The following is a 47,890-nucleotide window of genomic DNA, read 5'->3' as shown; positions in this document are numbered from 1 at the left end:
TCTTTCATTTCAGACATATCTTCCTTCATTGCATTTATTTCTTGTTTTACTTCAGACATGTTTTCCTTAACTGCATTTATCTCTTCTTTCATTTCAGACATATCTTCCTTCATTGCATTTATTTCTTGTTTTACTTCAGACATATCTTTCTTAACTACATTCATCTCTTCTTTCATTTCAGACATATCTTCCTTCATTTCATTTACTTCTTGTTTTACTTCAGACATATCTTCCTTTAGCACAATTATCTCTTCTTTCATTTCAGACATGTCTTCCTTTAGTAAGTTTATTTCTTTTTTCACTTCAGATATATCTTCTTTCATCAAACTCATATCTTGCTTTACTTCAGACATATCACTTTTCATACTACCTACATCTTTATTTATAATATGTAATAATTCTAAAATCTTATCTTCCACTTACATCACCATCCCTACTAATTATTATAACATTTTATATAAATGCTATACAATGTTAACATATATATAGAAAATAGTTATTCAAAATTTAATTGACAAAAATTACATACTGAATTACTTCAAAAAATAATTAATTAGGAGATAAATATAATGACAACTAAATAAAGGATACCATTATAATAATAGTACCCTTCATTTCTATATAAATTCTTATTTTTTTAAATTAGTTTTTATAAAATATCCTATACATTTAATTCTGAACATGAAATTTTTCTTCCAAGTGCTTTTGGTTTACAAACTGATATACAAAGACCACAATATCTACACTCTTCTTCATTTAATTCCATCTTATCGTTCAATTTTCTCGCTTGATATGCACAGACTCTCTCACACATCTTACATTTAGTACATTTTTCTTCATCATAAGTAAATTCAAAACTAAGTCTTTCATTTACATCTCCCATATGATTATGTACTATACCACAAGCATTTTCTATAGTATTATATCCTAATCTATTAAGATTAGATTTTAAATCATCATGTATTTTAGATATTACTTGAGCACCTTTTAAGATTACTACTGAACATATACCAACAAAGTCAGCGCCTGCCATAATCATTTCTAAGGCATCATCTCCACTTACACATCCACCTAACCCAATTATTGGTATATTAACTTGTTTTTTTATTTCATATATTCTTTGTAAAGTTATTGACTTGATAGTCTCACCACTTAAATACCCTATTCCATTTCCACCTAATAAAGGTTGCCCAGTTTCTATATCTATTCTAAATGCTGGTCCTACAGAATCACAAGCAGTTATTGCATCCGCTCCTGCTTCTTCTAATTTTTTAGCAAAATCTCCTATTTCATCTATCATAGGAGGAAGCTTGACTATTACTGGTATATTTACTCTTTCTTTTGCATCTTTAAGCATTGGTATCAAATCTCTATAGTCATAAGATACTAATTCAATAAAGTCAGCTCCTGCATTTGCAACTTTCTCTACTAATTCACTGCTTTCTTCGATTGTATGACCTACTGAAGCTATACAGACAGTTCCATCTTTTTTCATTTGTGGTATTTCAAAATCTATCCATTGCTCTGGCTCAAAATCTGTCCATTTCTCATTATTTAAAAGAGCATTAGCTGTATTTCTGACCATATGTGGTGCTGGATTTATAGCTCTTTCTTTTCTTATAGTCTTAGTAACAACTGCCCCTGCTCCTGCATCACTTAATATCTTACATCCAGCTGCACTATATGTTAATGGGCCTGAACCTATTATAAGTGGTGATTTTAATTCTTTACCTAAAAAATTATACATTATCTGCTTCCCCTTTTCATATATATTTACATTCATTAAAATTTCCAAAATTCACAAGCAACTTCTTTCATTTCTTTAACAATAGATTTTTTATCTAAATCAACTAACTGTTTTTCTTTTAAAATATGTCTACCATCTATATATACATTTGATATAAACTCTTTTTTACCTTGAACTACTATCTGGTCAAATATATTATCAAGAGTAACAGGAGTTTTAAATTCATCTTCCATAACTATTATATCAGCCTTATTACCAACTACTATTTTACCAGATTTTTGAAGCCCTAATACATGAGCACCATGCTCTGTTGCCATCTTAAATATTAAATTTGCTGGCATTACAGATGCATCTTCTTCAACTGATTTATGCATTAAAAATGCACCTCTCATAACTTCAAAGAAATCATTTATATATCCGTCTGTACCAAGTGCTACTTTTATTCCTTTTTTAATCATTTTTGGTACTGGAGAAAAACCTCCACCTACTTCACAGTTGCTAAGAGGCATATGAACCACTTTTACACCCTTTTCTTTTAATACTTCTATTTCTTCATCATTTATTTTTACACACTGAGATGCCAATACAGTTTCATCTAATATTTCTAAATCATTATAATAATCAACTGCTTTTTTACCAAAATGTTTTTCAGCATAATTTGGTTCATATATACTTTCACATAAATGGAATTGCATTGGTGCATCTAATTTTTTTGCATCTTCTTTAGCTTTTTTAATAAATTTATCTGAACATGTGAAACTTGTATGAGTACACATTATTCCATTTATTAACTTGCTATTTTCTCTACTCCACTTTATTAAATTAGCATTTTCATCTAGACACCTAATTCCATTTTCATAACTTATTCTCTCGCAACTTTCTAGAGATAAAATCGCTTTCATACCTATTTCTTCTAGTATTTTACCTTGCTCAATTAAAGTTCCTTCTTCTGTGTTTGGAGCTTCTAGAGTATCACAAAATGCTACTACACCAGATTCTATAAGTTCTATTGCTGATGCTTTAGTTGTGGCCTTTACTTCTTTTAATCCTATTCTATTTTCTATAAATGGCCACCAATAATCATTTAAGAAACCTTCAAAATCAGTAAAATGTACATTTGCTGGTATTCCTCTAGAAAGAACTCCATATTGATGCATATGACCATTGATAAATCCTGGCATTACTATAGCATCTGATTTATCTATTATTTCCTCAATATTTTTATACTTTATTTCAACTTCTTCATTTGGCAACATATCTTTTATAATGTCATTTTCTACTACAACAGCATAATTTGTATATATTTCATCAGCCGAAGATATTAAGTATTTACTTTTTATAGCAATCATTTATTTACCTCCCTGATTTAATTCTTTCATAGCCATGTAAACTTTCTCAGAAGTTATAGGAAGTTCTCTTATACGAACCCCTGTGGCATTATATATTGCATTCGCTATTGCTGGTGCAGGTGTATGAATAACTATTTCTCCTAAAGATTTAGCTCCATATGGGCCTGTCGGTTCATAATTATCTACAAAGTCAACTAATATATTTCCTATATCTTTTTTTGTTGGAACTTTGTATTGTAATAAATTAGAAGTCTGAAGTTTTCCATCAGAACCATGTCTAGGGTCTTCATACATTGCAAGCCCTATACCTTGAGTTACTCCGCCTTCAACTTGTATTCTAGCAAGTGCAGGATTCATAACTGTACCACAATCAGTAGAACAAGCATAATTTATTACTTTAAACTCTCCTGTTGTTTTGTCTAATTCAATCTCAGCAAATCCTGCTAAGAATGGCTTAGCACTCTCTTGTATGCCATAAGATTCAGATGAATATAGAACCTCTTGATTTCCTCCACCAACAGATTCTCTTCCTAGTTCACTTAATAAAACAAACTTATCTACATCTTCACTATAGCAAACCCTATCTTCATATAATATTAAATCATCTATTGGTAAATCTAACTTTTTCTGTGCTACTTTTAATATCTTTTGTTTTAAACTTTCAGCAGATTTGATTGTAGCATTTCCAGTTACATAAGTAGTACAAGAAGCATATGCACCAGTATCGTATGGACACATATCTGTATCTCCTGTATAAACAGAAATTCTGTCAATAGATGTATTCAATGCTTTTGCAGCTATTTGTGCAAGTATTGTGTCAGAACCAGTTCCTAAGTCTGAAGACCCAGAAAACAACTTATAAGTTCCATCTTCATCCATTCTCATATTTACTATTGCCATATCTATGTTAGCTATACCAGAACCATGAGTTCCCACAGACATTCCAACAGCTCTTACCTTATTATTTCCAATCTCTCTAACAGGATATTTTTCATCCCATCCAATAAGCTTTTTACCTCTAATTATACATTCATCAAGTGCACAACTTCTTATTGGAAAATGCATTATTCCGCCTTCAGTTTTCTTTTTTATAATATTTTTCAACTTTATTTCTGTTGGGTCCATATTAAGTTTATGTGCTAATTCGTCAATTGCACAATCAAGTGCAAATGTACCTTGAGTTGCTCCGTATCCTCTTAACGCTCCCCCTGGAACTAAATTAGTATATACGGTTCTTCCATCAAATTTTATTGCGGGTACATTATTATATGTTGGAAGTACATTATGTCCTGATTCAGAACAAACTGAAGGTCCATTGTCACCATAAGCACCTGTGTTATTTAATGCTTTCATATCTATAGCTTTTATATTTCCTTCTTTATCTGACCCAATCTTTATGTCAAAAAACATCTGATGTCTAGTGTTAGTCATTGCAAAAGTTTCTTCCCTAGTATAGATAAGTTTTGCTGGTCTTTTCGTCATCCAAGTTACAAATGATGCATATATCTCTGTTACAGCTATGTTTTTTCCACCAAAGCCTCCACCTATTCTTGGTTTTATTACTCTTACTTTTGAAAGAGGTATTCCCAATGCTCTAGAAACCTGTCTTCTCATATGATAAGCTGATTGATTTGCAGAAGTTACTACTAATCTACCATTTGTATCTATATACGTATAAGCTCTATGAGTCTCCATCATACAATGTGCTTGTGATTGAGTCATATAAGATTGTTCTATTATTACATCACTCTCTTTAAACTCTTTTTCTACATCTCCTTTGCCCATTTTCTCTCTCGATACTATATTTTTTGTAGCATCCAATCCAAAATCAAATGGACAAAATAAATCTTCCTCTTCATGTATTAAAATTTTATTTCCTTCCGATTCCCTTGCATCCAATATTGGAGTCATTACTTCATATTCAACTTTTATAAGTTTCATAGCTTTAATAGCAGCCCTTTCATCTTCAGCAGCTATTATAGCAACTTCATCTCCTACATATCTAACTATATCTTCAAGTATTAACTGGTCATGAGGTGATGCTTCTGGATATGACTCTCCAACCATTGAATATCTATAATTTGGCACATCCTTGTAAGTGAATATATCTACTACACCTTTTACTTTTAATGCATTTTTTATATCGATGTTTTTTATCTTCGCAAAAGCATGTGGACTTCTAAGAAGCTTAATAGTTAAAACATCTTTATGAAAAATTAAATCTTCTGTATATATTGGTTTGCCAGTAACAATGGCTTCGCTATCTATTTTTCTTACCTCTTTATTTACCATCACACTCACCTCCAATACTATTATACATTCTCACTACTAAAGCTTTTGCCATGTCTTTTCTATATTCTTTGCTTCCTCTTATATTACTTCCAAATGAAAGTTCTTCACTTGATACTTCTCCAGCTTTTTCTATATCATTTTCTAAGCTTAGTATTTCACTTGCTTTATATGCAATTTTTGCTCTTCTTGGTCTAGCCCCTATTGCAATTTTATAAGTACTTCCTTCTTTTAACATTGCTCCATTTAATACTGAAAAGTCACCTGTACATTTTCTTATAGAATCAAATACAGCTATAGCATCCTTTTTAGGTAATATAACTTCTATTAATATATCTTTTTCAAGCTCACTTTCTAAAAAATCAGCTAAGTTCATAACCCCTTTTTTATATAACTTAACCTTTGCATCTACTACTAGTAATGAAGGTATTAAATCTGAAAATCCATACTTAGCAAATACACTAGCTCCTACTCTAGCTCCACTTCTAAATTGAACTCCTACTATATTAGAAACAGCGTTTGAAATTACTCCATTACAGTAATTTTTAATAACCTTATTTAATTCTAAAGTTCTTAAACTTGTATCTGCTCCAATTAATATGCTATCATCAGTTTCATTTATATAGTCCAAAGCTAAGTCTTTTAAATCTATTGCTGAACCAATATTTTTACTACCTAGTTTTAAAAATCCACAGCCTCCAAGTATTATGTTGTTTTTTCTTGATATTAGCAGTTCATAAGCTTCATCTAAACTTTTTGGAACTACATATTCCTTTATAGTTATCATATTCTCTCCCCATATCAATTTAATTTTCACTTAAAACTTAAGTGTTCAAATATTTATGTATTGCTCTTAATTGCCCTTTATATCCAGTACATCTACAAAGGTTACCATTTACATAATCTATAACTTCTTCTTCTGTTGGATTTTGAAGCTCTCTTTTCATAGCCAAGACCATCATTATAAATCCAGGAGCACAAAATCCACATTGGTCAGCTCCTTCATCTGCAAGAAAATCCCCAAATTTCTTTGCTTCATCCAAGACACCTTCAAGTGTTGTGATGTGTTGACCATCTACTCTAGCAGTAAGATAATTACAAGAAAGCACTGCCTTGTCATTTACCATTACTGTACATAAGCCACATGAGCCAGTATCACATCCTTTTTTAACACTTACATATCCATTTTCTCTTAGTGTATCTGCTAAAAATTCATCTGGTCTTATACTTAATTCTTTTTCTTTGTTATTTATGGTACATTTGATAATCAAATAAATCACCTCAAAACTCATATTTTTAAGCTAAAGTTTTTATTATACTTATTCAGGAATAAGTCACATTTATTAATAAAGACTATTCCATTTATGACCTTCCATTCTATTCTTTATAGTTCCTCTTACACAAAGTCTCTCAGCTGTATCTTGAGCATCTTTTAATGCTTTCTCTTCATCAGCTGTTAAGATTTTTGAATTTTCCATTATTATATTTCCATCTACTATAACACTCTCTATATTTTTCATACTAGAAGAATATACTAATGTAGATACTGGATTATGCATAGGTATTGCTTTTGGTGAAAGCATTGGGTTGAATATTAGTAAATCTGCTTTTTTACCTATCTCTAATGAACCTATCTCATCTTCCATTCCAATAGCTCTTGCTCCATCTATAGTTGCTAACTCAAGAACTTTTTCTGCTGACATTGCTAATGGGTCACACTTATTAACTTTATGTTGAAGTGCTGTTAATTTCATAAGCTCAAGCATATCTTGAGAGTTATTACTAGCAGCTCCATCTACTCCCAAACTAACTGTTATTCCTTTTTTAAGCATTTCTGGTACTGGTGCAACACCTGAAGATAAGTACATATTACTTGCTGTATTATGAGATACTTTCATGTCATATTTTTTAGTAAATTCCATATCCTTTTCAGTTAAATACACACAATGTACCATAAGCACATTTGGCCCTAGTATTCCTAATTTTTCTAAAACATCTATGTCATATTGCCCATGCAATTCTTTTGCTGCTTCTCTATCAAAAGGAGTTTCTGATATATGTACTGTAAATAAAGCATCATCATATTCTTTTACTACTCTCCATAGCATCTCAAGCATTTCTTGAGAATTTGACCATATTGCTGCTGGAGCTACTCCTATTTTGATTCTTCCATTTGCTGTATTATGGTGTTTTTCAAATAATCTTCTTACATCTTTTTCAACCGTTTCTACATCTTGCATTATTCCAGGATGAACTCCAAATTGAGCTCCTGTATTCATACATCCTCTTCCAAGTATTCCTCTTATTCCTAATTCTTTATAAGCATCTATTATTCCATCACAAAGACCTGGCTTACTGTGAGGATACATATAGTCAACCATTGTTGTTATACCACTTCTAAGACCTTCAATACATCCAAGCATTGCAGCATCATAAGTATCTTTTGGTTCTAAATAGTTAGCTGCTGGAAACGTCATAGTTTCTAGCCAATCTTTAAGTACCATATCATCTCCTAGCCCTTTTAATAAAGTTTGGAATAAATGATTATGTGTATTTATAAAGCCTGGGAATAGGACTTTGCCTTTAGCATCTATTACCTTTTTAACATCTGTATATTTACTTTCTATTTCTTTGGAGTTCCCAATATCTGCAATCTTGTTATCTTTTACTACTAATGCCCCATCAAAAATAACTTCTCTATCTTTATTCACAGTTACTATTATGGCATTCTTAATAAGTATATCTATCATTCTTATTTCCCCCCGCATTATTTAGTAATTTTTCTTTTAATATATTGTCCTGCTGGCTGTTCTTTAACATTACAACTTTGTACTACATGGTTTCCTCTCAAAAATACATCTTCAACTTTACATTTAATTTTGAACCCCTCATATGGAGTATAATCTACATTTTGTTTTTGAGTTTTATAACTAATTGTTTCTTCTTTATTAGTATTTAAAATGACTATATCTGCATCACTTCCGACAGCTATCTCACCTTTTTTAGGATACATCCCAAATATTTTAGCAGCATTTGTGGAAGTAACTTCTACAAATTTATTTACACTTATTCTATTTTCTAAGACTCCATATGTATATAAAAGAGGTAGTCTATGTTCAACACCAGGTGCTCCATTTGGTATCTTACTAAAGTCATCAATTCCCAAGTCTTTTTGCCCCTTAAAATTAAATGAACAATGGTCTGTGCCAACTGTTTGAATATCTCCATTAGCCAATCCTTCCCAAAGATAATTTATATCTTCTTTTTTTCTTAAAGGAGGAGACATTACATATTTAGCACCCTCAAATCCATCCTTATCATATAAATTGTCTTCTAGTAATAGATACTGTGGACATGTTTCTACTATCATATCTATATTTTTTTCTCTAGCTATTTTTACAGTTTCAAGAGACTCTTTACAACTTAGATGGACTACATAGGATTTTGAATTTGATAATTTAGTTATATCAGCAAGTCTTGAAACAGACTCTTTCTCAACTATATTAGGTCTTGTAAGTGGATGATATTTTGGATTTAAATTACCATTTTGTATATTTTCTTCTATCAATACATCTAGTAAATCTCCATTTTCACAATGAAATCCAACTATACACCCTAAATCTTTAGCTTTTTTTAAAAGCTTGTATATTGTTCCATCATCTACTTTCATGCCATCGTATGCCATATACATCTTAAATGATACAATTCCATCTGAAATAAGCTTTTCCATATGATTAAATGTATCTTTATCTAAGCATGTAATTGTCATATGAAATCCATAATCACAATAACAATTTCCACTTGCTTTTTCATGATATGTTTCCACACCTTGCAGTAGATTTTCACCTCTACTGGCTTCTGCAAAATCTAATATGGTAGTAGTTCCTCCAGCTATAGCTGCTCTTGTCCCTGTTTCAAAATTATCAGCAGTTACAATAGAACCTGCATTCATATCAAAATGAGTATGAGTATCTATTCCACCAGGAATTATAATTTTTCCTGTAGCATCAATAACCTTATCATCATTTATTTCTAAATCATTTCCTATTTCAACTATCTTTTCATCTTCTATCCTTAAATCACTTACATAAGTCTTATCAGAGGTAATTATAGTTCCACCTCTTAGTATTGTTCCCATATATACCTCCTAACTTTTAAGCTTTAAAGTATTTTCTAAATATTATAATCTTATTTAAATATAATTGTATTTTCTAAAGGTGCTATATTCAGCACCTCTAGACTATATTTAAATAATTTATTGTGAACTAAATATTATTTTCCATATACAGATTTTAATATTCCATAGTAACCTTCTGTTCCTATAAATAATTGTTCTTGCTCTATATACTCATCTATTGTGTGAGCAAGATTTTCTTTAGAAGGACCAAATCCTATAGTTTTTATTCCAGCCTCACCTGCATAATGGCTTCCATTTGTACAGAATGAGTATTGAGTTATTTCTGAATCTATTCCAGCCTCTTTTAATCCTTTATATGCTGCTTGAACAAATTCATCATCTTCATCATATAACCATCCTGGGAAGAATCTTTCACTCTCTATAGTATTTCCTGTATAGCAATCAGCTTTTTCAACTGCATAAGAAACTTTTGCAGTTAATTCTGGGTCTTCTTTCATCATTTCATCTAATAATGCTTGTATTGGAGCTAATACTCCTTCTCTTGTTTCTCCAACTAATAATCTTCTGTCAAAAGTTGCTTTACAGTAATCTGGCACTACTGAAGCTCCTGGATATGGAGAAGATTTTATATCTGTTAAAACTAGTATTCCATCACCTAAAACTGGGTGAGTTGGAGGTACTAATTGTTGTATCTTTTGGATTACATTAGCCATTTTATAAACTGCATTTACACCTTTTTCTGGATTAGCAGAGTGAGCTGGTTTACCAAAAGTTTCTACTACTATTTCCCCTCTACCTCTTTGACCAATCTTTAAGTTTAATTCTGAAGATTCACCTATTACAACATAATCAGGCTTAACAGCCTTACTTATTTCTCTAGCTGAAACTCCTTCAAATATTTCTTCATGAACAACTCCTGCTACATACAATTCACCTTCAAAGTCTTTGTTAGTATCTTTTGCAAAGTATGCAACTGCTGCCATCATTGCTGTATACTGCCCCTTCATATCAGAAGTTCCTCTACCATATATTTTTCCATCTACTATTCTTCCTTCAAAAGGAGGAACACTCCACTTACTTGCATCTGGAACTGGAACTGTGTCTATATGTCCATCAAATAATATTTTTTTACCTGGTTTGTTTCCTTTTATACATCCTACTATATTTCCATATCTATCTCTTGACCAACTATCAAAACCTAATTTTTCAAAAGACTCCTCTATTGCTTTTACAACACCTTCTTCATTTCCAGAAGAACTAGGATTTTGAATTAATTTTTGGCATATTTCAGTTACTTCTTGTTTTCTTTGTTCGTTTAACATTTCATTATCCCCCTAGATTTTTTATAATGTACGTATTTTATATGTTATATATTTTCTAAATTTTAGAATTTATATATCTTCTAAATATGTAAATCAGTATTTAATAATGATATTTTAATCATTACTTATATACTTGGATACTCACCATCCCAAACTATACTTCTATATTTATCAGGGTCAGTATCTCCTTCTGTACTTATTAAAAGTATTCTTGAGTTTTCATCTAATTTCAAATCTTTTCTTAAATCTGCTAAATCTTCTCTTTCCATAGCTGCTACTAAAAGACCAGTTGTAACTGCTCCAGACTCTCCAGAGATTACTTTTTCGTCACCATTTAAAGGATTTCCCAATGTTCTCATACCTTTAGCAGAAACCCAGTCTGGTGCTGAAACGAATGCTGCTGCATGGTTTTTTAATACCTCAAATCCTATAGTATTTGGTTCCCCACAAGCAAGCCCTGCCATTATAGTTGGCATATCTCCACCTACAAATCTTGGTTTTCCATCTCCTGCTTCTGCTGATTTATAGTAACAATCTGCTTCATCAGCCTCTACTACTACTGTTATTGGACATTCATCATATATTGAAGCAACATATCCTTGAACTGCACCAGCAAGTGAACCAACTCCAGCTTGCACAAATACATGCGTTGGTCTGTCTACTCCATATTCTTTTAATTGTTCTATAGCTTCTTGAGCCATAGTTCCATATCCTTGCATTATCCATGCTGGTATTTCTTCATATCCGTCCCATGCTGTATCTTGAACCATTACACCATGGTCATCAGCTTCTGCATATTCATTAGCTAACCTTACTGCATCATCATAATTTAGGTCTGTTATACTAGCATCTGCACCTTCTCCTTTGATTTTATTTAATCTAAATTCAGAAGAACCTTTTGGCATTAATACGACAGATTTTTGACCTAATTTATTAGCTGTCCAAGCAACTCCTCTACCATGATTTCCATCTGTAGCTGTAAAGAAAGTGATTTCTCCTAATTGTTCTTTTATTTCTTTTGAAATTAATTTTTCATATCCTAACTCTGATATATCTGTATCTAATCTTTGAGCTAAGTATTTACCCATAGAGTAAGAACCACCCAAAACTTTAAATGCATTTAATCCAAATCTGTAAGATTCATCCTTTACATATACTCCTGCAACACCTAATTTTTTTGCTAAACCTTCTAGGTTTGCTAATGGAGTTTCTTTATACTGAGGAAAGCTTTTATGGAAGTTTCTAACCTTAGTTATTTCTTCTTCATTTAAAAATTTGATACAATTTTCCTTATCGCCCTTTGGTAGATTGTTTACTTTCCATTTAATTTCTTTTAGCATCTAAAATACCTCCAAATTATTGTTAAATTTTTATACTTTATATATTAGCAATTAACATGCCAACACTTAACATATATCGAATATTTTTCTATAGCTATTCAGCATAGAATTTGCAATACTTTCAACTTTTTTTACCTTTATCTATTGGATTATCTAATGTATATAGAATTTGATAATAAAAAAACCTTTTTATCTTCTCACTTTTTAATTCTCATTTTTAAAATTTAAAAATTAATACTTAAAAGCTATTCCTTATGTATTTTTTGACATATAAACCTATAAAAAGTTTAATAAAAGACATAAAATAATGATGTAATATTTTATTACATCATTATTTTTTATTGAGTGAATAGTAAAAATCCGAGTTACTATTTAATTCTTGTGACGTTTTATCATTACATGCCCTTAGCATAAACGAGCACAATATAATAATAATGAAAAAAATTACTTTTTTAATATTCTTACTCTCTCTTTGGATTATTACATATTAGGCCAATTCATTTTAGCACTCTAGTGAAGTATCTCTATAGTCCAAAACTAGCCTGTATAAATGTCAAATGTCCAAAGAGATTGGTGAACTCTTTTTAATGGTCTCTAAGAGGTGATTTTTCATCTTTTTTAACATTCAATTCTTCTTTTACAACATTCCATTTTTCAAGACCAAACTTAGAAACCATAACAGCTTCTGCAGCACCTTTTCCAAGTCTTCTTACAGTGTCCATACCTGTTTCGTCCTCTTGAGCACCTTTTGCTTTTCCATCTTTACTCCATATTGTACCACCTATATAGCATCCTCCTAAACCTCCAGATACTAACATTTCATGCATTAGGAAGAAATTTATTATAGGAAGTTTTGTCAATTCTTGACCACCATATCTAGTTCCACCAGTAGTTATAGCTGCCCCAATCTTATTTTGAAGTTTTCCTGGATGAACTAAATACATTGGGCGAAGTCTATTAAATACTGCTGTAAGTTGAGCAGTTATATTCATATCATAAACTGGAGAACCCACTATAATTCCATCTGCTTCCAATATTTTTTGTTCTAATTCTTGTATGTCATCTTTTATGATACACATAGTTTCTTTTCTTATACATGCATCACAATGAACACAAGGGCTTATTTTTTTCCCTCTAACTGACCAATACTCAGTTTCTATACCAGGTATAGTTTCTGCTTCTTTCAAAGCTTCTAATATTGCATATTCTGTTGCTCCTTTACGTGGACTTCCACAAATACCTAATATCTTTGCCATAACAATGTCTCCTCATCAAATAAATCTATTTTTATTATTCATTTACAAATACAATAAATTGTTATTTATACTCTAACTTCTATTATTTTAATTTTATTGGTAATGAATGTATTTCTACATTAGTTGCATTATATACTGCATTTACAACAGCTGGTGCAACTGGTACAACAGCACACTCCCCAATACTCTTACCACCAAAAGGTCCAGCTTTTTCATAACTATCTACAAATGCAACTTGACACTTTGGCATATCTACAGTTCTAAATAATTTATATGTTTTAAAATCAGTAGCCTTAGGTCTACCTTGCTCATCAAATGCCAACTCTTCACTCAATGCGTATCCTAGACCCATATGAATTCCACCTTCTAATTGACCCTCTAAATTTAGAGGATTTATAACTCTACCAACATCATGTACAGCTACAAAATCAACTACTTTTATATCCTTAGTTTCTTTATCTACTAAAACTTCAGCAAAATGTACACCATAAGAAGTAAGTCCAGCTGGTGAAGAATAGTCTTCAACAACAGTTAACTCTCTTAATGACTTACTTTGACTATATACTGCAACATCAGAAAGTGATGCTTTTATATTTTCATCAAGTTTACTAATTACATATCCATTGTCCAGATACAACTCTTCTTTTGATGTTTCAAGCAATTTTTCTGCTTCTTCTAATATTAATGTTTTTAATTTTTCTGCTGTCTTTTTAGCTCCTCCACCTTCTACAAATACACCTCTACTTGCATAATCTCCAAGATTAAATGTACATGCATCAGTATCAGTTTCAAATGTATCAACTTTATCAGGTGTTATTCCTAAAACTTCAGCTACCATCATTGTTTGCATAGTTACAACACCATTACCCATATCATGTGCTCCTGTAAGTAGTGTCAATGTACCATCTTCATTTAATTTAAGAGTCAATGTAACAACATCTCTATGTGCACCGAAAACTCCATTACCATGTGCACCTATTGCCATACCTATACCTCTTAAATATTTTCCTTCTTCTTTAGGAAGTTTTTTCTTTTCATCCCACTTAAACATTTTCTTACCTTGTTCTATACAATCCAATACTCTAGGATTTCCAAGAGAACCATGGAAAATTATATCAACATCATCTGGCTCTACAGCATTTTTATTTTGGAAATCAACTAAATCCATACCTATTTCTTTAGCTATTTTCGCAAATTGAGCTTGTTGAGCCATAAATATTTGAGGTGAACCATAACCTCTCATAGCTCCTGCTATTGGTGTATTTGTATATACAGGCATTCCAGTAAACTTTATATTTGGTATTTTATAAACTTTAAATACTTTATGGCTAAGTGCACCTATAACATTTAAAGCACTTGATGCATATGCACCTGTATTTGTATATATTTTTATATCTTGTGCTATTACTTCTCCATCTTTATTTACACCAGTTTTTAATTTTACAAAAGACCCATGACGAGTTCTTGTTGATATCATAGACTCTTTTCTTGTAAGAACCATTTTAACTGGTCTTCTAGTCATTTTTGATAGTGCTGCTGCTACTGGTTCAATTGTAAGTTCTAATTTTCCACCAAATGAACCTCCAATAGCAGGTCTTATAACTCTTACTTTGTTTAATGACATCCCAAAAATTTGAGATAGTATTATTCTAAATCCAAATGTATTTTGACAAGGTGTATGTACAGTTAATTTATCATTATAATCATAGTGTGCAATTACACTATGAGTCTCTATTGCACTATGATGTATTGCTGGAGTAGAGTATTCATCTTCAAATATATAATCACATTCTTTGAAGCCTTTTTCTACATCTCCTCCATTTATATTATTTTGTGAAACTATGTTTGAATCTCCATGTATGCATATAGCATCTTCTTTTATTGCATCCTGTATAGTAAATACAGCTGGTAACTCTTCATACTCCACTTTTATAAGTTTTACAGCTTTTTCTGCTATTTCTGGTGTTTCTGCTGCAACTGCTGCAACACGGTCACCAACAAATCTAACTGTATCTGAAAAAACAACTTCATTTTCAGGTATATTGTGCTCATAAAATCTTAAAGAACCATTGTATTTTCTTTGTGATGTGTTGAGATGAGTAGCTATAGCTCTAACTCCTACTACTTTCTCAGCTTCACTTGTATCTATACTTTTTATTTTTGCATGTGCTACAGGGCTTAAAAGCATTTTAGCATAAAGTACATTTTGTGGTTTTATATCAGCTACATATTTCATTTGACCAGTAACTTTTAAAGCTGCATCCTTCAGAGGGTATGATTTTCCTATTACTTTTTCCATAATTATCTACCCCCTAATCTAGCTGAAGATAATTTTACAGCTTCTATAATTTTCACATATCCTGTACATCTACAGAGATTTTCTTTAAAAGCCTCTCTAATTTCATCTTCATTAGGAGATGCATTTCTATTTAAAAGAGCTTGTGTTGTTATAATCATACCAGGAGTACAATATCCACATTGTACAGCTCCAACTTCTATAAAAGCTTCTTGTATTGGATGAAGATTTTCTCCATTAGCAAAACTTTCTATAGTGTATATAACTTTACCTTCGCAGTTTTTTGCAAGAAGTTTACAAGATTTCATGTCAACTCCATCTATCAAAACTTTACATGCTCCACAACTGCCACTATTACAACCTTGTTTCGCTCCAGTTAGATTTAATTTTTCACGAAGTACATGCAAAAGAGTTTCATTCTTTTCAACTTCTATTTCATACATGTAATCATTAATATTTAATTTTATTTTTTCCATTTTCTCCTCCTACAGATAAACTAATGTTGTAATAGAATATTATTACAATCTTATTTTAATATTAGTATAAGCTATTCCACTTATGTCCTTCCATTCTATTAGTTACATTAGCTCTCTTACATAATTCTTCTGCTGCATGTTGTGCATTTAATAATACTTGTTCTTCACTTTCAATTGTAGTTACTTTTCCATTTTCAAGTATTATGTTTCCATCAACTAGAACACTCTCTACATTGTGCATGCTAGCTGAATATACCAAAGTTGATACAGGATTGTGAAGAGGTATTGATTTTGGAGAAAGCATTGAGTTAAATATTACCAAGTCAGCTTTTTTTCCAATCTCCAAAGAACCTATTTCATCTTCCATTCTAAGAGTTCTTGCTCCCTCTATTGTAGCCATTTCAAGAACTTTCTCTGCAGAAATTGCAAGAGGGTCACAATTATTTACTTTATGTTGTAAAGCTGTTAGTTTCATAAGCTCTATCATATCTTGTGCATTGTTACTTGCTGCACCATCAAGACCTAAGCTTACATTTACACCTTTTTTTAACATTTCTGGAACAGGTGCAACACCAGAGGCAAGATACATATTACTTGCTACATTATGAGAAACTTTTATGTCATACTTTTTAAGCATTTCCATGTCTTCATCAGTTATACACACACAATGTACTGCTACAACTTCTGGACCTACTATGCCCCATTTTTCAAGTAATTTTATATCTATTTCTCCATGTATATCTTTTGTTGCTGTTCTTGCAAATTCTGTTTCAGATATATGAACTGTAAAATATGAATCATATTCTTTAACTATATTCCAAAGCATTTTACCCATTTCTTCAGATATAGCCCACATTGAAGAAGGTGCTACACAGATTTTTATTCTTCCATTTTCTGAATTGTGATATTTTTCAAATACCCTTCTTAAATCTTTTTCAACCGTTTCCACATCTTCTATAAGTTCTTTATGAATACCTAAATCTATACAGCCTCTACCTACAACACCTCTTATACCTAAATCTTTATATGCTTTTACGATTCCATCTGTAAGTCTTGGTCTATTGTGAGTATGCATATAATCAACCATTGTAGTTATACCACTTTTTAAACCCTCCATACATCCAAGCATTGCAGCATCATAAGTATCTTGTTCTGTTAAGAATTTTGCTGATGGAAACATCATTGTATTTAGCCACTCATGAAGTGCCATATCATCACCTAGACCTTTTAATAATACCTGGAATAAGTGATTATGAGTATTTATAAAGCCAGGGAATATTACTTTTCCATTAGCATCTATAACTTTTTTAGCGTCGAGATACTTAGGCTCAATATCAACTGTATTTCCTATATCCAATATTCTGTCACCTTGAATAGCTATTGCTCCATCAAATATGACTTCTCTGCCTTTATTAACTGTAACAATTATTGCATTTTTTATCAGTATATCAATCATCTTAAATCCCCCTTTTAATACTTTCATTACAACATTTTATCATATGGTTTTCTTATATCATATCTAATACATTTATCCAATATTTTCCTCAAGGTTTGAAGTAACGTTTTCAGTCTTTTTATTTGACTTTAATTTAAATAATGTTTGAAGTAATACAGCTATTATTGCTCCAGAAACTATACTTGAACCTCCAAGGACAGTTCCAATTGTTGCTGGAAATTGGTCTAAAACTTGTGGAGCAGTTGTAAGACCCATACTTGTTGCTATAGATACACCTGCTATAAGATTGTTTTCTTCAGTGAATCCATCCATACTCATAATAGAGAAACCAGACATTGCTATTGATGAGAATACTACTAAAGTTGCTCCACCAACAACACAAGATGGTATAGTTGTCATTATTGCACCCAATGCTGGAGATATACCTGCTAGTAATAATACAAGTGCACCTAGTGCTATTACAAATCTACTTGTAACTTTATTCATAGATACAATTACTGTATTTTGGCTAAATACTCCAGTTGGAAGAGCCGCAAATAGTGATGAAATTATAGAAGTTATAGAATTTCCTAAAACAACTGATGATAACTCTTCATCAGTTACCTCTCTATCCATTGCTCCTATTGTAGCTATTGTACATGCACCCATCATATCAGCTATACCTATTATGTAAATAATAGTAAACATTACTATTAACTCTGGTCTAAATTCTAATCCAAAAGCTGCTGGTGTTGGTAAAGATACTATAGCTGCTCCTTGAACTGCTGAGAAATCAACTAATCCTAAAACTAAAGATATAGCATAACCTACTAATATTCCTATCAATATTGAAGAATTTTTTACTAGACCTTTACCATATTTATTTATCATTATTATTACAAAAGCAACTATAACTCCTACAATAAAGTTTATTGGACTTCCAAATGTTTGTGCACCCTCTCCTCCTGCTAAATTCTTTATAGCTGTTGTAAATAATCCAAGTCCCATACATGCTATTATAGTTCCAGAAACTATTGGAGTGAATATATGTCTAATTTTCTTAACTCCAAATCCTACAAAGAATACGATTACCCCAGCAGCAATCTGTGCTCCAAATAGAGCAGCTAAACCATCTTTGGCTGCTACTGAAAGACATGCTCCTAAAAATACATAACTCATTCCCATCATTACAGGTAATCTTGAGCCTAATTTAAATCCTTTAAATAAAGGTATTGGATATAATTGTAAAAATGTTGCTAAACCTGCTGCTAACATAGAACCCTGAATCAACATTGTTGCTTGCCCCTGGTTAAGTCCTACCACGTTTGCTATTAATATCGCAGGTACCATATTTCCTACTATCATTGCTAATAGATGTTGTAAAGCTAAAGGTATTGATTCCTTTAGTGGTGGTATCCCATCGACATCATATTTTGAAGTATTACGTGTTTTCATAAAATAAATCCTCCCATACATAAATATCTTGACTAAATATTTTTATAATTATTTTCTATAAATATTTTTATGACCATGAATTTATTGCTCAACCGATGAACACAGCTAAACTGAGCTATTTTTATAAAAAACTAACAAATTTGTAAATATGCCCTCCCCGATTTTCTACTTGAATAAATATTAATTGTCTGGTATATATTTTTTGTTAAATTTTTCATTAAAATGAATAGCTATCAAAAATAATCTAACAATCTCATAATAAATAATTTAAACAAACCTTTCAAATTATTATATTTTAATTAGTATCCTCCATAACAGCTCTTTCTTTAGCTTCATCCTCTAGACTTTTATTTGGTATTATTAGATTTAAAACGAATGCAACTAATGTCGCAATTACTATTGGAGATTCTCCAAATACTAATTTTACAAATGAAGGAAATGCCTCTTGAGCTGCTGGGACTGATGTTATTCCCATGCCTAAAGCAATCGCCAAACCAACAATTGTAATATTTCTTGATGACAACTCTTCTGTAATAATTAACTTTATTCCTGTCATTGTTATCATACTAAATATAGATATTGTCGCTCCCCCTAAAACAGAATATGGTATAGTGGTCATTAATGCACCAAATTTAGGTACAAACCCCGATAATAACATAAATATACCAGCTATTCCAAGCACAAATCTACTTATTACTTTGTTCATAGCTACCATCCCTACATTTTGGCTATATGATGATGGTGGCAAACCTCCAAACAAAGCTCCTATCATAGTACAAAATCCACTTCCTATTACACCACTTGATAATTCTTTATCTGTGATATTCCTATCCATACCTCCTATTGTAGTAGCTGATAAATCCCCAATTGCTTGAACAGCATTGATTATACTTACAATTACTACTGATATTACTACAGGCATATCAAATTTCATTCCAAATTCAAGTGGTTTAGGTACTGCAAACCAAGCTGCCTCTCTAATAGGGTCAAAATTTATTATACCCAAAACTAAAGATACACAATATCCAACTATAATTCCCAAAAATATTGCTGCCAATTTTGCATACCCTTTTGCAAATTGACTAAGACCTATAACTACCACTAGTGTTATAGCTGCTACTGCCCAATTTTGCATAGAGCCATAAGTAGGGCTATTTACGCCACCTGCCATATAATTTATTGCTATAGGATACAAAGATAATCCAATTGTAAAAACTACTGTTCCTGCAACTATATTCGGAAAAAATTTTCTTATCTTTTTTATGAATACTCCTATTAATACTGTAGCTACTCCCCCTATTAATTGTGCACCTAAGATGCTTGCTAATCCATAATTTCCTCCAACCGCTACAAGTGTTGGTACATAAGTAAAACCAACGCCAAAAATTATAGGCAATCTTGAACCAATATTTCCTATTGGATATAGTTGTATAAGAGTTGATATACCAGCTATTATTAATGCATATTGTACTAATAGTGTTATTTGTGTAGGACTAACACCCACAGCTCCTCCTACAACTATAGGTACTGTAACAGTCCCAACTATCATTGCCAATATATGCTGCATTGATAGTGGCAAACACTTTAAAATTGGTGGCCTTCCATCAATATCAAACATCGAAACATTTTTTTGATATTTACTCAAGGTTATCACTCCCAACTATTTTTTAATGACAGTTATTATTATCTCATACAACATCCTTTCTTTTTTTTATTTTGTCATCTCAATTTAATATGAAGCAATTATAATGCCAAATTTTTAACATAATTGTTTTACATATATAATTTTTATTATATTTGTTAGTATTTGATAATTTGATAAAGCATTTATTTTTTTAAATTCTTTCAAATTTTTTTTATTTTTGGATAATAGAAATACTATAACAAAAAAAACACATGGAAAATAATTTTCCATGTGTTTTTTATCAATTTTATAATTTCAAATTTTAGAATTGAGAATAAAAAATCTAATTATTATACATCTATTTTTCTGTACAATGTAGCTAGTGATATTCCAAGTTTTTTAGCAGCTAGCTTTTTAGACTTAGTATCACTTCCATAAAACTTTAACACTTTCTTTATATACGCTCTTTCAAATTCTTCAAGTGTAAGTATGTCTTGTTCCATACTTATTTCATAGTCATTTTCCTCAAACAGTTTTATATTTATATTATTTAGCTTAAAATATTCAATTATTTTTTTGTTTATTATACCTTTATGTATTATTCCATCTTCTTCAAGGAGATTTAAGGCCAACTCTATAGTGTTTTCCAACTCCCTAATATTCCCTGGCCAGGGATATTTAAGCAACATATGCTCTACATCTGGTTCTATATGGTATACATTTTTCTTCATCTTTCTCGAATATTTATCTATAAAATTGTTTATTAATATTTGTATATCATCTCCTCTTTCTCTAAGTGGAGGTACTTCTAAAGGTATTACATTTAATCTATAGTATAAGTCTTCTCTAAATTTATTTTCCTTAACCAGCTCAAATAAATCTCTATTAGTAGCTGATATGATTCTAACATCTATATCAATTAGTTCATTTGAACCTATTCTTGTAAACTTCTTTTCCTGTAATACTCTCAATAGCTTTGATTGTAATTGAATTGGCATATCTCCTATCTCATCTAAAAATACAACTCCTCCATTTGCCAATTCAAATTTACCAATTTTACCTTTTGAATCTGCTCCACTAAAAGCTCCTTTTGTATATCCAAAAAGTTCACTTTCCAGTAGAGGTTCTGGTATAGCAGCACAGTTTATAGCAACGAATGTTTTATTCCCTCTGTTTCCTGCAAGATGAATGGCTCTTGCTATTAACTCTTTTCCAGTGCCACTTTCTCCAGTTATAGCTACAGTAGAATCACTATTTCCAATCTTGCAAATTCTATTTTTAAGTACACGCATTACATCAGACTCTCCAATTATAGAGTCTACAGTTGTTGTCCCCCAAATATTGTATACTTCCATTCCACCATACATTACTGAATCACTGTGTTTGTCCATAAAATATCAACTCCAAATAAGTATTCTATATAATAATCACTTACATTATTTATTTAATTATATCATAACAGAAAAGTTTAGTTATAATTTAATAATATTATTTTATTTTTTAAATAGAGCTTAATAAAAAGTATATCTACCAATTTCAATTTAGTAGATATACTTTTTTAAATTTTTAAGCATCCTGTATTAAATAAGCAATTACAATGCCATACTTTAATATATAAATAATTTTTTTAATTTAAGATTTCTATAAAATTTTTTCTATACATTATAGTTTTTTCCTACATATAAAAGTATTTTTATCATTTTATAAGGTATTTTTATTATTTTTTAAAATTATAATTAAATATTATCTTTTTCAAATCATTCTTTGTGTTTTTTATATCATCTAATCTCACAGTTTTTGCTTCTATAGACTTACCTTTAAATGATTCTGATAATTTCCAAGAACTATAATTTTTATCTTTTTGAATACAAGGATATAATAAAATACATCTTTTTGCACTTTCATATGTTGTTATATATGCATACATCTGATATATATCACTTGACCTATAAAAAACATTTGAATCTACTTCAATAGCTTTCCACTTAGTATCAATTATAATTTCATATTCATTTTTTAAGTCATATAAAACTATATCTGGTCTTAAATTAAAATTTTTCTTCCCTGTTTGTTCATTTTTTAAAAGAAATTTACTCTTATCTTGTATATAGGTCTCTCTAAATGCATTATCCCAGATACTTTTTATTAAAATTCCTATATATTCTTCATACAAAGTATTTATTTCAAATAATATAGAAAATGCCTCTTGATTATTTTCGCTGTTATCCATAGATAAATTTAAAAGTATAAGTCTAGCCAATAAATAACAATCTTTAAATCTATCATTATTTTTATAAAATTTATAATCTAATAGTTTTTTTCTATTTATATAAATTAAATCTACATTTTGAAAATATCTTAAAAGTTTTTTAATCTTGCATTGAATTGAGTTATCATTTATTCTACATAGAATAGATAGACATGCTTTTTTAAGAACTTGATTCAAGAAATTATTTTCACTATATTCATCATACTCACATTTTATTTTCATTGGAGAAATACTTTTTTCTCTTGCATATGTACTTAATAATATTTTACCTCTTATAACATTTGAATTCTCTATTTTATTTATATATTCAAAATGGATTCCTCTCTTAATCTGTGTTTGCATGCTCTCAATAAAATACATAGCAAAAAAATTTAAGAGATTATAATTTTTTAAACTTAATCTTATGTTTTCGTTCATTATAATTGGAATTTTATTACATGTAGAAAGCATTTGTAACAGCATTTCTCTGTCTTTTACAAGATTATCACTTAATGACAATTTAGGAAGTATTTCAAGTATTACATTTTCAAAACATATAACACCTACATAGTTTATGAATCTAAGCTTTTTGTACTTAATATCTATTATGTTACTCTTTAATATACCATTATTATTTTCTAGATATTTAAGTAATTTTTCATATTCAATTTCTGTAAGCTCATTTTCACCATTACCTACTCTTATCCATTCATAAGTTTCTTTAACATATATATTTTTACTCATATATATTTTTTAACTCCTCACTAGATATGTTGTGTTTTATACAGTAATTAATTTTGCTTTCCAATATTGGCGTATTATTACTTTTAAATAATTCAGAAGCTATAAGCTCCTCCTTGTAAACAATATATTTATCTTTTTCATTTCTTCCTATACCACCTAAAATCATACCTACTTTTTCTGAATCATAATAAAAATACTCTTGAAGGAGTGGTATTATCTTCCTTCTAAATACTACTACTATATCATTAATATTTTCTACGCTAAGTAGATAAGCTTGTCCAATTACATGGTCTCTATCATATAAAAACTCTATTCTTTTATTAATTGTATATAACATATTTCTAACATCTATACCATCTATAATAGGCAATAAATCATAATCTGGCATAATTTCTTCAAAATTAAATCTTCTTCTTAAAGCTATGTCTAGGAGTGCGATTGATTTATCTGATGTATTCATAGTTCCAACTATATACAAATTTGGAGGTAAAAAAAATTTTTCTTTTGAATATGGTAGCTTGACAATAGTCTGATTTGGTTTAGTAAGTCTTTTATCCTCTTCCAATAATGTTATTAACTCACCAAAGATTTTAGATATATTACCTCTATTAATTTCATCTATTATTAAAATATAATTTTCCGCTTCTTCAAAATTAAAACTATAATTAGATTCTATATTCTCTAATACTAGCTTCTTTTTTCTAGTTTTTATCTCCTCTAAAGTCAAGCTATGTTTTTCTAATTCAAATTTTAACTTTATTTCAAACTTCAATGCATCGTAACATGCTTCTATAGCTATATCCTTTAATATACCATCTTCTGGCTTAAAATTGCCTTTACCATCAGACTTTAGTCCTTCTATAAATTCCTCATACCCATATGATTGATGAAATGTACAAAATTCTACATTGTTTTTATAATCTGCATAGCTTGTATAATCTCTATTTTTTAAACTGGTTTCATTTACTAGATTATAAGCCATTTGTTTTGTGTTATATGTTTTACCAGTTCCTGGTGGACCATAAAGTATGGTATTTAAAGACATTTTGTTAGTAAACCTCTTTATATACTTTTCAGCTAAACTATTATTTTCAAATACAACCCACGCATTTCCATCTATATTTTCTTTTTCATACTCTATCCACTTTACTGGTAAAAAATATCCGCCTTCCAAAATATTTATTTTCTCTTTATCAAATCCTTCCATAACTTGACATACACCAAATAGGCTTTTCATTGTATGGTCATTTTCACAGATTACCTTCTCGCTATTATATACTAAAATATAATCATCTGTATTTATATTTTTTAGAAATTCTAACTGTTCTGGATTAATAGGCTGAATAAATAATTCTTCATTATCAACACACTTATCTACATTTTTGTAATAATAATTTTTTAAATACCATTTATTATTATCACTTTCTTCTATTCTTTTTCTCAATGATTTCTTATTCTGTAACTTAATAATTTCTAAGTATGCACTAATCTCTCTATCACTTAATTTATAAAATTCACTTGTATATACTTTGCAATTTGAAACTGTATCAAAACTATACATCCACTTTACTGGCAATGTATGTCCTAAAATATGACTTAGTTCATAACCATTTTCAAAGTTTTCTTCAACCATACCAATAGACACACTACATTTAACTTTTTCGTCTATATTTTGATATGCCTTATATAAAAAATAATCTCCTTTTTTAATTAACATAAACTTTTTTATAAAGTCTTTGTCATTACAGTTATCATTAATATATTTTTCTGATTTCTTTCCCATACTAAATACTTTTTTTAAATTTATTTTTATATCAAATCCAAGTGCAATTATACTTTCTTCTCTAAAAATCTGTGGTGTGTCTGTTTCTTGATAAAAAAATTCTTCCATTAACCAATATCCTGTAACTCCTATATTTTCAGACATATATTCTCTCCTTAATATCTAAAATATACTAATTATACAACAAACCTACTTTAATATTTCCATCTAAATTTTCCTTTATGTATAATGAAAATATTACTTCATAGCTTTCTTCTATCTTGCTTTGAATACTATTGATTAAATCATTCAGTTTAATTATAGAGAATTCTGTATTTCCTTCAACAAATACAATTCCTTTTTTACTTATAAATTCTTCACCAACATATTCCATTTTGTCAAATAAAATATCAGCCATTTCACTATATTTCTTTGTATCTTCAAATTCTTCAAAAGAATACTTAATCCCTTTATCTCCTACAATAGCTTCTTTTAAATCAGTTATATCTATATTTATCATACAAGAGTCCGAGATAGACTCTATCATGATATTCATTAAATCAACAAATTTAAAGATACTGTCGTTATTGATTTTAAACTCTCTTCCAAGTTCTAACTCTTCTTTATGTTCTTTCTCTGAACAATTCATGCCTATAGATAAAATTCTTCTTTCATTAGACATATATGAAACAGCTTTTATAATTTCTCTAATCTGTTTGTCTTCAGATGAATATACTAAAAATAATATATCCACACCATCTAAAAGACTTCTAATATATTCTTTTTCAATCTCTTGACTTATGTTAATTCTTTCTATATCCATATTTGTTTTTATTTTTTCTTCTATTTCATTTATTATATTAATACCTTCAACTCCAATACCAATTATCTTAGCATTCTTATTAAAATTTTCCATTATAACATATATCTCCTTAATAATTATTTAATTTTAATATTTTTAAATATTATACCATATTTTCTTCATAAAAATATCTTAACTCATTGGCCTTATCATAAAGTAACTTATTCATAAATTTTGGTTCTATAACTTTAGCATTACTTCCAATTAAAAATAAAATAGAAACATACCAATCTACTTCTTCAATTTTTATGAGTGTATTAATTATTCCACTGCCATCTTCATTCGACTCTATATCTAAATCATAAAAACTGTCCTTTATTTTAGAAACACCTTCTTTGGTTAATAATACATTTAAGTAGATAGTTTCACCAATTTTTTTAGTAGCTGACATGGTCCCATATAAATTATTATATACTGTATCTAACCACTCTTTCAAACTTATATGTACTCCTTTACTTTTGCCTACTTTTTTAATCTCAATTATCTTATTTATACGAATCAAAATAATTTTATCACTTTTATAATCATAGACTGGTGAAAACCATGTTCCTTTATTTGAATATATACCTATAGGACATATATTCTTTTCCAAAATTTGATTTCCACGCTTATATTTAATATTTAAAATCAAAGACTCTGATGAAGCTTTAAAAAACTCAGTTACATCACTGCTTTTAAAATCTCCATCATTAGTTATAAAATCAATATATCTTTTTATGTTTTCTATACCTATTTTTATGTTACTTTTACGTTCATAGCTTACTTTTCTCATTATGGAATTAACTTCTGGTTCCATTGATTTATCCTTATATCCCTGAAGTGATTTGAGTGCAAATAGTATGGTCATAACTTCTTTTTCTGTAAATATAATAGGAGGTATATAGCTATTATTTAGTACTCTATACCCTCCATTTCTACCTTGTTCTGCTTGAATTGGAAGTCCCATTTTATTTAATTCTTTTAAATATCGCTGTATAGTTTTAGCTGAAAGATTAAATTCCTCTGATAACTCTTTTATTGTAAATTTTTGCCTATCATTAATATATGTCCAGACATTAGTCAATCTTTTTACTTTTGACAAATATACACCTCTTTCCATTAATAATACTTTCAATCAATTAAGTTACTGTATACTATTTAAAATTTAATATTAATAACATTTTTATATTTTTTCATTAAAAAACAAAAAAATGGCACTCCTATAATTGTTACTACTACAAATTCTCCAAAACCTACCTGTATCATAGATAGAATTAATGGAAGCCCAAAGAATATATTTAACATTAGTCCAACTACAATCGAATTTACAATAGTAGGCCATAAAGAAGCTATAATCAAAGTACTTTTATTTTGTCCACCTAACTTTCTAGTAATATAAATCATACTTGCACTTATAAATGTGGCTAATGTTCCAAAGATTATATCAGGTACACCATATGGTCCTATTACATTTGCTAAAAAACACCCTAATGTAAGACCTACTATATATCCCTTATCTAAAAATGCCAAAAGCATCATAATTTCAGCTACCCTAAATTGTATTGGTCCATAACTTATAAATCCCAATGATAATGTTAAAACTGCATAGATTGCTGCAATAGCTGCAGTTAATGATATATTAATACTATTTTTTCTCATATCTTTCTCCTAGCAAAAGTTTTATTTCTAAAAAATTAATAACATAACTTTATTTTATACAAAATCTATAAACTTAAACATTGATTTTATACAAACAAATTATTTTAACGAACTATTTTATCGTTTCAGTTTATATTATACAATATAATACATATAAACTCAATTTTCTATATGTTAAATATATGATATTATAATTATCTATAAAATAAAAATAAATTTTCTATAGTTAATTAAAAACAGTAAAAAAGAGCCTTAAAATTAGGCTCTAATAATTTATTTTGAAATCAATGAATTCTACCATCTTTTAATTTAGATAATATCATCCAAGTACCTATACAGTCAATTTCTAGTTGTTTCTCTATTTCATCATACAACATTTCCTGATGTGATGTATTTAAAACAACATTTTCAACTAGTTTAGAAATTTCTTCTTCTGCAAAATCAATTTCTATTTGATTTTGTTTTTCTTTAAAAAATACCCTTACTTTTCTCTGATTTATTGAACGACCCTCAAAGCTGACTAAACATTCTAAAATGTTCTTATCTCCTCTAAAATTATTTACTGCTCTCATATTATTTAGATTTCCAGCCAAAACATCATCCCCTTAGTTAATTTTATATTTAATAAGTAAAATTCATAATATTATAATAACTACTTATTAAATATCTTTCAACAGGTATGGCATAACTGGTTGTTTAACATGTAAAACTAGTCTAAAATTTTATAAATAATCATTTATTCATTGCCATAAAAACTTTTTCAGGTGTAATAGGAAGTGTATTTATTCTCACACCAATTCCATTAAACACAGCTTCTTGTATTGCTGGTAAAGGTGTATTTATAACAACTTCTCCAACAGATTTAGCACCAAATGGCCCTGTTGGCTCATAAGTTTCAACAAAATCTACTTCAACATTTCCAATATCACATCTAGCTGGAATCTTATACTGCATAAATGTATTTGTATCCATATTGCCTTTCTTTGTATATCTAACTTCTTCAAATAGTGCCATTCCAATCCCTTGAACAATTCCACCTTCAACTTGTATCTTAGCTAGATTTTTATTTATAACTGTTCCACAGTCTACTACAGCTACATAATTTACTAAATCAACCTTTCCAGTTTCTTTGTCAATTTCAGTTTCTGCAAATCCAGCTATAAAAGGAGGAGGTGATACAGGGCTACCATGAGAAGCAAAACCTATCAATTGATTAGTATCTGGTCCGATTGTAGAATCCACTGCTATATCAAATAATAATGTGCTACCTTTTTTACTAGTTAACTTTATACCATCAAATTCTACTTCATCCTTATCAACACCTAATTTAGTTGCTCCAGCAGAAATTATTTTTCCTCTTAAATCTTGAGCTGCCTTAACTACTGCCATACCTGTTACATAAGTAGTACTTGAAGCATATGAACCTGGGTCATATGGAACCAAATCAGTATCAGCTGATATAACTGTTATGTTTTCAATACTTGTTTCAAGAACTTCAGCAGCCATTTGAGCTAAAATCGTATCACTTCCTGTACCCATATCAGTAGAGCCTATCATAAGTGTATAATCTCCACAGTCATTCAATTTTATTTCGACTGAAGACTTGTCAAGACCTTGTATACCAGAACCTTGCATAGTAATTGCCATACCTACACTTCTAACTTTTCCGTTTTCAAGATGTTTACAAGGATACTTTTCATCCCATCCAATAAGTTCTTTACCTTTATTTATACATTCTATTAAATCAACACTATTTAAAGTTTTCCCATATGCAAATGTAGTTTCACCTTGTGTTACTACATTTTTTAATCTTAAATCTGTTGGGTCCATTTTTAACTTATCAGCAAGCATGTTTATAGTTGATTCAACAGCAAAACATCCTTGAGATGCTCCATACCCTCTAAGTGCTCCCGCTGGCATCTTATTAGTATATACCACATCTGCAATAAATCTTGTTGCTTCAACTTTATTATACATTGGTAAAGTTTTTTCTCCAACCAAACCGATAGTTGTAGAAGCATGCTCTCCATATGCTCCTGTATCAGAAAGTGCATTTATATCTATTGCCTTTATTATTCCATCATTAGTAGCACCTAGTCTAACTTTTAGTCTCATTGCATGTCTACTTGTTGAACAATTAAAAGTTTCTTTTCTATCATAAATTATTTTAGCCGGTTTACCTGTTTTTAAAGTTACAATTGCTGAAAAAATCTCAACACATGCAGTTTGTTTACCACCAAATCCACCACCAATTCTAGGTTTTATAACCCTAATTTTACTAGCTGGTAGTTCTAATGCACGAGATAAATGTCTTTTAACATGAAATGGTATTTGAGTTGAGCTTACTACAACCAATCTTCCAGTATGGTCTAAATAATTGTATGCTCTATATGTTTCCATCATTGCATGTGCTTGGGCTTGAGTGTAATAAGTTTCTTCAATCACTATATCACAATTACTTAGTACTTTTTCCACATCACCGTTTGTATAATCATGATGTGATACGATATTCTTTTCTCTCTGCATACCTATATCAAAGTTACAATGTCTATCTTCATCATGTACCACAGCTTTATTCCCTATTGCCTCTTCAAAATCCAAAACAGGTGTAAGTACTTCATACTTTACCTTGATAAGATTCATCGCTTTAATTGCAGTTTTTTCATCTACAGCTGCTACTATAGCTACTTCATCACCTACATATCTCACAACATCTTCCAGAATTAATCTATCATATGGAGATGGCTCTGGATATGTCTGACCAGCAAGTGTAAATCTAGATTTTGGTACATCTTTATATGTTAAGATACATTCAACGCCATCAACCATTTCTGCCTTTGATGTATCTATATCTTTTATCTTTGCATAAGCATGAGGACTCCTAAGTATTTTTACCACCAAAGCATCTTTTGCTGATAAATCATCTGTATATACAGGTTTTCCTGTTGTGATACTCATTCCATCTATTTTTTTGATTCCTTTTCCAACTATATTCATGTTCTATTTTACCTCCAGATAAGTTTTGATAGCTCTTAACTGTCCCATATAACCTGTGCATCTACATAGATTTCCTGTTAGATAATGTTTTATTTCTTCATCTGTAGGATTTTCAAGTTCATCCTTCATTGCAAGTACAGTAAGTATAAAACCAGGAGAACAGAAACCACATTGCTCAGCTCCTTCTTTTACCAAAACTTCACTAAATTCTCTAACTTCATTTTCTAAACCTTCAATTGTAGTTATTTCCTTATTTAAAACTCTCAATGTTAATGTTGCACAAGATAATGTAGGTTTCTTGTCAATTAAGACTGTACAGAGACCACAACATCCTGTGTCACAACCTCTTTTTACACTTAAATTACCAACTTTTCTCAAAGTATCAACCAGATATTCTTCTGGTTCTATATCGACACTTTTTTTCTTTCCATTTATATTAATCTTCACTAACATTAAATAACCTCCATTATAGCTCTTTTTAAAAGTACCTTACTCATAGCTTTTCTGTAATCCCTAGATGCTCTCATGTTAGAACCAAAAGTTAGTTCTTCTGATGCTATTTCTATTGCTTTATCTATATTAATTTCGTTGATTTCATTATTAGATAGGAATTCACTAGCTTGTTTTGCAATCGTAGCTTTCTGAGGTCTTGCTCCTACACATAACTTAAATTTCCCCATGTGTTTTGATACAGATACATTTAAAACAGGATAATCACTTTTTGCATTTCTCAGCGATTTATAAGAAGCATTTTTATTTGTCTTCTTTATGTATACCTTAATCAATAAATCTTTCTCATAATCTCTATTTAGAAACTCTTCAAGACTAATTCTTCCAGCCTTATATAATTCTACTTCTGTATCTAATGAAAGTAATGCTACTATCAAGTCAGAGAAACCATATTTAGAAAACACTGTAGCCCCAACTGTTACTACATTTCTAAACTGAATTCCTATTATATCTTTAACTGAATCTTCTATTAATCTTCCAAAATTATTTTTTATTATTGAACTTGTTTCTAATGTTCTAAAAGTAGTCATAGAACCAATCTCAACATAATCTTCATCTTCTTTTATATAATCTAAATTTAAGTTAGATAATTCTATTCCTGTTCCTATTCTTTTTTTCCCCATTCTTAAAAAAGCACTTCCACCAATCACTTGATTGGTTTTTCTTTTATTTAAAATTGAGTACGCTTCTTCTACTGTATCTGGCTGTACAATATCCATAACCGTAAACATAAATTTCCTCCCTTATTTGCTATTCTTATTTTAAATACAACTAATTATATCATAGCTTCAACAAATTTTGATAATAAATATGTCTAATATGTAAATTCTGTAAATTACTTATACATAAAAAAATGACTATTTCAATAATCATCATTAGACAATATTAAAATAGCCATTAATAGGTATTGTTTAAAGTAAAAATTTAAAAAGTTGATACTTTTTCACTTATATTTATCACTTCTTCTTCTAATAATCCAAGTTTTTTAGCTACTAATTTTGTAGTACTTCCTTGTATTACTAATGTAATCAGTATAGTCATGAATACTATGGATGAAATTACTTCGTATCCAGGAACTTTCATTGCTGAAATAATACCACAAAGTGCTGCTGGTATTACGCCAGTTTCTCTTACCCACATCATAAATAATATTTCACTTTTACTCCATTTTGCTTCTCTATCTACAAGTGTACAAACTAAAACGCAAAGTGGTCTTGCTATAAACATTAATACTAATACTGTAATTACAGATGGCATAAAATATTTACTTAATTGAGCTAAATTAACCTGGCTACCCAATATTATGAATATTGCCATACGACAAATAGTACCTAAAGTTTCAGCAACATAAAAATCTGCATCATAAGATTTTTGACTTAACCAAATTTTAAAGTTTTTCTTGTTACCAGTTATTATACCTACAATAAAGCAAGACATATATCCACTTCCACCCAATTTTGTAGATAATTCATATGCAACTACAACTGAAATAACAGATATTATTGGTGCAAAATCTTTAAATATTCCATAAGGTTTATCGTTAACTAATTTCAAAAGCAATATTCCTGTAATTAAACCAACTAAAACTCCGACAATAACCATTGTCCCCAATTCATAAATATTTTCACCTAATGAAAATTTATTTGACAAAATTACAGCCAACACTGCTGATGTTAGTATAGCTCCTGTTGCATCATTAAAAGCTGATTCACTTATTACAGTTTGCTTTACCCTATCCTTTATCTTTACCTGATTAAATATAGGTACAAGAGTAGCTGGGTCTGTTGATGCTATTATAGTTCCTGCTAATAAAGCAGTCATTGCACTTATCCCAAAAGTAAATCCTATTACTTGTTGCATTATAAAAGCAGATATCACAACTCCTAAAGTAGCTAATAAGAATACAGATATCTTAACATTTCTCAATACTTTTAAGCTTATTTCTTTTCCACCTAAATATAAAATAAATGCAGAACCAAATGTAAGTATTAGTTGATTTTCTATTTGAAATCCACGAATATCTATAAATTTTAAAAATGATGGTCCTATTAAAATACCTACAAGTAAATATAATACTACATCTGGAACTTTTATTATTTCACTAAGTTTACTACAAATTATTCCAGTTATACTTACAATAGCAAAAATTATCAATAAATTATTGCTGGCAATTGTGTGTATAGATGCTTCCATGTCCGTCTCTCCTTCCAATTTGTATACATTATGCAATATACTTATTGCTTTACTATATAATTATATCACACAAATAAATGTTATCAATCATTTTTTTTAATACATGCAATTTAGCTTTCATTTTTGACAATTAAATAACGCTTATATAATTTTGCTATTTTTTACTGATTATTAAAAGGTTGATTTTGTCAAGTTTATAGTATATATATATTGATATTATTTATATCTGTATCTTTTTAGATATTTTTCGACTTTTTCCCCTATTAAAATAAGTTTAAATTTAACAATAAAACATTTCATTATATATATTTTTTAAAATGTACCATTTTCAACATTTTCATTAACTTGGTCTATTCATTTTTTTCTTATCTATTCTATACCCAAGCATACTTCCTATATTTTTACCTGGATGTAATTCTTCAGAAATTTCAAGTTTATTATCAGGATTTTTTTTAATCTTAGAAATTTTACTTTTATTTTTGTCTTTTTTATATTTTTCCATATTTTCTCCTTTCAAAATAATATAATTTTTTCTATTTATTACTTATTATTTCAAATTTCTATAATTTTAATCAAAAAAGGGAAATTTCTCAATATAATATAGCTTATTTAACACTATATTTATATCTAAAATTTCCCTAATTATTTTATTAATTCAATTTTTCAATAACTTCTTCTAAATTAGAGTTTACTTTTTCTTCCTTTTTCCAGTTATTTAATGTATAATGCGTTCTAAACGTAAATATTCCTGAAATTATTAATATAAAATAGTATACAAACCCACTATATAAGAGCACTGAATACCCCAATAATTCTTTTGGAATTATTTTTGAAAACATAGTGAAAAATGTAACCTCATTGGCTCCAACATTTCCTGGTGTTGGCACTGGGGATATCGCCATATATAAAAACACCTGTAGTGTTATTATATGTATATATGATACTCCTTTTAAATTTGAAGCTTTATACACACAATAGACTACACTAAAATATGCGATTAGTTGTAATACAGTAAGTAATATACTTAAAACTAAAACTCTCACATTTTTAATAAATATTTTTATAGAGTAATTATAATCATCAATATAATGATTCACTCTATCACGTTTTGAATCTAAGAATTTAAATGTCTTAAATTTAGATAAAAAATTAATCAAAATCTCTGCTATAAATTTTACTTGTTTGGGGCTAAAGACTATTAATAGTCCACCTAACAACATACTTACATTCATAATCATCCCAACCATTATCAAAACTCTAACAGAATGTACTTGTGCCATTAATAATGGCTTATTTAATAAAATTAAAATTCCACAAAACATGGTAACTGTACTTTGAAACACCACTGTCTTATTAGTAACTATAGCTACAGATTTACTGAGACTCACATCATATTTTGTAAGCGCATATATTTGCATTGGTTGACTTCCAGATGCAAATGGAGTAACCAAATTATAGTAAAATCCCATTGTAGCCATTTTAATACCAATAAATCTCACTTTTGTTTTTTGAACTGCATTTATTATCAAATGAGCTACAATAGCTTCAATTAGCATATATACTATAATTATCAATATGCCAAGAAATATGTAAGTCTTATTCACTAGTCTTATAATTTTAGGTATCAGTTTTATATCTAAAGTAGTTAATACTAAATAAGTAGTAATACATATCAAAAATAGTAAAAATCCATACTGAATAAAATCTTTTTCTCTTTTGGATAATTTTCTCATTTATTTTCTCCTAAATTTTTTCATATCACTATAAATAGTATACTACTTAACATATTCTTTGCAATACTAAAAAAAATAAGTATTTATTTGACACAAATACACCTATAAATTTTTAAATATTTTTACTCCTTTAGTAGAAATAATTCTCCATATCATAAAATCTAATATTAATGTAAGCATACTTGCTAAAATAATATATATATTTAAAAACGAAATTCCAAGTAATATATATATACCTCCAAGTATAACTACATAGACTAATGATACTAACATTGTAATTATCATACTTGCACTTCTCTTTACCACAGCCACTTCATTTTTCCAATCAAGATTTGGATATAATAAATTTGATAATAATCCCATTAAGGCTACAAACATTGAAAAGCTTACAAGCAAACAGATTGATACAATAATAAACTGAATTTCAAAGTCTAGTCTTATAGATACTAATATTAAACATAAGATAGATAATGGTGCATTCAATAAAAAATTCATCAATACTTTTGCCCAGAATATTTCTCTTTCATCTATTGGAGAAGACTTCAGTATCCATAAATGTTTTCCTTCAAGAGAAATTGAACAGTATGTTGTACAATTCATTACTATTATAAAGAAGAATACTCCTAATAATTGTACTTTTATAAAATTAAAATCTATATTCAATTTTAGTAACTCACTCACTTTATCTGCTCCAAATAATAATATTAAAATTGTACCTACTATTAGAAATAACAGACCAGCAGATGAATTTAAAAAATATATAAATGAAGAGGTATATCTCTTAAATTCTTTTTTTAATAGAGCTTTTGAAGGTCTTGAAGTTTTTTGACTCTTAAATTCATAACTTTTTGACTTATATCCTTCACTCATCTTAGCATTTATATCTTTAAATTTTTTTGCAAATAGAGTTACAAACAAAAAAAATGGTATTATTGAGATTGCTATAAATGCTAAAAATGAAACTATACTTCCTGTTTTAAGAGCATCAACAAAATAATATATAGGAGGATATATTTTTCTAATCGTATCTGAAATAGACACACTGTTTTTTAACATCTCAACTGACATAGAATTAAGTCTTGACATAAGTAGGGTATAAAGCAACATCAATATAATGCTACCTATGATTAATACTAAATTTTTGTATTTTATTCTTGATGATATCTGTCCTATAAATAGAAAAATTATTGATGAAGCAACTATTGGTAATAATGGTAAAGCTAAAAATAGCAATATCAAATAAGGGAAATACGTTATACTTACATCAGAATTTAAAAAGTAAACCACTGCTGGTATAATCATACATATTGAAGAAAATAAATAGTTTGCTCCAACCAACATTAATATCTTACTTGCTAGTACAGTAGATTCTTTTATAGGTAAACTAGTTAAAAGGTCTAAATCTTTTGCTTGAAATAGATATGATGATGTTTTATATAATGATGTAACAATAGTTGTTAATGTTGATAATCCAAACCCAAATATCAGTAGCATTTCCATCTGATTTATTTGCTTTAAGATATCAACTAAAGAAAGACTTAAACTTGTTACATAAAAAATTAATAATCCTGCTATTATAACAACTGAAAGTATCATTCCCATTATTTTTTGTTTTTCTCTAGCATCAGCTTTTTTTAACGCATTTAATTTAAATTCATTTATTATATTAGTTTTTATTAATATACTTAGATTGCTCATATTTTATCATTCCTCACTTTAGACACTATATTGTATAAAAAACATTTTATTTTTCTATTAATTCCATAAAGATACTTTCAAGTGAATTACTTCCCTTAACTTCTTCTGTAGTTCCATAAGCAATTATATTTCCATCTTTTATTATGGCAATCTTATCACAAATTTTTTCAGCAACTTCTAAAACATGTGTTGAGAAAAATATACAACCACCTTTGTCACAGAATTCCCTCATAATTTCCTTCAATATAAATGAAGCTTTTGGGTCAAGACCTACAAAAGGTTCATCAAGAATTAAAATTTTGGGACTATGTATCAAAGCTGAAATTATAGCTAATTTTTGTTTCATACCATGTGAATATGAAGATATTAAATCTCCTAATGCTTTATTAAGTTCAAACTTGTTTGAATAATATTTTATTAACTCTTCTCTTTTATCTTTGGCAACTTCAAATATATCAGCTATAAAATTAAGATATTGTATGCCAGTTAATGATTCGTATAAGTCTGGATTATCAGGTATATATGCCATTTCTTTTTTACATTCAACAGGCTGTTTTTTTATAGATTTAGAATTTATTAGTACATCTCCTTCTTCAAAATCGTGTATCCCAACAATTGCTTTAATGGTAGTAGTTTTACCTGCACCATTGTGACCTATAAATCCAAAAAGCTCTCCATCATTTACATCAAATGAGACACTACTTACTACTTTTTTATTTTTATATGATTTAGATACATTGATTACTTTTAACATAATTTCCCTCCATATTATAGTTTTGATATTTGTTATATATAATATATAACAAATATCAAACAATTACAACTTTTATTTGTTTATTTTAGAAATCTATAAAATGCAAATGTATTAGAAATATAAAGGTATAGATATAATTTATATTTGCCATAAATTTAAATTAGAAATACTGATTATCGCTTAAACACTAGGTTTATGAGCAATGATGTTGGTATTAAGAGTTTAGTTCACAATTTACCACTTACGAAAGAGCTTTGATATGACACTGTTATTAAAAGCATATGTTAGATATAAAAAAGCGTAGGTTATGTGTAACTCACTGAATAGTGATACATAATCTACGCTTTTTCTTCATTTTCCCATATACAGTATTTTTGCAAATGCTCCCATATTCAATAGCCATTTTGCAACCACTTTATATATTCACTTCGACTCCCATCCCATTAGCAATATATACATCTGCCATTTTTGAAAACATGGGCACAAGTCGGATAACCATATAGAATATAAGCACATTCTGGGCATAATGAAATCATTTCTGAACTTGATTTTAAAAATTTACTTCCACATTCTTCACAAATGGAATGTTCATCTTTATCTTTTTCGGTATTTTCAGTTTTGCTTATATTCACATTTTGGACACCATTCTCTTTTCACAATGCTTACCTCCATAAATTTCTAATTTGTTTATTTTAGTTTCTTTGTTTTCCTAAAGTTCCACTACTAATACTCATTTTATCGTCCTTGTTTAACTAAATATATTGTGTTTTTCGTTTTATACAATATTCAAAGTAGGTAGCAAAAATAGACATGACAACAAATATGAAACATTTTGTTATTAAGGCTGGTATTGGTATTGAAATACCAGCTAATAGTTGAAAAATAGTCTGAATAGGGAGCATGACACCAATACATATACATATCTTAAAAATCATACGAAGAAAAACATATCCTAAAAAATCTTCATGTCTGATTAGATAATATGTAATGAATATCAATGGGCTAATAATACCCATATCAAGTACATATGTAATTTCCGTAGTATATACTTCAATCAACTCTAACGAAGTTCCACTTGTGATAGACATAATAATATCAGGGAGCCACGCAACAAAAAGTGATACTCCTGCCACTAGCAAGAATACTTTCATTCCTTTTGTAAAATGATATGAGCAAACTTTTTCTTGTCTAATACCAAATGTATGCAATTTTGCAAGTAACATGCATGTGCTAAAAAAGCACACGCCAAATAATGTGATATATACTAAATGCAAACTGTTATAAGTAACACCAAAAGCGATACTTGAGGAATAGTAAAGCAACATACTGACCATTCCAAAACTGCGAATATAATTCTCAACACTTTCTTCTTTCCAAGTTCTTAAAAAAGTAACTATTGACAAGGGTACAACAAATAATATAATTGTAACATCAGATCCAATAAAAATAGGAGCTTTGAAATAAGAATCATGAGCATATATTCCTGCTCCCCACATTTGAATGCTATCACCATACTGATTCACAAACTCATAGGAATGTGAAGTATTAAAAGAATATATACCTGCGATTGTTACAATCAGCAATAATAGTATTATCAATATGTCTAAAACCTTAAATATTGGTTTTGTATTATTCATAAATTCACCTATCCTTTCCATAAGTTTCAAAACAATGGAATAATTTTTTAAGAGTACGAACTAAACTGTCAATTTCTGTGACAGAAAATGAAGAAAATAATTTATTAGCATTCACGGAGTTTCTTTAACTCGTATTCTTTGTATATTCTCTCCTAAAAGTTGATATTTCATGTTATCATTCCTCGCTTTTTTACTTGTTTAATCCTATCATACTCAATTATTTTGAAAATATCAAGAAATATTATTGACAAATGAGTTTAACAGCGTTACTATGCGCTTGGTTGATTGTTTAAGCATAACAACGTTAATTATCTGCTTACATAAGCAATCGAAAGAATTGTTTTCATTCTGAAATAATAATTTATGAAAAGATAATCAAAAACTTATTATAAGTTTTAGCAAATTATAAAAGAATATATAGTTCGATTTACCTAAACAATGTATAATAAAAAATAGTTGACTATAATTATTAAATATAAGGAGCAAAATATGAATACATTTGAACAACTAAAAATAAGTTCCACTCTAATAGATGGACTTAAAAAACAAGACATAACTTCTCCAACAGAAGTTCAGTCACTTGTTATAGGAAATATAATTCAAAATAAGGATTTATTGATTAATTCACAGACTGGAACAGGAAAAACACTAGCGTACCTTTTACCTATATTTGAAAAAATTGATACATCAAAAAGAGAAACACAAGCTCTTATACTTGCACCTACGCATGAATTAGTAATGCAGATTACAAACCAGGTTGAATTATTGGCTAAAAATGCAGAACTCTCCATTACTTCTTTAGCTTTAATTGGGGAGGTCAATATACAAAAACAAATAAAAAATATAAAAGCAGTAAAACCACACATAGTAATTGGCTCTTGTGGAAGAGTTTTAGACTTGATAAAACAAAAGAAGCTAAAATCACATAATATAAAAACTATTGTCTTAGATGAAGTGGACAATCTATTGAATGGAAAAAATATAACTTGTATAGAAGACATAATAAGAACAACGTTAAGAGATAGACAAATTATAGGATGCTCTGCAAGTCTTACCGATAGCACTATAAAAATTTGTGATAAACTTATGAAGGAGTTTGAAATAATAAAAACAAAGGAAAAATCACAAATAAATCCTAACATCAATCACTCATATTTATTAGGTGAGATAAGGGATAAATTTACTTTTCTTAGAAAGGCATTAGCAGCTATAAATCCAAAAAAAGCTATTGTATTTGTAAATAATGAAAAAAATATAGAAGTCCTAGTATCAAAACTAAATTATCATAATTACAAAGCAATAGGAATTTTTGGAAACATGGAAAAAGAAGATAGAAAGAATGCAATAAATAAATTTAAACTTGGTAAAGCAAAGATTTTAATTACAACTGATTTATCTGCTCGTGGACTAGATATTGTGGATGTAAGTCATGTTTTTAACTTGGATTTTCCAAAAAGTAAAAATGAATACCTGCATAGATGTGGTCGAACTGCTAGAGGAAATAGAAGTGGTAACACAATCTCAATAATAACAAAAAAAGAATTAGATATTATAAAAGATTTGCAAAAAGAGTTCAATATAGTAATTACACCTAAAACTTTACAAAATGGAGAACTAATAGACATTATTAAATAATACAATAAATACGAAAATACAACAAATACAAAAGAGCTGTAGTTTATCATCACAATTGATAATAAATTACAGCCCTTTATTTTATATTAAATTAAAATTTTAAATAATACCTATTATAGTAGCCAAAGTTTTATTATAAATAATATTGCCAAAACAATCATTACTACAGAAACATGTTTTTTGTCTTCTGCCTTTTTAGCTCCAAATATATTATAAAATATATTTACGAAAACATAAGTTAATATACCTAAAGTTAAACCATCACCTATACTATATGTTAATGCCATACAAGCAATAGTAACAAAAGCTGGAACACCTTCAGTTATATTATCAAACTCTATATCCTTAACTGTACCAAGCATTAAATATCCAACATATATTAAAGCTGGTGCTGTAGCACATGATGGAATTGCTATAAATACAGGAGAGAAAAACATTGCAGCTAAGAATAAAATCCCAACTGTTACTGCTGTCCATCCAGTTCTTCCACCTGCAATAACTCCTGTTGAACTCTCAACATAAGTTGTAACTGTAGATACTCCAAGCCCTGCACCTACTGTAGTTGCAACTGCATCTGTAAGTAAAGCTCTACCTACATTAGGAACATTTCCTTTTTCATCTAGCATGTTTGCTTTAGAACAAACACCTACTAATGTACCTACTGTATCAAAGAAATCAACAAATAAGAATGTACAAACAACTACTAAAAAACCACCTATATTTGTTGGATGTAGTACATATCCTAAATCTATTTTACCTGCTATTGGTGCTAAACTCTCAAATTTAAATACTCCACCAGGTAAATATATACCTAATTTTTGTGCATACTCTGGATTCATAAAAGCAAATGCCCAAGCAAGTAATGAACTTACTACTATTCCAAAAAGTATAGAACCTTTAACTCTTTTTTTATCTAGTACAGCAATAATTATTAATCCTATGCAAGTTATTATTACTGCTGGTGTAAATTTACCCATTTTGATAAGAGTAGCTTGGTCTCCAATAACAATTCCACTATTAACTAAACCTATAAGTGCAATAAATATCCCAATACCACCTGTAACAGCTAGTTTCATATTTTTGGGGATTGCATTTACAACAGCCTCACGAACTCCACTTACTGATAATACTATAAAAATAATACCTTCTACAAATACTGCTGTAAGAGCTACTCCCCAAGGAACACCCATTTGTAAAACTACTGTATATGCAAAAAATGCATTAAGACCCATCCCTGATGCTAAAGCAAAAGGAAGGTTAGCAACTACACCCATTAAAATACATCCAAACGCTGCTGCTAAACATGTCCCTGTAACAAGTGCACCTGCTGGCATACCTGTCTCAGATAAAATATTTGGATTTACAGCTATTATATAAGCCATAGTTAAAAAAGTAGTTACTCCTGCAATTACTTCCTTCTTCATGTCGACATTTTTATTATTCAAAATTGGAAAAAGTTTCTGCATAGTACTACTGTTTGTTGTTTGCATAACAACACCTCCTATTAAATTTTACAAAAAAAGACGCAGTAATTGATAAGCTGAGCCGTATCCTTCATAATTCAGTTAATTAAATATTTAATTAACTAAATAATAGTATACATAGTCAGAATATTTACGGTATTCCGGTAGAAACTTATGACCCATATTGTCAAAATTATATGTTATACAATACAAAACATGAATTTTTCTTTACGAATATTATTTTAATTTATATAATTAATTTTGTCAATATATACGTATATAATCATATTTATTTTGCATTAATATTCGATTATCTTAAATATTAATTTCTCCAATCTAAATTATAATTATATTCTTTACATTTTTGAAAAATATATGATGTTTTGATACAATTTATTTATAGTTTGGATATAAAGTTTATGTTAAGATTATACTATAATAAATTAATAATTTTTTTATTTGGAGGAATAAGGTGAAAGATTTAACTACAGGTCATGAGGGAAAATCCATATTCTTTTTTGCCATGCCTATGCTTATTGGTAGTTTATTTCAACAACTATACAATACAGCTGACAGTATAATAGTTGGTAGATTTATCGGAAAAGAAGCAATGGCGGCAGTCTCTGGAGCTAACCCTATAATGTTTTTATTGGTGGCAGCGCTTATGGGTGTTAGCCTTGGATTTTCTATTTTAGTGTCACAATTTTATGGCTCAGGAGATTTAAAAAAAGTAAAAGCTACTATTGATACCACATATATACTTTTATTTATTGGTTCTATATTAATAAGTATTCTTGGAATAGTATTTGGTGGACCCTTGCTTAAGCTTATGAATACACCAGAATCCGTTTTTGCTCAATCAAAATTGTATCTTAATATAATATTTAGTGGAATATTATTTTCTGCTGGATATAATTCAGTAAGTGCAATACTTAGAGGACTTGGAGATTCAGTAACTCCACTTTATTTTCTGATAATAGCCACAATTCTAAATATAGTTTTAGACTTAACTTTTATTGTAGTGCTAAGAATGGGTGTTGAGGGCGTTGCACTTGCCACTATAATAGCTCAGGCAGTATCATTTATAATAAGTATAATTTATTTAAATAAAAAACATGAAGTGCTTAAATTTAAAATCAAAGGAATTGTATATGATAACAAAATATTTAAAGATGGGCTTAGATTAGGACTTCCAAGTGGAGTTCAACAAATGTTGTTTTCAATTGGAAATATGGCTCTTCAATTTTTAGTTAATAGTTATGGTACATCTGCTATGGCAGCTTTTGGTGCTGGTCTTAGGATAGAAAATTTTATAAGCTTACCTATTATGAATCTTGGTTCTGCTGTTTCTACTTTTGTTGCTCAAAACATAGGTGCTGGAGAAAATGAAAGAGTTAAAAAAGGCATTCGAGAATCTATAAAAATGACCTTAGTTTTAGCAGTTACAGTTATTGCTTTAATTTTGCTATTTAGGGAAAATCTAATTGCTCTATTCAATACTGATAAAGATGTCATTAAAATTGGCTCTTCTTACTTATTTATAATAGGACCATTCTTTTTATTTATTGGAACTTCTTTTGTACTTTCAAGTGCAATGAAAGGTGCTGGTGATTCCATGTTTGCACTTATAAGCTCAATAGTATCTTTATGGCTTGGAAGACTTCCAGCTTCTTATATGCTTTCTAAATTTTTTGGAACAGACGGAATTTGGATGGGTATTCCTTTTGGTTGGACTTTAGGTCTTATTGTTACAGTTATCTACTATAAGAAAGGACATTGGAAAACTAAAGCTATTGTAAATCACAGAATCAATGAATAATCTTTTTATAAAATGTATTCACATTCATTGTATTCACCTCCATTATGATATAATAAATTATGGAGGTGAATATAAAAATGGGTATTATTCTTAAGCCAAAACAATTTTATGTGACTGTTATAGCTACCATAATTCTCTACTTCTCTCTTAATTACAGTTTCAATATAAAATTTTCTATATGCTTATCTTTTTTAACTATTTTAATATGGGCTATAGACTCTGTTGAAAAAACTGTAGTTGCATTGTTTTTTGTAATTTTAGCATTTGTTTTTAATATTGCTCCATTAAATGTTATTTTACAATTTTTATTTACAGAAAATTTTTACATAATAATTCTTGCATATATAATTACTAATGCAGTTACAAAAACAGGTGTTGCAAAAATTATTTCTGAAAAACTGATTTTAAATATCGTAAATACCCCTAAAAAGATGATTCTTTTATCATATATTTTAGGCATAGTTTTAATATTTTTTATCCCACAACCATTTCCAAGAGTTATTCTTGTGTCTGCTTTTTACAAAGAGTTTTTAAAAGAACAACAAATAACTGAAGATTCAAAATCTATACTTTTATTTAGTATATTTACAGCTTCTACCTTTACATCAATGTTTTTTATAAATGGAGACACTCTTCTAAACTATGTTGTACTAGAACTTGGAAATTGTAATATAAATTGGGGTCAATGGGCTCTTTATATGTCTGTCCCAACTATAATTACTTGTTTTATAACTTATTTTTTATTTGTTCTTGTTTTTAAAAAAGAATTATCTTCAATAAAATTTGTTTCTTACAACAATCTTGATACTAATAAATTTCAGTTTTCCTATTCTAATTTTAAAATGGAGTTTAATTTATTAAATAAGGAACAAAAATATGTATTTTTATGTTTAGGAATAATGTTTTTTATGTTTTTAACCCAGTTTATACATAACATAAACACACTAATTATAATGTCAATTTGTGTACTTCTTTTATTAATAAGAAAAATAATTGGATTCGACACTTTAAAAGAAATAAACTGGAAGGTCCTTATTTTTTTCATAGCAGCTTTTTCAATTGGAGGAGTATTAAAATATTCTGGAGTCGTAGATATAATGGGTAATTATCTAATAAAATTTATACCAAACTCCTCTGAAATTATTTCAATATTATTTTTAATAACTCTAACAATAGTATTGAATATATGTCTTGGAAGTGCTGTTACTACGTCATCTGTAGTAATACCATTACTTGGAAGTTTGCATATACTAAAAGAAAATAGTATTACTTTATGCCTATTTGTCTACATTATAGTAAGTGTACAATACATACTACCATTTCATCATGCGACAATAATGGTTGGGCATGGTGAAAATCTATACAATAGTAAGATTATTTTTAAGTATGGCTTAACTTTGATTCCTTTAACATATTTTATAATAATGTGTGTAACATTCCCTTGGTGGAGATTTATAGGTCTAGAAATTTAAAAAAAGATGAAAATATGAATTAACTTAAGATAATAACTTAAATTATTAAAAAGAAAATTCATATTTTCATCTTTTTATATAAGTTTTTTATGCAATTACATAAAACTGTTTTTTATCATAATACTAAATATTATTTGTTTTACTACCTTTTCCAAAAGTATTTTCCCAATCCTCTATAAACTTATCTACACTCCAGTCAGTCAATGGGTGATTCATCATAGCTTTACAAATATCATATGGTACTGTAACACTATGTACTCCATGTTGCATTAATTCTATAACTTGTTGTGCATTTTTAAAACTTGCTGCAAGTACTTTTGTATCCATTTTATAAGTATCTATTATTTTTATAAGTGATGAAACCATAGATACTCCATCACCAGATATATTATCAAGTCTATTTACATAAGGTGCAATATAATTTGCTCCAGCCTTTGCAGCTAGAAATCCTTGATGAGCTGTGAATATTGCAGTAGCAGTTATTTTTATACCTTTTTTATGAAGGTCTTTTATAGCTCTTAAGCCATCTTGTGTTACAGGTATTTTTATGTATATATTTTTTCTCAAACTACTTATATATAATGCTTCTTCCAATATTTCTTCATACTTTGTACTTATAACCTGAGCATGTATAGGCATATCTTCACCTATAATTTCACCAATTTCAATTATAAGCTCCTTAAAATTCTTTTTTTCCTTTGAAACAATACTTGGATTTGTAGTTACACCATCTATTGGTAAACAAGTACATAACTCCTTAATTTCTTCCACATTACCTGTATCTAAGATTAGTTGCATTAAAATATCCCCCTTCAATCTTTATTTATTCTTATTATATATTGATTTGGCATTATTTTCAATAATTTATTATTGTTTTTTCTTTTTTATTATTGTTTCAATTTTATATTTAATTTTATAATTTTTTATTTATTAAATTCTAAATAGGCTGTTAGAAAAAACATACTTTTTATGTTAAATTAATTTTGCATTTTATGTTAAAATAATTGATATATTGTATTTTATCTTATAATATATACAATCATACTATATTAGGAAAAGAGGTAGAAGATGTTTGCAGAAGAAAGAATTCAAGCTATATTAAATATCCTAAAAAAAGAAGGTAGAGTTACTGTAAAAGAACTCAGTTCTAAATTTAATGTTACAGAAGATTGTATAAGAAAAGATTTAAAAAATATAGAAAAGATTTCTTCAATAAGAAGAATTTATGGGGGAGCTGTACTAGCTAGAGAAACACTAGAGAATCAGGATACAAAAGACAGAAAAGAAATTAATATTCCAACAAAGAAAATAATAGCAGAAAAAGCATTTAATTTAATTGAAGATAGAGAAACTATATTTTTAGATATCTCTACAATTAACATCTTGCTTGCAAAGTTGTTAGCTGAAAGTAATAAAAAAGTAACACTTGTTACAAATATGTTGGATATACTAAATGTAGTTACTTCAAAACCAAATAATTTAAATATAATTTCCACTGGAGGTTTATTAAATCTCAGTTTAGACGGTTTTGTCGGTACTCCAACTATAGAGTTTATATCGAAATATAAGTTTGATAAGACTTTTATGGGAAGTTGTGGAGTAGATGTATTCAACTCTTCACTTACAACTTTTGAAATTGAAGATGGTCTCACGAAGAAGGCTATAATAAATTCAAGTAAAAAAGTATTTATAGTTATGGAAGATAAAAAGTTTAAATTTGATGGAAATTTCAAGTTTGCTCATTTAGAAGATATTAGTTCTATAATTACAGAAAAAGCGCCTACTCCTGATATAGTAGATATTTTATCAGAATTTAATATAAATATTTTATAAACTCAATTACATATTTTATAGATTTACTATAAATATGAATTCTTATTCTATAAATACTCTTAAAAACTTAATTCTATATTATTCATTTTATTCTTGAGTTTAATAGTCAAAATTAATTTGAAATAGACTTTCGAGTCTGGAAATATTTATGTGTATTCTTTAAAT

At 28.8% G+C, this 47,890-nt stretch carries 39 protein-coding genes and 1 riboswitch; of the genes, 4 read left to right on the top strand and 35 right to left on the bottom strand.

Going from position 1 to position 47,890, the window contains the following annotated elements:
- From KGF39_RS09725 to KGF39_RS09565, 33 genes are all read right to left on the bottom strand, one after another.
- Positions 1–419, bottom strand: a 419-nt coding sequence (locus KGF39_RS09725; protein ID WP_413927084.1) for a coiled-coil domain-containing protein, incomplete at its 3' end; no start/stop codon positions are given.
- Positions 420–661: 242 nt separating this feature from the next.
- Complete coding sequence (locus tag KGF39_RS09720; RefSeq protein WP_227822157.1) at positions 662–1,747, bottom strand: dihydroorotate dehydrogenase; 1,086 nt, start codon at positions 1,745–1,747, stop codon at positions 662–664.
- A gap of 35 nt (positions 1,748–1,782) precedes the next feature.
- Positions 1,783–3,096 carry an amidohydrolase family protein gene (locus KGF39_RS09715; RefSeq protein ID WP_227822156.1) on the bottom strand — a complete coding sequence of 438 codons (1,314 nt, stop codon included), beginning with the start codon at positions 3,094–3,096 and terminating at the stop codon, positions 1,783–1,785.
- Positions 3,097–5,388, bottom strand: coding sequence for a molybdopterin cofactor-binding domain-containing protein (locus tag KGF39_RS09710; RefSeq protein WP_227822155.1), 2,292 nt, complete (start codon positions 5,386–5,388; stop codon positions 3,097–3,099).
- Positions 5,378–6,172 carry an FAD binding domain-containing protein gene (locus KGF39_RS09705; RefSeq protein ID WP_054274040.1) on the bottom strand — a complete coding sequence of 265 codons (795 nt, stop codon included), beginning with the start codon at positions 6,170–6,172 and terminating at the stop codon, positions 5,378–5,380. The genes KGF39_RS09710 and KGF39_RS09705 overlap by 11 nt, the downstream gene beginning before the upstream one ends.
- 37 nt (positions 6,173–6,209) lie before the next feature.
- Positions 6,210–6,656: a (2Fe-2S)-binding protein gene (locus KGF39_RS09700; protein ID WP_021384923.1), complete on the bottom strand. Its 447-nt coding sequence runs from the start codon at positions 6,654–6,656 to the stop codon at positions 6,210–6,212.
- Positions 6,657–6,728: 72 nt separating this feature from the next.
- Positions 6,729–8,135, bottom strand: a complete 1,407-nt coding sequence (locus KGF39_RS09695) for an amidohydrolase (RefSeq protein ID WP_227822154.1) — start codon at positions 8,133–8,135, stop codon at positions 6,729–6,731.
- 17 nt (positions 8,136–8,152) lie between these two features.
- The gene (gene hydA / locus KGF39_RS09690) at positions 8,153–9,523 is read right to left on the bottom strand and encodes a dihydropyrimidinase (RefSeq protein ID WP_227822153.1); all 1,371 of its coding nucleotides are present in this window, start codon (positions 9,521–9,523) and stop codon (positions 8,153–8,155) included.
- A 134-nt stretch (positions 9,524–9,657) separates the two neighbouring features.
- Positions 9,658–10,845 (bottom strand): YgeY family selenium metabolism-linked hydrolase, encoded by a 1,188-nt coding sequence (locus KGF39_RS09685; RefSeq protein ID WP_227822152.1) that lies wholly within the window; start codon positions 10,843–10,845, stop codon positions 9,658–9,660.
- A 125-nt stretch (positions 10,846–10,970) separates the two neighbouring features.
- Positions 10,971–12,185 (bottom strand): diaminopropionate ammonia-lyase, encoded by a 1,215-nt coding sequence (dpaL, locus tag KGF39_RS09680; RefSeq protein ID WP_227822151.1) that lies wholly within the window; start codon positions 12,183–12,185, stop codon positions 10,971–10,973.
- 584 nt (positions 12,186–12,769) lie between these two features.
- Positions 12,770–13,441: a flavodoxin family protein gene (locus tag KGF39_RS09675; RefSeq protein ID WP_054274044.1), complete on the bottom strand. Its 672-nt coding sequence runs from the start codon at positions 13,439–13,441 to the stop codon at positions 12,770–12,772.
- Positions 13,442–13,523: 82 nt separating this feature from the next.
- On the bottom strand, positions 13,524–15,740 hold the full coding sequence (locus tag KGF39_RS09670) for a molybdopterin cofactor-binding domain-containing protein (protein ID WP_227822150.1): 2,217 nt from the start codon (positions 15,738–15,740) through the stop codon (positions 13,524–13,526).
- Positions 15,741–15,742: 2 nt separating this feature from the next.
- Positions 15,743–16,213, bottom strand: a complete 471-nt coding sequence (locus KGF39_RS09665; RefSeq protein WP_227822149.1) for a (2Fe-2S)-binding protein — start codon at positions 16,211–16,213, stop codon at positions 15,743–15,745.
- 61 nt (positions 16,214–16,274) lie between these two features.
- A complete protein-coding gene (locus KGF39_RS09660) occupies positions 16,275–17,669 on the bottom strand; it encodes an amidohydrolase (RefSeq protein WP_227822148.1) in 1,395 nt (464 codons plus the stop codon).
- 72 nt (positions 17,670–17,741) lie between these two features.
- Complete coding sequence (locus tag KGF39_RS09655) at positions 17,742–19,103, bottom strand: solute carrier family 23 protein (protein WP_227822147.1); 1,362 nt, start codon at positions 19,101–19,103, stop codon at positions 17,742–17,744.
- Between the two features lie 295 nt (positions 19,104–19,398).
- Positions 19,399–20,721 carry a uracil-xanthine permease family protein gene (locus KGF39_RS09650; RefSeq protein WP_413927085.1) on the bottom strand — a complete coding sequence of 441 codons (1,323 nt, stop codon included), beginning with the start codon at positions 20,719–20,721 and terminating at the stop codon, positions 19,399–19,401.
- A gap of 356 nt (positions 20,722–21,077) precedes the next feature.
- Complete coding sequence (locus tag KGF39_RS09645) at positions 21,078–22,118, bottom strand: sigma 54-interacting transcriptional regulator (RefSeq protein ID WP_227822145.1); 1,041 nt, start codon at positions 22,116–22,118, stop codon at positions 21,078–21,080.
- A gap of 326 nt (positions 22,119–22,444) precedes the next feature.
- Positions 22,445–23,719, bottom strand: a complete 1,275-nt coding sequence (locus KGF39_RS09640) for an McrC family protein (protein WP_227822144.1) — start codon at positions 23,717–23,719, stop codon at positions 22,445–22,447.
- Positions 23,712–25,646, bottom strand: a complete 1,935-nt coding sequence (locus tag KGF39_RS09635; protein WP_227822143.1) for an AAA family ATPase — start codon at positions 25,644–25,646, stop codon at positions 23,712–23,714. Before KGF39_RS09635 ends, KGF39_RS09640 begins: the two co-directional genes overlap by 8 nt.
- Positions 25,647–25,674: 28 nt before the next feature.
- On the bottom strand, positions 25,675–26,397 hold the full coding sequence (locus tag KGF39_RS09630) for a cell division protein (RefSeq protein WP_227822142.1): 723 nt from the start codon (positions 26,395–26,397) through the stop codon (positions 25,675–25,677).
- A gap of 49 nt (positions 26,398–26,446) precedes the next feature.
- Positions 26,447–27,424 (bottom strand): WYL domain-containing protein, encoded by a 978-nt coding sequence (locus KGF39_RS09625; protein ID WP_227822141.1) that lies wholly within the window; start codon positions 27,422–27,424, stop codon positions 26,447–26,449.
- Positions 27,425–27,480: 56 nt separating this feature from the next.
- Complete coding sequence (locus KGF39_RS09620; RefSeq protein WP_227822140.1) at positions 27,481–27,981, bottom strand: QueT transporter family protein; 501 nt, start codon at positions 27,979–27,981, stop codon at positions 27,481–27,483.
- A 284-nt stretch (positions 27,982–28,265) separates the two neighbouring features.
- Positions 28,266–28,574, bottom strand: a complete 309-nt coding sequence (locus tag KGF39_RS09615) for a hypothetical protein (protein WP_227822139.1) — start codon at positions 28,572–28,574, stop codon at positions 28,266–28,268.
- 139 nt (positions 28,575–28,713) lie between these two features.
- Positions 28,714–30,978, bottom strand: coding sequence for a molybdopterin cofactor-binding domain-containing protein (locus tag KGF39_RS09610; protein ID WP_227822138.1), 2,265 nt, complete (start codon positions 30,976–30,978; stop codon positions 28,714–28,716).
- A 3-nt stretch (positions 30,979–30,981) separates the two neighbouring features.
- Complete coding sequence (locus KGF39_RS09605) at positions 30,982–31,431, bottom strand: (2Fe-2S)-binding protein (protein ID WP_054274056.1); 450 nt, start codon at positions 31,429–31,431, stop codon at positions 30,982–30,984.
- A complete protein-coding gene (locus tag KGF39_RS09600) occupies positions 31,431–32,219 on the bottom strand; it encodes an FAD binding domain-containing protein (RefSeq protein ID WP_227822137.1) in 789 nt (262 codons plus the stop codon). The genes KGF39_RS09605 and KGF39_RS09600 overlap by 1 nt, the downstream gene beginning before the upstream one ends.
- 193 nt (positions 32,220–32,412) lie before the next feature.
- The gene (locus tag KGF39_RS09595) at positions 32,413–33,681 is read right to left on the bottom strand and encodes a cation:proton antiporter (RefSeq protein WP_227822136.1); all 1,269 of its coding nucleotides are present in this window, start codon (positions 33,679–33,681) and stop codon (positions 32,413–32,415) included.
- Positions 33,682–34,021: 340 nt separating this feature from the next.
- The gene (locus KGF39_RS09590) at positions 34,022–34,183 is read right to left on the bottom strand and encodes a DNA polymerase III (RefSeq protein WP_227822135.1); all 162 of its coding nucleotides are present in this window, start codon (positions 34,181–34,183) and stop codon (positions 34,022–34,024) included.
- Positions 34,184–34,331: 148 nt separating this feature from the next.
- Positions 34,332–35,414: a lysylphosphatidylglycerol synthase transmembrane domain-containing protein gene (locus tag KGF39_RS09585; RefSeq protein WP_227822134.1), complete on the bottom strand. Its 1,083-nt coding sequence runs from the start codon at positions 35,412–35,414 to the stop codon at positions 34,332–34,334.
- A 102-nt stretch (positions 35,415–35,516) separates the two neighbouring features.
- Complete coding sequence (locus KGF39_RS09580) at positions 35,517–37,112, bottom strand: putative ABC transporter permease subunit (protein ID WP_227822133.1); 1,596 nt, start codon at positions 37,110–37,112, stop codon at positions 35,517–35,519.
- A gap of 46 nt (positions 37,113–37,158) precedes the next feature.
- Positions 37,159–37,866 carry an ABC transporter ATP-binding protein gene (locus KGF39_RS09575; RefSeq protein WP_227822132.1) on the bottom strand — a complete coding sequence of 236 codons (708 nt, stop codon included), beginning with the start codon at positions 37,864–37,866 and terminating at the stop codon, positions 37,159–37,161.
- A 443-nt stretch (positions 37,867–38,309) separates the two neighbouring features.
- Positions 38,310–38,498, bottom strand: coding sequence for a hypothetical protein (locus KGF39_RS09570; RefSeq protein ID WP_227822158.1), 189 nt, complete (start codon positions 38,496–38,498; stop codon positions 38,310–38,312).
- Positions 38,499–38,618: 120 nt separating this feature from the next.
- Positions 38,619–39,524, bottom strand: a complete 906-nt coding sequence (locus tag KGF39_RS09565; RefSeq protein WP_227822131.1) for a hypothetical protein — start codon at positions 39,522–39,524, stop codon at positions 38,619–38,621.
- A gap of 468 nt (positions 39,525–39,992) precedes the next feature.
- Here KGF39_RS09565 and KGF39_RS09560 point away from each other — a divergent pair, with 468 nt between their 5' ends.
- The gene (locus tag KGF39_RS09560; protein WP_227822130.1) at positions 39,993–41,138 is read left to right on the top strand and encodes a DEAD/DEAH box helicase; all 1,146 of its coding nucleotides are present in this window, start codon (positions 39,993–39,995) and stop codon (positions 41,136–41,138) included.
- A 113-nt stretch (positions 41,139–41,251) separates the two neighbouring features.
- On the opposite strand, the gene KGF39_RS09555 is transcribed toward KGF39_RS09560, so the two are convergent.
- Positions 41,252–42,628, bottom strand: a complete 1,377-nt coding sequence (locus KGF39_RS09555; RefSeq protein WP_227822129.1) for an NCS2 family permease — start codon at positions 42,626–42,628, stop codon at positions 41,252–41,254.
- A 92-nt stretch (positions 42,629–42,720) separates the two neighbouring features.
- Positions 42,721–42,823, bottom strand: a riboswitch (purine riboswitch).
- Between the two features lie 250 nt (positions 42,824–43,073).
- Here KGF39_RS09555 and KGF39_RS09550 point away from each other — a divergent pair.
- Both KGF39_RS09550 and KGF39_RS09545 read left to right on the top strand, forming a co-directional pair.
- Positions 43,074–44,420, top strand: a complete 1,347-nt coding sequence (locus KGF39_RS09550; protein ID WP_227822128.1) for an MATE family efflux transporter — start codon at positions 43,074–43,076, stop codon at positions 44,418–44,420.
- 77 nt (positions 44,421–44,497) lie between these two features.
- The gene (locus KGF39_RS09545) at positions 44,498–45,892 is read left to right on the top strand and encodes an SLC13 family permease (protein ID WP_227822127.1); all 1,395 of its coding nucleotides are present in this window, start codon (positions 44,498–44,500) and stop codon (positions 45,890–45,892) included.
- Between the two features lie 123 nt (positions 45,893–46,015).
- On the opposite strand, the gene fsa is transcribed toward KGF39_RS09545, so the two are convergent.
- Positions 46,016–46,690, bottom strand: a complete 675-nt coding sequence (gene fsa / locus KGF39_RS09540; protein ID WP_227822126.1) for a fructose-6-phosphate aldolase — start codon at positions 46,688–46,690, stop codon at positions 46,016–46,018.
- Positions 46,691–46,960: 270 nt separating this feature from the next.
- On the opposite strand from fsa, the gene KGF39_RS09535 reads away from it, so the two are divergent.
- Complete coding sequence (locus tag KGF39_RS09535) at positions 46,961–47,725, top strand: DeoR/GlpR family DNA-binding transcription regulator (protein WP_227822125.1); 765 nt, start codon at positions 46,961–46,963, stop codon at positions 47,723–47,725.
- Positions 47,726–47,890 lie beyond the last annotated feature (165 nt).

The sequence above is a fragment of the Clostridioides sp. ZZV14-6345 genome (assembly GCF_020657775.1).
Classification (GTDB): Bacteria; Bacillota; Clostridia; order Peptostreptococcales; family Peptostreptococcaceae; genus Clostridioides; species Clostridioides difficile_D.
This window is presented reverse-complemented; position numbering and strand designations above follow the sequence as displayed.

Coding starts and splice junctions, on each gene's coding strand:
- KGF39_RS09720 (WP_227822157.1), bottom strand. CDS start 1,747: ATGTATAATTTTTTAGGTAAAGAATTAAAATCACCACTTATAATAGGT.
- KGF39_RS09715 (WP_227822156.1), bottom strand. CDS start 3,096: ATGATTGCTATAAAAAGTAAATACTTAATATCTTCGGCTGATGAAATA.
- KGF39_RS09710 (WP_227822155.1), bottom strand. CDS start 5,388: ATGGTAAATAAAGAGGTAAGAAAAATAGATAGCGAAGCCATTGTTACT.
- KGF39_RS09705 (WP_054274040.1), bottom strand. CDS start 6,172: ATGATAACTATAAAGGAATATGTAGTTCCAAAAAGTTTAGATGAAGCT.
- KGF39_RS09695 (WP_227822154.1), bottom strand. CDS start 8,135: ATGATAGATATACTTATTAAGAATGCCATAATAGTAACTGTGAATAAA.
- hydA (WP_227822153.1), bottom strand. CDS start 9,523: ATGGGAACAATACTAAGAGGTGGAACTATAATTACCTCTGATAAGACT.
- KGF39_RS09685 (WP_227822152.1), bottom strand. CDS start 10,845: ATGTTAAACGAACAAAGAAAACAAGAAGTAACTGAAATATGCCAAAAA.
- dpaL (WP_227822151.1), bottom strand. CDS start 12,185: ATGCTAAAAGAAATTAAATGGAAAGTAAACAATCTACCAAAGGGCGAT.
- KGF39_RS09675 (WP_054274044.1), bottom strand. CDS start 13,441: ATGGCAAAGATATTAGGTATTTGTGGAAGTCCACGTAAAGGAGCAACA.
- KGF39_RS09670 (WP_227822150.1), bottom strand. CDS start 15,740: ATGGAAAAAGTAATAGGAAAATCATACCCTCTGAAGGATGCAGCTTTA.
- KGF39_RS09665 (WP_227822149.1), bottom strand. CDS start 16,213: ATGGAAAAAATAAAATTAAATATTAATGATTACATGTATGAAATAGAA.
- KGF39_RS09660 (WP_227822148.1), bottom strand. CDS start 17,669: ATGATTGATATACTGATAAAAAATGCAATAATTGTTACAGTTAATAAA.
- KGF39_RS09655 (WP_227822147.1), bottom strand. CDS start 19,103: ATGAAAACACGTAATACTTCAAAATATGATGTCGATGGGATACCACCA.
- KGF39_RS09650 (WP_413927085.1), bottom strand. CDS start 20,721: ATGTTTGATATTGATGGAAGGCCACCAATTTTAAAGTGTTTGCCACTA.
- KGF39_RS09645 (WP_227822145.1), bottom strand. CDS start 22,118: ATGGACAAACACAGTGATTCAGTAATGTATGGTGGAATGGAAGTATAC.
- KGF39_RS09640 (WP_227822144.1), bottom strand. CDS start 23,719: ATGAGTAAAAATATATATGTTAAAGAAACTTATGAATGGATAAGAGTA.
- KGF39_RS09635 (WP_227822143.1), bottom strand. CDS start 25,646: ATGTCTGAAAATATAGGAGTTACAGGATATTGGTTAATGGAAGAATTT.
- KGF39_RS09630 (WP_227822142.1), bottom strand. CDS start 26,397: ATGGAAAATTTTAATAAGAATGCTAAGATAATTGGTATTGGAGTTGAA.
- KGF39_RS09620 (WP_227822140.1), bottom strand. CDS start 27,981: ATGAGAAAAAATAGTATTAATATATCATTAACTGCAGCTATTGCAGCA.
- KGF39_RS09610 (WP_227822138.1), bottom strand. CDS start 30,978: ATGAATATAGTTGGAAAAGGAATCAAAAAAATAGATGGAATGAGTATC.
- KGF39_RS09605 (WP_054274056.1), bottom strand. CDS start 31,431: ATGTTAGTGAAGATTAATATAAATGGAAAGAAAAAAAGTGTCGATATA.
- KGF39_RS09600 (WP_227822137.1), bottom strand. CDS start 32,219: ATGTTTACGGTTATGGATATTGTACAGCCAGATACAGTAGAAGAAGCG.
- KGF39_RS09595 (WP_227822136.1), bottom strand. CDS start 33,681: ATGGAAGCATCTATACACACAATTGCCAGCAATAATTTATTGATAATT.
- KGF39_RS09590 (WP_227822135.1), bottom strand. CDS start 34,183: ATGGAAAAATATAAAAAAGACAAAAATAAAAGTAAAATTTCTAAGATT.
- KGF39_RS09585 (WP_227822134.1), bottom strand. CDS start 35,414: ATGAGAAAATTATCCAAAAGAGAAAAAGATTTTATTCAGTATGGATTT.
- KGF39_RS09580 (WP_227822133.1), bottom strand. CDS start 37,112: ATGAGCAATCTAAGTATATTAATAAAAACTAATATAATAAATGAATTT.
- KGF39_RS09575 (WP_227822132.1), bottom strand. CDS start 37,866: ATGTTAAAAGTAATCAATGTATCTAAATCATATAAAAATAAAAAAGTA.
- KGF39_RS09565 (WP_227822131.1), bottom strand. CDS start 39,524: ATGGAAAGGATAGGTGAATTTATGAATAATACAAAACCAATATTTAAG.
- KGF39_RS09560 (WP_227822130.1), top strand. CDS start 39,993: ATGAATACATTTGAACAACTAAAAATAAGTTCCACTCTAATAGATGGA.
- KGF39_RS09555 (WP_227822129.1), bottom strand. CDS start 42,628: ATGCAAACAACAAACAGTAGTACTATGCAGAAACTTTTTCCAATTTTG.
- KGF39_RS09545 (WP_227822127.1), top strand. CDS start 44,498: ATGGGTATTATTCTTAAGCCAAAACAATTTTATGTGACTGTTATAGCT.
- fsa (WP_227822126.1), bottom strand. CDS start 46,690: ATGCAACTAATCTTAGATACAGGTAATGTGGAAGAAATTAAGGAGTTA.
- KGF39_RS09535 (WP_227822125.1), top strand. CDS start 46,961: ATGTTTGCAGAAGAAAGAATTCAAGCTATATTAAATATCCTAAAAAAA.